Origin of the sequence: Novosphingobium rosa NBRC 15208, from assembly GCF_001598555.1 — a bacterium.
In the GTDB taxonomy this organism is placed as follows: domain Bacteria; phylum Pseudomonadota; class Alphaproteobacteria; order Sphingomonadales; family Sphingomonadaceae; genus Novosphingobium; species Novosphingobium rosa.
In genome coordinates this window covers 1-57,178 of sequence record NZ_BCZE01000051.1, presented here as the reverse complement: position 1 = coordinate 57,178, position 57,178 = coordinate 1, and the positions used below count along the sequence as shown (strand labels likewise).

Annotated in this window: 55 protein-coding genes (1 of these 55 cut by a window edge); 26 read left to right on the top strand and 29 right to left on the bottom strand. The window is 63.1% G+C overall.

Features of this window, described 5'->3' with window-relative positions:
* On the bottom strand, positions 1-586 hold the beginning of the coding sequence (locus SR3_RS18990) for a dihydrolipoyl dehydrogenase (RefSeq protein WP_068089840.1). The gene continues 818 nt to the left of window position 1, outside the view; the window shows 586 of its 1,404 coding nt (coding positions 1-586); its start codon is at positions 584-586; its stop codon lies beyond the left edge, outside the window.
* A 185-nt stretch (positions 587-771) separates the two neighbouring features.
* Between SR3_RS18990 and SR3_RS32100 the strand changes: the two genes are divergently transcribed.
* Positions 772-927 carry a hypothetical protein gene (locus SR3_RS32100; protein ID WP_174549166.1) on the top strand — a complete coding sequence of 52 codons (156 nt, stop codon included), beginning with the start codon at positions 772-774 and terminating at the stop codon, positions 925-927.
* A 69-nt stretch (positions 928-996) separates the two neighbouring features.
* Here the strand turns inward: SR3_RS32100 and SR3_RS18985 are convergent, their stop codons facing one another.
* Positions 997-1,248 carry a DUF2171 domain-containing protein gene (locus SR3_RS18985; RefSeq protein ID WP_068089836.1) on the bottom strand — a complete coding sequence of 84 codons (252 nt, stop codon included), beginning with the start codon at positions 1,246-1,248 and terminating at the stop codon, positions 997-999.
* Between the two features lie 207 nt (positions 1,249-1,455).
* Here SR3_RS18985 and SR3_RS32220 point away from each other — a divergent pair, with 207 nt between their 5' ends.
* The 3 genes from SR3_RS32220 (at position 1,456) to SR3_RS18970 (ending at position 3,649) form a co-directional block, all read left to right on the top strand.
* The gene (locus SR3_RS32220; protein ID WP_068089835.1) at positions 1,456-1,935 is read left to right on the top strand and encodes a DUF2231 domain-containing protein; all 480 of its coding nucleotides are present in this window, start codon (positions 1,456-1,458) and stop codon (positions 1,933-1,935) included.
* The gene (locus tag SR3_RS18975) at positions 1,932-3,230 is read left to right on the top strand and encodes a PQQ-dependent sugar dehydrogenase (protein WP_068089833.1); all 1,299 of its coding nucleotides are present in this window, start codon (positions 1,932-1,934) and stop codon (positions 3,228-3,230) included. Before SR3_RS32220 ends, SR3_RS18975 begins: the two co-directional genes overlap by 4 nt.
* Before the next feature lie 110 nt (positions 3,231-3,340).
* Positions 3,341-3,649, top strand: coding sequence for a hypothetical protein (locus tag SR3_RS18970; protein ID WP_068089831.1), 309 nt, complete (start codon positions 3,341-3,343; stop codon positions 3,647-3,649).
* A gap of 49 nt (positions 3,650-3,698) precedes the next feature.
* On the opposite strand, the gene SR3_RS18965 is transcribed toward SR3_RS18970, so the two are convergent.
* Positions 3,699-3,932 (bottom strand): hypothetical protein, encoded by a 234-nt coding sequence (locus SR3_RS18965; protein ID WP_068089830.1) that lies wholly within the window; start codon positions 3,930-3,932, stop codon positions 3,699-3,701.
* A gap of 180 nt (positions 3,933-4,112) precedes the next feature.
* A complete protein-coding gene (locus SR3_RS18960) occupies positions 4,113-5,849 on the bottom strand; it encodes an FAD/NAD(P)-binding protein (protein ID WP_068089829.1) in 1,737 nt (578 codons plus the stop codon).
* A gap of 269 nt (positions 5,850-6,118) precedes the next feature.
* Between SR3_RS18960 and SR3_RS18955 the strand changes: the two genes are divergently transcribed.
* Positions 6,119-7,684, top strand: a complete 1,566-nt coding sequence (locus SR3_RS18955; RefSeq protein WP_084455714.1) for a glucan biosynthesis protein — start codon at positions 6,119-6,121, stop codon at positions 7,682-7,684.
* Positions 7,685-7,777: 93 nt separating this feature from the next.
* Here SR3_RS18955 and SR3_RS18950 read toward each other — a convergent pair whose 3' ends face one another.
* From SR3_RS18950 to SR3_RS18935, 4 genes are all read right to left on the bottom strand, one after another.
* On the bottom strand, positions 7,778-8,131 hold the full coding sequence (locus SR3_RS18950) for a response regulator (RefSeq protein WP_068089825.1): 354 nt from the start codon (positions 8,129-8,131) through the stop codon (positions 7,778-7,780).
* A 91-nt stretch (positions 8,132-8,222) separates the two neighbouring features.
* A complete protein-coding gene (locus SR3_RS18945; protein WP_084455713.1) occupies positions 8,223-8,585 on the bottom strand; it encodes a response regulator in 363 nt (120 codons plus the stop codon).
* The gene (locus SR3_RS18940) at positions 8,582-11,959 is read right to left on the bottom strand and encodes a chemotaxis protein CheB (protein WP_068089823.1); all 3,378 of its coding nucleotides are present in this window, start codon (positions 11,957-11,959) and stop codon (positions 8,582-8,584) included. The genes SR3_RS18945 and SR3_RS18940 overlap by 4 nt, the downstream gene beginning before the upstream one ends.
* Positions 11,960-12,009: 50 nt before the next feature.
* The gene (locus tag SR3_RS18935) at positions 12,010-12,543 is read right to left on the bottom strand and encodes a PAS domain-containing protein (RefSeq protein ID WP_245653989.1); all 534 of its coding nucleotides are present in this window, start codon (positions 12,541-12,543) and stop codon (positions 12,010-12,012) included.
* A gap of 385 nt (positions 12,544-12,928) precedes the next feature.
* Between SR3_RS18935 and SR3_RS18930 the strand changes: the two genes are divergently transcribed.
* Positions 12,929-14,854, top strand: coding sequence for a CocE/NonD family hydrolase (locus SR3_RS18930; RefSeq protein WP_068089820.1), 1,926 nt, complete (start codon positions 12,929-12,931; stop codon positions 14,852-14,854).
* Between the two features lie 316 nt (positions 14,855-15,170).
* On the opposite strand, the gene SR3_RS18925 is transcribed toward SR3_RS18930, so the two are convergent.
* Both SR3_RS18925 and SR3_RS18920 read right to left on the bottom strand, forming a co-directional pair.
* Complete coding sequence (locus SR3_RS18925; protein ID WP_068089818.1) at positions 15,171-16,421, bottom strand: arsenic transporter; 1,251 nt, start codon at positions 16,419-16,421, stop codon at positions 15,171-15,173.
* Complete coding sequence (locus SR3_RS18920) at positions 16,421-17,674, bottom strand: MFS transporter (RefSeq protein ID WP_068089816.1); 1,254 nt, start codon at positions 17,672-17,674, stop codon at positions 16,421-16,423. The genes SR3_RS18925 and SR3_RS18920 overlap by 1 nt, the downstream gene beginning before the upstream one ends.
* 36 nt (positions 17,675-17,710) lie before the next feature.
* On the opposite strand from SR3_RS18920, the gene SR3_RS18915 reads away from it, so the two are divergent.
* On the top strand, positions 17,711-18,574 hold the full coding sequence (locus tag SR3_RS18915; RefSeq protein ID WP_157098966.1) for a lipid-binding SYLF domain-containing protein: 864 nt from the start codon (positions 17,711-17,713) through the stop codon (positions 18,572-18,574).
* Between the two features lie 366 nt (positions 18,575-18,940).
* Here the strand turns inward: SR3_RS18915 and SR3_RS18910 are convergent, their stop codons facing one another.
* From SR3_RS18910 to SR3_RS18890, 5 genes are all read right to left on the bottom strand, one after another.
* Positions 18,941-19,549, bottom strand: coding sequence for a DUF3237 domain-containing protein (locus SR3_RS18910; RefSeq protein WP_068089812.1), 609 nt, complete (start codon positions 19,547-19,549; stop codon positions 18,941-18,943).
* 19 nt (positions 19,550-19,568) lie between these two features.
* Positions 19,569-21,440, bottom strand: a complete 1,872-nt coding sequence (locus SR3_RS18905) for a CocE/NonD family hydrolase (RefSeq protein ID WP_068089810.1) — start codon at positions 21,438-21,440, stop codon at positions 19,569-19,571.
* A complete protein-coding gene (locus SR3_RS18900; RefSeq protein WP_068089808.1) occupies positions 21,437-22,717 on the bottom strand; it encodes a serine hydrolase domain-containing protein in 1,281 nt (426 codons plus the stop codon). The genes SR3_RS18905 and SR3_RS18900 overlap by 4 nt, the downstream gene beginning before the upstream one ends.
* A gap of 24 nt (positions 22,718-22,741) precedes the next feature.
* Entirely contained in the window at positions 22,742-25,048 is a 2,307-nt protein-coding gene (locus tag SR3_RS18895; protein ID WP_068089806.1) for a TonB-dependent receptor, read from the bottom strand.
* 150 nt (positions 25,049-25,198) lie between these two features.
* Positions 25,199-26,314 (bottom strand): helix-turn-helix transcriptional regulator, encoded by a 1,116-nt coding sequence (locus tag SR3_RS18890; RefSeq protein ID WP_084455711.1) that lies wholly within the window; start codon positions 26,312-26,314, stop codon positions 25,199-25,201.
* A 244-nt stretch (positions 26,315-26,558) separates the two neighbouring features.
* On the opposite strand from SR3_RS18890, the gene SR3_RS32890 reads away from it, so the two are divergent.
* Positions 26,559-26,822: a recombinase family protein gene (locus SR3_RS32890; protein WP_084455710.1), complete on the top strand. Its 264-nt coding sequence runs from the start codon at positions 26,559-26,561 to the stop codon at positions 26,820-26,822.
* Here SR3_RS32890 and SR3_RS18885 read toward each other — a convergent pair.
* From SR3_RS18885 to SR3_RS18850, 8 genes are all read right to left on the bottom strand, one after another.
* The gene (locus SR3_RS18885) at positions 26,800-27,999 is read right to left on the bottom strand and encodes a HupE/UreJ family protein (protein ID WP_157098965.1); all 1,200 of its coding nucleotides are present in this window, start codon (positions 27,997-27,999) and stop codon (positions 26,800-26,802) included. The two genes, SR3_RS32890 and SR3_RS18885, sit on opposite strands and share 23 nt — an antisense overlap.
* Before the next feature lie 2 nt (positions 28,000-28,001).
* The gene (locus SR3_RS18880) at positions 28,002-28,871 is read right to left on the bottom strand and encodes a peptidylprolyl isomerase (protein ID WP_068089800.1); all 870 of its coding nucleotides are present in this window, start codon (positions 28,869-28,871) and stop codon (positions 28,002-28,004) included.
* Complete coding sequence (locus SR3_RS18875) at positions 28,868-29,605, bottom strand: c-type cytochrome (RefSeq protein WP_157098964.1); 738 nt, start codon at positions 29,603-29,605, stop codon at positions 28,868-28,870. The genes SR3_RS18880 and SR3_RS18875 overlap by 4 nt, the downstream gene beginning before the upstream one ends.
* Positions 29,606-29,670: 65 nt before the next feature.
* Positions 29,671-30,675 carry a LysR substrate-binding domain-containing protein gene (locus SR3_RS18870; RefSeq protein ID WP_068089796.1) on the bottom strand — a complete coding sequence of 335 codons (1,005 nt, stop codon included), beginning with the start codon at positions 30,673-30,675 and terminating at the stop codon, positions 29,671-29,673.
* Positions 30,676-30,702: 27 nt separating this feature from the next.
* Complete coding sequence (locus tag SR3_RS18865) at positions 30,703-31,212, bottom strand: DUF6644 family protein (RefSeq protein ID WP_084455709.1); 510 nt, start codon at positions 31,210-31,212, stop codon at positions 30,703-30,705.
* Positions 31,199-31,669 (bottom strand): DUF6644 family protein, encoded by a 471-nt coding sequence (locus SR3_RS18860; RefSeq protein ID WP_218018849.1) that lies wholly within the window; start codon positions 31,667-31,669, stop codon positions 31,199-31,201. Before SR3_RS18860 ends, SR3_RS18865 begins: the two co-directional genes overlap by 14 nt.
* Positions 31,670-31,671: 2 nt before the next feature.
* Positions 31,672-32,103: a VOC family protein gene (locus SR3_RS18855; protein WP_068089794.1), complete on the bottom strand. Its 432-nt coding sequence runs from the start codon at positions 32,101-32,103 to the stop codon at positions 31,672-31,674.
* A 12-nt stretch (positions 32,104-32,115) separates the two neighbouring features.
* A complete protein-coding gene (locus SR3_RS18850) occupies positions 32,116-32,868 on the bottom strand; it encodes an SDR family NAD(P)-dependent oxidoreductase (RefSeq protein ID WP_068089792.1) in 753 nt (250 codons plus the stop codon).
* A gap of 227 nt (positions 32,869-33,095) precedes the next feature.
* Here SR3_RS18850 and SR3_RS18845 point away from each other — a divergent pair, with 227 nt between their 5' ends.
* Complete coding sequence (locus SR3_RS18845; RefSeq protein ID WP_068089790.1) at positions 33,096-33,797, top strand: response regulator; 702 nt, start codon at positions 33,096-33,098, stop codon at positions 33,795-33,797.
* Positions 33,794-35,095 (top strand): ATP-binding protein, encoded by a 1,302-nt coding sequence (locus SR3_RS18840; RefSeq protein ID WP_068089788.1) that lies wholly within the window; start codon positions 33,794-33,796, stop codon positions 35,093-35,095. Before SR3_RS18845 ends, SR3_RS18840 begins: the two co-directional genes overlap by 4 nt.
* Here SR3_RS18840 and SR3_RS18835 read toward each other — a convergent pair.
* Complete coding sequence (locus tag SR3_RS18835) at positions 35,092-36,324, bottom strand: MFS transporter (protein WP_068089785.1); 1,233 nt, start codon at positions 36,322-36,324, stop codon at positions 35,092-35,094. The genes SR3_RS18840 and SR3_RS18835 overlap by 4 nt on opposite strands.
* 175 nt (positions 36,325-36,499) lie before the next feature.
* Between SR3_RS18835 and SR3_RS18830 the strand changes: the two genes are divergently transcribed.
* From SR3_RS18830 to SR3_RS31435, 11 genes are all read left to right on the top strand, one after another.
* A complete protein-coding gene (locus tag SR3_RS18830; protein ID WP_169805664.1) occupies positions 36,500-37,192 on the top strand; it encodes a glutathione S-transferase family protein in 693 nt (230 codons plus the stop codon).
* A 108-nt stretch (positions 37,193-37,300) separates the two neighbouring features.
* Positions 37,301-38,194: a hypothetical protein gene (locus tag SR3_RS18825; protein ID WP_157098962.1), complete on the top strand. Its 894-nt coding sequence runs from the start codon at positions 37,301-37,303 to the stop codon at positions 38,192-38,194.
* Between the two features lie 9 nt (positions 38,195-38,203).
* Positions 38,204-38,608 carry a DUF6152 family protein gene (locus tag SR3_RS18820; RefSeq protein WP_068089779.1) on the top strand — a complete coding sequence of 135 codons (405 nt, stop codon included), beginning with the start codon at positions 38,204-38,206 and terminating at the stop codon, positions 38,606-38,608.
* 26 nt (positions 38,609-38,634) lie between these two features.
* Positions 38,635-40,197: a hypothetical protein gene (locus SR3_RS18815; RefSeq protein WP_157098961.1), complete on the top strand. Its 1,563-nt coding sequence runs from the start codon at positions 38,635-38,637 to the stop codon at positions 40,195-40,197.
* 206 nt (positions 40,198-40,403) lie between these two features.
* Complete coding sequence (locus SR3_RS18810; protein ID WP_157098960.1) at positions 40,404-42,662, top strand: TonB-dependent receptor; 2,259 nt, start codon at positions 40,404-40,406, stop codon at positions 42,660-42,662.
* 12 nt (positions 42,663-42,674) lie between these two features.
* Entirely contained in the window at positions 42,675-43,379 is a 705-nt protein-coding gene (locus SR3_RS18805; RefSeq protein WP_157098959.1) for a hypothetical protein, read from the top strand.
* 1 nt (position 43,380) lies between these two features.
* On the top strand, positions 43,381-43,869 hold the full coding sequence (locus SR3_RS18800; RefSeq protein WP_068089771.1) for a hypothetical protein: 489 nt from the start codon (positions 43,381-43,383) through the stop codon (positions 43,867-43,869).
* A gap of 34 nt (positions 43,870-43,903) precedes the next feature.
* Positions 43,904-44,515 (top strand): NAD(P)-dependent oxidoreductase, encoded by a 612-nt coding sequence (locus SR3_RS18795; RefSeq protein ID WP_068089768.1) that lies wholly within the window; start codon positions 43,904-43,906, stop codon positions 44,513-44,515.
* A 24-nt stretch (positions 44,516-44,539) separates the two neighbouring features.
* Positions 44,540-45,292 (top strand): SDR family NAD(P)-dependent oxidoreductase, encoded by a 753-nt coding sequence (locus SR3_RS18790; protein WP_068089766.1) that lies wholly within the window; start codon positions 44,540-44,542, stop codon positions 45,290-45,292.
* 145 nt (positions 45,293-45,437) lie between these two features.
* Entirely contained in the window at positions 45,438-45,980 is a 543-nt protein-coding gene (locus tag SR3_RS18785; protein ID WP_068089765.1) for a cupin domain-containing protein, read from the top strand.
* A gap of 81 nt (positions 45,981-46,061) precedes the next feature.
* A complete protein-coding gene (locus tag SR3_RS31435; protein WP_169805663.1) occupies positions 46,062-46,298 on the top strand; it encodes a hypothetical protein in 237 nt (78 codons plus the stop codon).
* Between the two features lie 323 nt (positions 46,299-46,621).
* Here SR3_RS31435 and SR3_RS18780 read toward each other — a convergent pair whose 3' ends face one another.
* Positions 46,622-46,996 (bottom strand): hypothetical protein, encoded by a 375-nt coding sequence (locus SR3_RS18780; protein WP_174549165.1) that lies wholly within the window; start codon positions 46,994-46,996, stop codon positions 46,622-46,624.
* A gap of 30 nt (positions 46,997-47,026) precedes the next feature.
* The gene (locus SR3_RS18775; protein ID WP_068089761.1) at positions 47,027-47,917 is read right to left on the bottom strand and encodes an NmrA/HSCARG family protein; all 891 of its coding nucleotides are present in this window, start codon (positions 47,915-47,917) and stop codon (positions 47,027-47,029) included.
* A 104-nt stretch (positions 47,918-48,021) separates the two neighbouring features.
* Here SR3_RS18775 and SR3_RS18770 point away from each other — a divergent pair, with 104 nt between their 5' ends.
* The 5 genes from SR3_RS18770 to rsgA all read left to right on the top strand — a co-directional run bounded on the left by SR3_RS18770 (position 48,022) and on the right by rsgA (position 52,715).
* Positions 48,022-48,885 carry a LysR family transcriptional regulator gene (locus SR3_RS18770; RefSeq protein WP_245653988.1) on the top strand — a complete coding sequence of 288 codons (864 nt, stop codon included), beginning with the start codon at positions 48,022-48,024 and terminating at the stop codon, positions 48,883-48,885.
* Between the two features lie 206 nt (positions 48,886-49,091).
* Complete coding sequence (locus SR3_RS18765) at positions 49,092-49,928, top strand: SHOCT domain-containing protein (protein ID WP_068089759.1); 837 nt, start codon at positions 49,092-49,094, stop codon at positions 49,926-49,928.
* 246 nt (positions 49,929-50,174) lie between these two features.
* Positions 50,175-51,290, top strand: coding sequence for an extracellular catalytic domain type 1 short-chain-length polyhydroxyalkanoate depolymerase (locus SR3_RS18760; protein WP_068089757.1), 1,116 nt, complete (start codon positions 50,175-50,177; stop codon positions 51,288-51,290).
* Between the two features lie 239 nt (positions 51,291-51,529).
* Positions 51,530-51,652: a hypothetical protein gene (locus SR3_RS32680; RefSeq protein WP_281198736.1), complete on the top strand. Its 123-nt coding sequence runs from the start codon at positions 51,530-51,532 to the stop codon at positions 51,650-51,652.
* A gap of 7 nt (positions 51,653-51,659) precedes the next feature.
* Positions 51,660-52,715, top strand: a complete 1,056-nt coding sequence (gene rsgA / locus SR3_RS18755; RefSeq protein ID WP_084455707.1) for a ribosome small subunit-dependent GTPase A — start codon at positions 51,660-51,662, stop codon at positions 52,713-52,715.
* Between the two features lie 124 nt (positions 52,716-52,839).
* On the opposite strand, the gene SR3_RS32675 is transcribed toward rsgA, so the two are convergent.
* From SR3_RS32675 to SR3_RS18740, 3 genes are all read right to left on the bottom strand, one after another.
* Positions 52,840-53,919 carry a hypothetical protein gene (locus SR3_RS32675; protein ID WP_068089755.1) on the bottom strand — a complete coding sequence of 360 codons (1,080 nt, stop codon included), beginning with the start codon at positions 53,917-53,919 and terminating at the stop codon, positions 52,840-52,842.
* A 26-nt stretch (positions 53,920-53,945) separates the two neighbouring features.
* Positions 53,946-56,102, bottom strand: coding sequence for a TonB-dependent receptor (locus tag SR3_RS18745; RefSeq protein ID WP_084455706.1), 2,157 nt, complete (start codon positions 56,100-56,102; stop codon positions 53,946-53,948).
* A 116-nt stretch (positions 56,103-56,218) separates the two neighbouring features.
* Positions 56,219-57,133, bottom strand: a complete 915-nt coding sequence (locus tag SR3_RS18740; protein WP_068089752.1) for a LysR family transcriptional regulator — start codon at positions 57,131-57,133, stop codon at positions 56,219-56,221.
* Between the last annotated feature and the right edge of the window lie 45 nt (positions 57,134-57,178).

The window sequence follows — 57,178 nt, the reverse complement described above, 5'->3', positions numbered from 1 at the left end:
TCACCTTGACGCGCAGCCGGGCCATGGCCTGCGCCAGTTCCAGCCCCAGCGGCCCGGCGCCGATCACCGCCAGCGTTTCGGGCAGGGTCTCCAGTTCGAACAGCGTCTCATTGGTCAGCGCCAGATCGCCCAGCGCGGCGAAACTCTCAGGCATGGCCGGTCGCGAGCCGGTGGCGATCACGATGGCTGTGGCCGTGACGCGGGTGCCATCGTCGATCAGCAGCGTGCGCGCATCGGCGAAGCGGGCTGTGCCGCGCAACATGCTGCTGGCGGGGATTTTGGCGATCTCCTCGCGCGTGGCTTCGGCGAAGCGGTCGCGCTCGCGGCGCAGGCGCTGCATCACGCCATGGCCGCTGACCTGCGCGCTGGCGGCAATGCCGAACAACGGCGCCTGCCGCACCGCATAGGCTGCATCCGCCGCCGCGATCAGCAGCTTGGAGGGCATGCAGCCGACATTGGCGCAGGTCGTGCCGGAAAACGCAGGATCGATGATGAGCGCGCGCGCCCCGGCTCGGCGGGCGCTGCGCTCGGCGGACAGGCCTGCGGTGCCGGCGCCGATGATGGCGACGTCACAAGATAGATCCATGGAAGGCAACTTTCATAAGCTGGCCCGGCGCGGCAATCCGTGGAGCACAGTGATCCGGGCGGGGGAAACGTCTTCCTGTTGCGAAGAGACAGGCAGGCCCGAGGTTCCCTGATGCAGCGGTGACCGGCGTGAAACACCAGGACCAGGCGGCCATTCCCGAAGAGAAACCCCTGTCAAGGAGCCCCATGGCCACCATCGATCTCTCCGATGCGCATACGCGGCGCACCAGCCTTCACGGGCGCAAGGGCATCGCGGCGGGCGTGCATGATCTGCTGACCCAGCCAAGGTGCACGGTGGTGCAGCAATTGACCATCGTGCCGCGCGGGCTGGAAGCGGAATAGGCCTGCATAGGCGGATGGCCGCGGGGCCAAGACATCGCCCCACGGCCATCCAATTCCCAACGGTCGGGCTTAGATGCCCTCGCCATCCTTTTCTTCCTCGAAGGTCACGGCGACATCGGCGTTGGCCGAAAGGCGCACCGTGTCCCCCTCGACCTCGGCCACCAGCCCGCCGGAAATATAGTGATGGTGCCCGCTGTGCGACCCGCTCTCGGCCTTGGTCAGCTTGATGCGGTCGCCCTCGATCCGGTCGACCGTGCCGACATGCACGCCGTCGGCGCCGATGATGTCCATATGTTCCTTGATCTGGTCGAGATTGGCCATGACATGCTCCTGTTGCCGGTGTGGCGCAGGGGAAACGCGCCAGAGCAGGGAAGGGCGCGTGCTTTTCGTCGCAAAAATCCGCCGCTTCGATGGATAACGGGCGCCAGCGGCGGCGGAACATCCCCGCGGCCGGACTGTATCGGAAAGAACGGCCCGATCAGGCCGGGTGGCCAAGCGGCCCCGCATCGTCAAAAAAGGAACGCGCCTGTGGCAACCGCCCCTGATCCCGCCTTTCCTCAAGCCCGTCGCCCCGAGGCGATCGGCCCGGTTTTTCCGGCCAGCTATCCGCTGCATGTGATCCTCTCGGCCTATCCCATCGCCTGCTTTACCGGCGCTTTTCTGACCGACTGGGCCTATCTGGCGAGCTATGAGATGCAATGGGCCAATTTCTCGGCCTGGCTGATCGTGGCCGGACTGGTGATGGGCGTGCTGACCGGGATTGCCGGGCTGGTCGATTTCTTCAGCAGCCGGCGGATGCGGCGGCCACGGGCGGGGTGGTGGCACGGGCTGGGCAATGGGCTGGTGATGCTGCTGGCGCTGCTCAACGCCTTTGTGCACAGCCGCGATGCCTATACCTCGGTGATGCCCTGGGGCATTCTGCTCTCGCTGCTGACTGCCGTGTTGGTGCTGGTGACCAGCTGGCTGGGCACGCGACAGACCATGCAGGCGTTGGAGTTCGGTCGGTGAAGCGCGCGCTTTCCTTCGCCGCGCTGCTGGCTCTCTCCGCTTGCGATGGGCCCGCCGCCAGCCCCGATGCGCAGACCGGCCCCAACCCGCAACTGCCCGATCAGCAGCAATATCTGATGCCGCCGATGAAGGTGGGCAAGGTGATGCCCTGGGGCAATGCCATGCCCACGCCTGCGCCGGGCCTGCAGGTGCAGGCGCTGGCCACAGGGCTGGAGCATCCGCGACAGGTCTATCCTCTGCCAAACGGCGATGTGCTGGTGGTGGAAAGCAACGGTCCGCAGGCACCGGTCTTCCGCCCCAAGGAGATCATTATGGGACTGGTGCAGGGCTCGGCGGGGGCCAAGGCCAAGTCCGCCAACCGCATCACCCTGCTGCGCGACGCCGATGGCGATGGCAAGTATGAGCAGCGCAGTGTGTTTCTCGATAAGCTCAACTCGCCCTTCGGCGTGGCGCTGGTGGGCAACGATCTCTATGTCGCCAATGCCGATGCGCTGATCCGCTTTCCCTATGTCACCGGAGACACGCGGATCACCGCGCCGGGCCAGAAGCTGGTCGATCTGCCCGGCGGGCCGATCAACCATCACTGGACCAAGAGCCTTGTCGCCAGCCCGGATGGCAGCAAGCTTTATGTCGGTGTGGGATCGAACAGCAACATCACCGAAAACGGCATTGGCGCCGAGCTGAACCGCGCCGCTGTCTGGGAAATCGACCGGGCGAGCGGCGCCTGGAAGCTCTATGCCGGGGGCCTGCGCAACCCCGCTGCCGTGGCCATCGAGCCGCAGAGCCATGCCGTCTGGGCCGCCGTCAATGAGCGCGACGAACTCGGCCCCAATCTGGTGCCCGACTACATCACCTCGCTGCGGCCCGGGGGCTTTTATGGCTGGCCCTACAGCTATTACGGCAGGCATGTCGATCCGCGCGTGAAGCCGACACGGCCCGATCTGGTGGCGAGCGCGCTGGTGCCCGATTATGCGCTGGGATCGCATGTCGCGCCGCTGGGACTGGCCTTTGCCAACAATGGCGCCCTGCTGCCTGACACGATGCGCAACGGCGCCTTCGTGGGTGAGCATGGCAGTTGGGATCGCGATCCCTTCAACGGTTATCGCGTGGTGTTTGTCGGATTTGCCAATGGGCGGCCGGTCGCCAAGCCGGTGGATGTGCTGACGGGCTTCCTCGACCGTAACAACACGGTGCATGGCCGCCCGGTGGGCGTGGCGATGGACACGCGTGGCGCGTTGCTGGTGGCCGACGATGTGGGCAACGCCGTCTGGCGGGTGAGCGCGAAGCGCCCCTGAAGGCTGCCCGGCGTATGGCCGCGATCATATGGGCTTCGCGCAAGCTGCGCTGAGGGCGCGGGCGGAACATCGGACTCCCGCCGATCATTGCCTCTGACAGGAGAGAGATCATGAGTGACACCTCGGTTGGGCCCGCCGAACATCTTGTGAAGCCTGTGGAGCAGCAGGAAGGATCGTCCACGATCCGGGTGGATGCCCAGCAGGCCAATGATGCCGATGCGCGGCAAGGCCGGGCGGGGGAGGAGGCCAAGCCCTTCTCCGAAGCCGGGCAGGAGGGCCATCACCTGCCCCCGCATCGCCCCGGTGACAGCGATATGGCGCCCGATGAGCCCAATGATATGATCTCAGAACGGCGCAATGCCAGCCGCGATGATACCGGGAGCGAGACAACTGTCGAAAGCGAAACGCCGGCAGACTGATGCTGAGGTACGAACAGATCAGCGGCCTGACAAGCCTCAGGCAGGGCTGTTATCGGCCCGCAAAGGCATCATAGGCTTCTTGCGCAATATCGGAGGCTACTTCGGCCAGAACATCGTAATCCGGTTCGCCGCCCTGCTTGCGGGTTTCGGCGACACCGGCCCGCATCGCCCTGAGATAGGCTTGCCGGGCCACGGACAGGCCCGCTTCATCCGATCCGATGATGCGCATCGGCGGGAAATGCGGATCGTGAAATCCCTCGGCACTGGTGTTGTCTTGGGTCATGGTCTGCCCCGTCGATCGATCGCTGTGCCTGCAATGCATGCTCCGCTCGTCGCGCAATAAACAGGGGCTTCAGATGAGGCGTTGCGTTTCAGCGACGCCTGATGGGCTGCGCCGCGCCTTTGCCCCGCCGTGGCCGGGCCATATCCGGCATAGCCCTCCCGGTTCAGGGTGGCAGAGCGTTTATGCAACCGGCTCCACCACCGGCCTCTTTGGCAGATGGATCGCGCGAATTGCCGCTTCGTCGCCGCAATAGACGGGGCAGGTGGTGTCCAGCGTGGCGAGATAATGGCTGACCTGCCGCCTCGTGTCCTCGGGCAGGTCCGGCTTCTGGTCAGTGGTCCGCAGCAGGGCCGTTGCCGTGCTTCGTCCCATGGCGGCGCTTTCGCACAGGCCCTGAACAAAGGGGTGTCGCTTGAGCAGAAAGGGGAGCGCAAGGCAGTGAACGCGCCCGAGCGCGGGATCGTCAGGGACGATCACCAGATCCTCGCTGGGAGGAAGCCCGTCATTCCAGTCCAGCCCCTGGTCTCTGGCCCGGGCACAGAGTTGCAGCCGCAAGGTGGGAAAGGGGAAGAGATCCAGCCCCAGCGGTTGCTGCCCGCGCGCGTCGATCAGGCTGTCAAATTGCAGCGAGCGCTCGCCAATCTGGATTTGCCAGCCCTGGTCGCCCCGGTCGCTCAGACCATAGCTCGGGCCGAGCCTTTCGATCTGCAGCCTGCCCGCCTCCTGCAAGGCCAGCAGGCGGTCGATGGAAAGATGGGGCACGGCCGCATAATTGTCTGTGAAGCAGCGCTTGATGCCGGTTTCGAACCGCTTGAGGTCTGTGGGCGACAGCCGAGGAACGATGCGGCCAAAGGGCTCATGCATCCGCAAAATGGCATAGCGCCAGCCCTGAGTGCGGCGCTGGCGATGGCTGCTGCGCGCTTCGGCGAGATTGACACGTGCGTGGAGGAAGGGATCGATGCTCCGCCTTTGGGCGAAATAGCGGTCGGCAAAGCTATCGGCGGTTGCGCTGTCCAGATCGATGCTGTCGGCATAGGCTGGATCGAGATCGCGCAGTTGGCGGGCGAACAGCGCGAAGATCCGGTCCAGATCGCCATCGCAGCCTTGCAGCACCTGCGCCAACGCTCGATCGGTGAAGAGATCGAGCGGTTCGAGCGGAAAGGGAAACCAGAAATCCGCCTCGGGCAGCAGGCCGCTGCGCGAGAGCATGGTCACCTGCCAGCCGGTGTCGCCCCGATAGGCCAGGCCTTGCGCGGTCTCGACGAAATCGCCATGCCGCAGAGCCAGTGTCACCACGGCATCGATCGCGCTCAGTGAACTGCCCAGGAGGCCGATGTTCTCGGCGCCAGCAGGCGCGCGAGGCGGCTGGGCCGGGCCGTGGGAACCATAGCCGGTGGCAATCACCAGCCTGTCCAGCCAATCTGTGCCTTGCTTGCCCTTCGTGTCCCATGCGATGCGCACCCCATCCGGGAAGGCCGCGACATCGGTGACCCGGTGGGAGCGATGGACGGTCACCCTATGTGGTCCGAGATGATGGGCGAGCAGCAGATCGAACTGGTCGGCAAAATAGGCACCCAGCACCAGACGCGGGAAAAATGCGCGATTGTCATCCGCGCTATCCGCGATGCCCCAGGCGGCGAGGCGTTCGATGCTCTGGCGTTTGGCCCAGCCGTTCAGCGTTTCGCACAAGGGCGGAAGCTCGATCCCGGCGATGTTGGCCAGCATCGGCATGGTGGCATGATCGGTGCTGAAGGGGACGCCCGGACCGGTTTTTTCTCCCGCCTCATAGAGATGGATGTCGCAGGGTTGATCGCTTTCGAGCAGAGCCTGAAGGGTGTAGAGCGCGGTCGGTCCGGTGCCGACAATGCCGATCCGAAGGTTGGCGGGTGAAGGTGGCCCTTGTGGGGAGGTGACCATGGTCTATCCGTGACTCGGTTGGGCACTTGCCGTGGTTTGGGAAACAATCGTCGGTTCGAATGCATGACATCGGACTTGGCTGGAAATCCATGCATCAGAAAACCGGGAGCGGCGCCTGGACAGGCTGTGTTTCCGAACAGCGCTGAAAGGGTGAGGTTCCGCAGCCTTTCGTTGAGCTGATGTTATGGTGACGCCAAAGCGGATGCCCAGACACCGGTCTGGAACTTGCGCGCAGGCGATCTCTTCTGTGATCTGTCAGGAGAAGAACCATGGCCAGCCCTGTTCCCGACGACTGCATCGACCCTGGTGCCCCTGCCGGGCCATCTGCCTTGTCCGCCTTTTCCCGCCGCGACATTTGCGGCGGCATCGCAGGCCTGTCCTTCGCGTCACTGGCGGGCATAGCGACCGCCGCTGTTGGCGACACCGCCCCCACGCGTTTTGGCCCGCCGCAAAGCTTTTCCTGGGAGGAGCTGACGGCCCTTGTGCGCAGGCTGGCGGCCAAACCCTATGAGGCAGCGGCATCCACGCCCGGTGCGCATGACATTGATTTCGATGCCGCAGGAAAGCTCATCTATGGCCCTGCGACGCCGCTGACGGGCACGGTCCGCCTGCTGCCGGTCAACCGCTATGCGCCCGCCCCTGTGAAGCTGAATGTCCTGCAGGGCGGACAGGCGCGCCCTTTGCTGTCGAGCAAAGGCTTGTTCGCCGGGGGTGCCGAGGCCAGACCGGCCGGTTTTCGCGTGCTCAACGCCCGCGCCGAGGGCGACTGGCTGTCCTTCATGGGCGCATCCTATTTCCGGACCGCAGGCGCGCAGAACCAATATGGCATCTCGGCAAGGGGGATCGCGGTCGATACGGCGCTGGCCAGCGAGGAAGAGTTCCCGGCCTTCACCGAGTTCTGGATCGAGACGCTGAGCGATAGCGCCATGCGCGTCTATGGGCTGATCGACGGGCCCAGTCTGGTGGGCGCCATGCGCTTTGACAACAGCACCGGGCCCGACGGAGTGGTGCAGGATGTGACGGCTGTCTTTGCCATGCGCAAGGACATCAAGCGGCTTGGCATCGCCCCTTCCTCCAGCATGTTCTGGTATGATCAGACCTCACCCGACCGGACGCCGGACTGGCGCCCGGAAATTCACGATTCCGATGGTCTGGCCATCGTTGCGGCCAATGGCGAGCATCTGTGGCGCCCGCTGCGCAACCCCCGCCATCCACGCACCAATGCCTTTTCCGTCACCAATCCGCGCGGCTTCGGCCTGATGCAGCGGGATCGCCGCTTCACCGACTATCAGGATGATGGCGCCTTCTATGACCGGCGCCCCAGCCTCTGGGTGGAGCCGATCGGCGATTGGGGGCCAGGCGCGGTGATGCTCTATGAGTTTCCGACCGATTCCGAAACCACCGACAACGTCACCGCCTTCTGGGTCAGCGATACGCCGGCCCGCGCGGGCGGATATCACGAATGGCGCTATCGGCTGCGCTGGACGTCGCACGATCCATCTTCGGCTGCGGGCGCTCGCCTTGTCGATCAATGGAACGGCGCGGGCGGCATACCCGGCGCGGCTGCGCGGCAGGACACGCATAAGCTGGTGTTCGATTTCGAGGGAGAAAGCCTTGCCGGGCTGGACCGCTCAAGCGGGGTTGCGGCGGTGACAAACCTGCCTGCCGCCGCTGTTCTGGCTCAGGCGGCTTATCCTGTGGTTGGCGCGGCAAAGCGCTGGCGCGTGATGCTTGATGTGCGGCCTGCGGCCATCACGCAACCCGAGTTTCGCCTGTTCCTTCAGCATAAAGGCGCCGCCTTGTCCGAAACGGTGATCGAGCCGGTGGCGGTATAAACGTAAATAAGGTCGGGTTATTTCAAATTTTAAGCACATTGAACCTCGCAGAAATCTGCGGATGGAGCAACCAATCTGTTGCGTGAGTGCTGCTTAGCGGGCTCGCTTGAACGTTCGAAAGGCTTCGACGAGAGCGGTCTGGTCAACCGGCTTGTGCAGGATCACGCAGGGCTGATAGGCCATCAGCGTGTCATCGGGTGTTCCCGTCACGAAGATCGTGGGGATCGGGCCCACCTCTTCATGGATCGCCTTGATCGCCCGCGGACCGAAACCTTGAGCCAGGGTGACATCACAGGTGATCACATCCGGCCGTCTTTCCTTCGCAGCGGCGAGCGCCCGTTCTTCCGAGCTCGCGAATGCGAAAGAGAACGCACCGTGATCCTCAAGCTGCTCTGCAAGATCCAACGCGATAAGGATCTCATCCTCAATGATCAGGACATGAGCCATTCAAACCGATTCCGTGTTCTCGATATAAGTCATAAGCAGCCGGGAAAAGGCGGTTCGAGCCATGGTCTTCCCGCCATCCTTTGGCGAAAGTTCAGCCGATCTCGCCGCCGACGGCCCTGTGCAAGGCCCTTCGCAGTTCCGAGGGTGAGCTGGGTTTCGCGCAGATCTGCGCGGCGGGATAGCGCGTCTTGAGCTGCGCTTCATCGGCATGGGCTGAATGGAAGATCAGCGGAATGCCTTCGTCGCGCAGCCGGTCGGCGGCGGGAAAGACCTCATTGTCCAGCAGGCGCACATCGAGGATGGCGCAATCGGGCAGCGTCTCATCCAGCGCGGCCAGCGTGCTGCTCACCGTCTCATAAGGCCCGTCGACCGCGAGGCCCACATCCTCGACAATGTCCTGGACATCGAGTGCAACAAGCAGCTCATCCTCGACAATCATGATGGTTTTGGTCACGTGTGGATCACCGAAAGAGGGAGACGCATGGTCAGGGAAAAACGGTGGCTGTCGATCTGGCGGGTTAATTCAGCCTTGATCTGCCGGGCCGAGGCGGTGACCAGAACCGTGCCGAAGCCGGTGGCTTCCTTGACATGGATAGGACTATCGCTCTCTTCGGACCATTCGAGCAGGATCCCATGGCCTGTGTGCGACCATGTGACGCGCAGCGTGCCATCCTTGCCGTCAAGCACGCCATATTTGGCGGCGTTGGTCGTCCATTCATGGAAGATCAGCGCAAGGGAGGACAGGCAGTTGCGGTCGATCAACAAATCCGGACCGTTCAGTTCAATGGGGGCATGTTCGCGATAGGGGGCCAGCGTGGTGTCCAGCAGGTCACGCAGCGGGATCGACTGCTGGTCTCCCGATGGCGCGGCGAGCGAATGGGCGCGGCCCAGCGCGGCGATCCGCTCGCGCAGATCCTCGCTGTAGGTGCGCACATCGCTGTGCGAGCGCCCCACCGCCGAGATCATCGCGCTGACGATGGCAAAGAGGTTCTTCACCCGGTGGTTCATCTCGCGCAGCATCAGCGCGCGGGTTTCGGCGACCGTGTATTCCTCTGTCATATCGATGGTGGTGCCCACCAGCCGCTTGGGGCGTGATCCGGCGATGGGGCGGCCAAAGGTCTTGATGTGGCGCGGCCCGTCTTGCGTCTCAAGGCGGAAACTGGCGTCGAAATCCTCGTTGCGCTCCGCCGCAATGCGCAGGCCATCCTTGACGAGCCTGCGATCGTCGGGAACGATCTTGTCCAGTGCATCGTCGAGATGGAGATCGCCATTCTCCGGCAGGCCCAGCATCGTGCGGCTGGTTGCATCCAGCACCAGCTCTCGGGTGTCGGCGCAATATTCCCAGATGCCGATGCCGCCCGCCTTGATGGCCAGGCCCAGACGCTCGCGCTCATCGGCCAGATCGCGCGCCATCGAGAGCGCTTCGGTGATGTCGGTCAGCACCAGCGTGGCGCCATCCACCGTACCATGCTGGGTACGATAGGGCAGCACGCGCAGGGCCAGCGTGCGTGCGCCGTCGCGCGTGCGCACGCGGCGCTGCATCTGCTCTCCGCTGTCGGCCACGGCGCGGGCATCGGCCAGATAGTCGGCATCCTCCAGCTTGCTGGCGACATCGGCCAGCAGGCGCCCGCGATCGGCGGGCTGGAGCGGGAAGATGCGCGTGGCGGCATCGGTGAAGCTGCGGATACGCAGCGCCTTGTCCAGCACGATGACGGCCAGTTCGGTGGATTCGAAGAAATTGCGCAGATCGGCATTGGCCACGGTGAGCTGGTCGACCTTGCTCTTCAACTCGTCATTGACGGTCGAAAGCTCCTCATTGGTCGATTGCAGCTCCTCATTCATCGACATCATTTCTTCGTTGGAGCTTTTCAGCTCCTCATTGGCCGTTTCCAGCTCCTCGACCGCGGTGCGCAGCTTGTGGCGGGTGAGGCGCAATTCCTCTTCCAGCGCCTCCATATGGTCGTCGCCGCTCTCGATCTCGGTGAGATCGGGGTCTTCGAAGGGCTGGAAGGCGCCGCGGTCATGGAACACCACCAGCAGCGTGCCATCGGGCAGCGGTTCGCACACCGCCTCGATGGGCTGGGTGCCATAGTCGGTGACGACATCGATCTGGCGGGCGACCACGCGCTTGTTGCTGTCACGCGCCTGCCGCATCAGTGTGCCCAGCACGTCGCGCAGCCCGGGTTTGGCCAGCGAGATGGCATTCGACCCGCCCGCCCGCGTGACCGGGAAGTCGAAGTAACGGCTGAGCTTGCCGAAGGCGGAGAGCACCGCGCCATCCAGATTGACCACCATCGAGGGCGGGCTGTAGCGCTCGGCCAGACGCTGGACCGCGATGGCCGGATCGGCGTGTTTGCGCTCGGCGGTGCGGCGGGCAGGGTCATCGCGGCGCCTTGCGGTGCGCTCGACGCCGGGAAGATCGATGGGATAGGCAGGGCTGCCGGGGCTGCGCTCGAAGATGCGGGCGTGGTGATCGATGGCGGGGAACAGGTGGTCGAAGCGTCCGATGCTTTCCGAGGGGCCCAGAAACAGGAAGCCGCCAGGGCGCAGCGCATAATGCAGGATCGGCATGACCGATTGCTGCAAGCGGTCATCGAAATAGATCAGCAGGTTACGGCAGGACACCAGATCGATGCGCGAGAAGGGCGGATCCTTCACCACACTGTGGTTCGAGAAGCGGATCAGGTCGCGGATCTGGCCCGAGATCGAGAAACGCTCGCCGTGGGGGATGGTCCAGCGTTCGCGCAAGGGGGCGGGAATGTCGGCCAGCGCGGCGGCGGGATAGCTGCCTTCGCGGGCGATGTTGAGCATCTGCTCGTCGATGTCGCTGGCGAAGATCTGGACCGGATTGACCAGATCCATCCCTCGCGCCGCTTCGGCGAAAAGCATGGCGATGCTGTAGGCTTCCTCGCCGCTGGAGCAGCCCGGAATCCACACGCGGATATCTTCGCCATCGCTCTGGCGCAGCAGCGGCTCGACCACCTTGATGCGCAGGGCCTCGAACATTTCGGGGTCGCGGAAGAAGCGGGTGACGTTGATGAGCAGGTCGCGGAACAGCGCCTCGCATTCTGCGGCATCGGAGCGCACGCGCTGGAGATAGGCACGGCCCGAGCCGATGTTGAGCACATGCATGCGCCGCTCGACCCGGCGGATCAGCGTCGAACGCTTGTAGCCCGAGAAATCGTGGCCGATGGCCCCGCGCAGCGTGTGGCACAGATCATCGACATGATCGGCGACGAGTTCGGCCTCATCCTCCTGAGCATCGCCCGCGCTGCGCCCGAAGAAGGCGCCGAGGCAATCGAGGATCTCGCCTGGCTGCTTGACGTAATCGACCAGCCCCGTGCCTACGGCCGCCAGCGGCATGCCGTCATATTTGGCGCTGCCCGGCTCCTGCACGACGCAGACCCCGCCATGTTCCTTGATGGCGCGCAGCCCGGTCGATCCATCGGCGCCGGTGCCCGAGAGGATGACGCAGGCAGAGTTGGCCTGCTGGTCGGTGGCCAGCGAGACGAAGAAATCGTCGATGGGGCGGCGCAGACCCCGTGGTTGCGCGAAATCGGTCAGCTGCAGCTTGCCGTCATGCAGCGCCAGCCCGCGGCCCGGCGGGATGATGTAGACATGATCGGGCTCCAGCGCCTCGCCGCCCTCGCATTGCAGCACATCGAGCGGTCCGGCGCGGTCGAGCAACTGGGCCAGCATGCTCTCGTAATTGGGATCGAGGTGCTGGACGATGACGAAGGCCATGTTGGTGGGCGGACTGGCCGCCGCAAGCATGTCGCGCAAGGCCTCAAGCCCGCCCGCCGAGGCGCCGATGCCCACGATCGGCACCCTGCGCGTTTCAGCGTCCTGACCGTCTTTTGCACATGTGTCGGTTGAGGTCACAGGATGGAACTGTCGTCAAGATTGGCAAGGATCAGCTTGGCCTGGGCGATGGCATGGGCCGAGTTGGCCACGGTGGTCAGCGTGCCCTCGACGATGATGCCGCTTTCGGCCACCACAGGGCTGAGGCGGGTCAGCGTCTGGCCCAGATCCTGGTCATAGGCCTGCAGGCGCTCGGGCTGGGCGCGGCTTATGTCGAATTGCGAGGCGAAGATGAAGCGGGTCTCGCCAGACAGTGCCCTCAGCCGCGACATGTAGAGCAGGTTGACGAAGGGCGTGCCATTCTTCTTGAAATTGATGATGGGTGTGCGGACATTGGCGATCGTATCGTCGGCAAGAAAAGCGCGCAGTTTGGCACGCGCCTCGCGGTCGTCGGCATCGCGTTGCAGCACCCGGCAATTGCGATGGAGCAGATCCTGCCGCGCATAGCCGGTGAGTTCGAGAAATCGGCGGTTGATGAGAACCAGCGGGGTATCATCTGCAGGTGAGGCCAGGGTCAGGGCGATGGGCGAATTCTCGAAAAAATTTTCCAATTCAACAGGTATCGTCACATCCGGCACGTCACTTGTCTCCAGCCTGCACCGTGCAGACGATGCCTGAGGGTCGAACGCTCAACAGGCACTCATGGTTTCCACCTTGGAGAATTTCTCCAGGAGAGTCACGGGACTCCTTTGGGCGGAGTGAGGGCCGCATCATGATCGATGCCCTGGCGGGCCGCCGCGCCATCGACGGGTGCCATGCCTTTTCCCTTCAAGTCTCGCATCATCCCGCTCCTCTGGTCCGCCAGGCGCAGGGCTGTTTGCAATGGGAAGCGATGATCACCGCCAGGTTTCTTGCATGGTCTGAGCCCATGTCTTCCCAACAAAGACCTGTTCGAAATGCCAGGGGTGTGCCACCTGATCAGCATAGCAAAGGGACATGGAATTTATGCGTATCATCGGGTTGCTGATGAGCAGTGTGGCGTTGATGCTCGGGGCGGTGGGCCATGCCCAGACCTTGCCGAACGGTATCCCGGCCAAATTCACGCCGGTCACCTCAACCTTCGATTACGATCGGCGCGAGGTCGATGTGAAGATGCGCGATGGCGTGGCGCTGCATATGGTGCTGATCGTGCCCAAGGCCGCGCATGATGCGCCCATTCTTCTGGACCGCACGCCCTATGGCGCCGAGAAGATGACCAGCCGCCAGGAAAGCAGTCACGGCGCCATGCTGGTCAATCCAGCCTATGCCGAGTTTCTGACAGCCGGTTACATCCTTGCCGTTGAAGACATTCGCGGCAAATATGGCTCCAAGGGCGAGTATGTGAACGAGCGCCCGCTGATCGGCCCGCTCAATGGCACCAAAGTGGACCATGCCACCGATGCCTTCGATACGATCGACTGGCTGAGCAAACATGTGAAGGAAGCCAATGGCCGCGTCGGCATCATCGGCACCAGCTATGACGGGATGATGGCCGCGATGGCGCTGGTTCATCCGCATCCCGCGCTCAAGGCTGCGTCGCCGATGAACCCGGTCATCAACACCTGGATGAATGACGACGATTTTCACGGCGGCGCCTTCCGGATGACCGGCTATGATTATTATTTCGGCCAGGATACGGCGCGCGGCAGCGCCGGCGACCTGTGGCGCAGCGCCTATGACGATTACGACACCTTCCTGCGTGCCGGTTCGGCCAGCGGCTTCGTCAAGAGCCGCGGGCTCGACCAGATCCCCTTCGTGAGGGACCTGCACGATCACCCCGCCTATGACACCTATTGGCAGGGGCAGGCACTGGAGACGATCCTTCCCAAACAGCCGCAGACCGTCCCCACCCTGTGGATCGGCAGCCTGTGGGATCAGGAGGATATGTATGGCGCGGTGGCGGCTTTCGAGGCGGTCAGCAAACATGATCCGAACCACCTTAACCATCTGGCGCTGGGGCCCTGGGCGCATGGCGGCTGGTCAGGGGCGGGAGACAGCCTCGGCGCAATCCGGTTCCAGTCGGATACGGGCACATGGTTTCGCCAGCATGTGCTGATCCCTTTCCTCGACGGCTATCTCAAGAGCGGCGGGCAGCCTGCGCAGATCGCGCCCGTCACCGCCTTCCAGACCGGCACGAATGAATGGCAGCGCCTGCCAAGCTGGCCGGTGGCTTGCGACAGCGGTTGCGGCACTCCGAGCCGCAAGCTCTACCTGCGCGAGAATGGTACGCTGTCCTTCGCCGCGCCAACGGCCGAGGGAGCGGATGATTATATCTCCGACCCGGCCAAGCCCATTCCCTATCGCCAGCGCCCCATTCGCGGCACGGATGCGCCGGGATCGACATGGCGGCAATGGCTGGTCGATGATCAGCGCGCCTTTTCCGATCGGCCCGACGTGCTGACATACCAGACCGAGCCGCTGGAGGCACCGCTCGCGCTGGCGGGCGCGCCGGTTGCCGATCTTGTCGCTTCAACCACGGGCAGCGATGGTGATTTCGTGGTCAAGCTGATTGACCTCTATCCTGACGAGGTGCCCGAAAAGCCCGAGATGGGCGGCTATCAACTGCCCATCGCGATGGACATTTTGCGTGGCCGCTATCGCGAGGGCTTTTCGCAGGCCAAGCCTATTACGCCCAATGCGGCGCTGACCTATCGCCTGACGCTGCCCAATGTGAACCATGTGTTCCTGCCCGGGCACCGCATCATGGTGCAGATCCAGTCCAGCTGGTTCCCGCTGTATGATCGCAATCCCCAAAGCTTCGTGCCCAATATGTTCGATGCCAAACCGGAGGATTACCGCAAGGCGACGATCCGCATTTATCACGCGCCGGCACAGGCAAGCGCCCTTGAGCTGCCGGTGGTGGCGATAGACACATCGCGATAGGACATGATGGCCAGCTGGCGAGATATCTCGCCGGCTGTCATCCGTTAAGAGAGCAATGTGCTGGTGCCGTGGCGCGAGGGTGTGCGGGAGGTCTAGGAGACGGCATTGACAGGCATGGCTTATCGGCGTGGGACGGCAGATCTTCGCCAGCCTCTCATGGATCGTGAGGCCTGAACCCAGAGCTCGGATCGCCACCGAAAACCACGAAGGCCTGGAAATACAAGCGCAATCCATAGCCGAAAGGGCGGGGCGGCCTTGGATGGCGCTTCACGGCAGGCAGCGCACGAGACCGGTCATCTGAGGTGATCCCTCAAACTCAACCGATCAGGATCCGTATCGCCAGAGCTGTGGCAAGCGCCGGGATCATCGTCACGGTGCCTGTCTTCAGGAATGGCCAAAAGCCCACATCCTCACCCTCACGACGGATCGCCTGTAGCCAGAGGATGGTGGCGAGCGAACCCGTGACCGAGAGGTTCGGGCCCAGATCGACACCAATCAGCAGCGCATCGACCACCAGCCGTGGCGGATGGGCCTGCATCGCCGCCATGCTGGCAATCAGCCCGGCAGGCAGGTTGTTCATCAGATTGGACGCGAAAGCCAGGACGGTCCCGCAAAGCGCCGCAGCCCATGCCGGATCAGCCGAGGCGCGGCCCATGGCGCGGGCGACAAGGGCGATGCCGCCAGTGCGGTCCAGAGCCTCGACCAGCACGAACAGCCCGGCGACCAGCGGCAACACGCCCCAGGCCACGCAGCGCGCAACCTTGGCCGGTGACTGCCGTGCCATCCCGCAGACCGCCAGCGCCGTGGCCATACCGGCAAGACAGGTCGGCCAGCCCAGGGGCCGGTCGGTGGCGGACATGACCATCAGCAGCACCGCCGTGGCGCCGATCCCGACCATGGCCGCCTTGCCGCAGCGCGAGAGCGGTTCGCGCGTGAGGTCGCTGGCACAATGGCCCGCAAGCCTGCGCCGTTCCGCCCAGCGGAGCATCGCGAAGGTGACGGCGATGGCAGCCAGCGAGGGCAGGGCGAAAGAGCCGAACCATTGGCCCAGCGGTGGCATCGCGCCGCCATACAGCACCAGATTGGCCGGGTTGGAAATGGGCAGCACAAAGCTGGCCGCATTGGCCACCAGCGCGCAGGCGAACAGCGCGGGCAGGGGATCGGCCCTTGCCTTGCGCGCTGCGGCAAAGACAGCCGGGGTCAGCACCACGGCGGTGGCGTCGTTCGACAGGAAGGTGGTGGTGACGATCCCGGCGAGATAGACCAGCAGGAACAGGCGCGCCGGGCTGCCTCTGGCGTGGATGGCGGCGGTGGCGGCCACCCAGTCGAACAACCCGTGCTCGCGCGCGGTTTCGCTCAGCAGCATCATCCCGATAAGGAAGAGGTAGACGTCCAGCCCCTTGCCGATCGCGCCCAGCGCCGCCCCGACTGGCATCAGCCCGAGCAGTACGAGCAGCAGCGCGCCGCCTGCCGCCCAGATCGCCTCGGGCCAGCGGAAGGGGCGCGCGATCACCCCTGCGGTGGCCACGCCACAGATCAGCCAGACAGCGCCGGGGCCCCACTCCATCAATGCTGGTCCGTGCCGCCGCAGGCCGGGCGCAAGATCCCGGCAAAGCCCAGCCACAGCCCCACACTGACCACCGCAAAGCTGCCCAGCACGTAAAAGGCCACGCGATAGCCCAGCTCCTGCGCCAGCCAGCCACCAATCGCCGGGCTGAGCGCGGCCCCAATTCCCTGCACCGTCATCACCGCGCCTTGCCCGACGTTGACGCGCCCCGTGCCGCCCAGCAGGCAGGCGACCAGGCCCGGTACCGCCACGCTCTGCAATCCGGCGCCCACGCCGTCGAGCGCCTGCACCGGCCAGACGCCCCAATTCTCGATGACGCTGCCCGCCAGCAGTCCCCGCAGCGGCAGGGCGGCAAAGGAGATCAGCAGAACCAGCCAATAGCCGCGCCCGGCAGCCATGCGCATCGCCAGCAGGGCCGCGACGATCATCACCGCCTGCGCCACCACCACGGTCTGTGCGACGAACATGGCCGGATCGCCTTTGCCCGCCCCCACCACCGCCAGCCCATAAAGCGGCAGCATGGCGCCATTGCCCAGATGGAAGCAGGCCAGCGCCGCCGCCAGGATCAGCATCGGGCGGTTGCCGAGCAGCATGCGGAAGCCCTGTGCCTGATCGTCACCGGCATCCTTTGCCTCCAGGCCACGGGCAGCGCGATGGTCGATGGCGCGCTCGGGGATCGCCAGAACCGAGGCGATGGCCAGCACGCCGAAGACCGCGGCCAGGTAGAAGATCGCCACCATGCCAAAGCGCCAGCCCAGATAGCCCGACAGGCCTGCTCCCACCATATTGCCGGTGTGATTCCAGGCCTGATTGCGACCGTTTTGCGCGTTGAAGCCGCTCTGCCGCACGATGCCCAGCGTCATACCGGTCACTGCCGGGCCGATGGCCGCCCCGGCGATTGCCGTGGCGATCTGGCTGACGGTCACGACCGGCGCCGATTGCGAAAACAGGATGAGAAAGGAGGCCAGCACGGTGCAGATGCCGGTGACGATCACCACCAGCCGCTTTTTTTCGGTATGGTCGATGAAGGCGCCGGCGGGGACCGTCATGATCATGCCGGCCACGCCCCCGGCGGTCATCACCGTGCCGATGGGACCGGAGGTCCATCCACGCTGCTGCAGAAAAACCCCCAGAAACGGGCCGATGCCTGCCTGCATATCGGCCATGAAGAAATTGAGGGATTGCAGCGCGGCCTTCGCCTGGCCCTTCGATGATGGTTCCTGCGTCTCGAACGGCAGTGATCTGGCGGCCATGAGGGTTTTCCCGAAGCTGTGTCCGTTTGGGAGAATGTGCCTGATCGGGAATGGGTGCATCGCAGGAAGGATTTTATGTGGGGAGCGTTCGGGCGCCTTGGTCAAAGCATTAAGGAACAACACCCATGCCTCTTGATTTGGAATGAGGCCGGGCTGACTGCCGTGGCAGACCGCAAGCTCCAGACCTGCAAGGACGTACCCATCATGACGAAGCGATCGATCACAGCGACCATCCTTGGCTGCGCCGCCATGGCGACTCTGGCACTGGTTGGTCCGGCGCTGGCGCGGGCGCGCGCACCCAGCGCGAACAGCGACCAGGCGCATGGCCCGCAAAAGCTGGTCGACAAGGCCGCCTCGGTCGCGGTCGAGTTTCAGCGCGATCAGGGCAAGGCCGGCATCATGCGCCATGCGCGTGGCATGTATATCGTGCCGGAATACGGTAAGGCCGGCTTTATCATCGGGGGCAAGGGCGGCGCCGGCGTTGTGACGGTGCGCCATGGCACGAACTGGACCTCGCCCGCATTCTTCAACTTCGGCGGCCTGAGCGCCGGGCTGCAGATCGGCGGCGAGGGCGGATCCTTGATCTTCCTGCTGATGAACCAGAAGGCCGTCAATGCTTTCCGCCGCGACAATAAATTCGCGCTGACCGCGAACGCTGGCCTTTCGGTGGTGACCTACTCGACCGCAGACCAGGCCAACCTTGGCCGCGCCGATGTGGTTCTGCTCACCAACACCAAGGGCGCCTATGCAGGTGCGACGATCGAAGCCAGCAATGTTGGCGTGGATGGTGGGCGGACCAGTGAATTTTATGGCCAGATGATCAATCAGAATGCGCTGCTCGATGGCCGTGTGCCGCCGACGGCCGGTGCCCGCATCCTGCTGAGGGTGCTGCCGCGCTGAGCGGCAAGTGGGTGAGCGCATACCCTTATGACGGGCGGTGCCCAAGCGTGACGGCATCAAGATGAGCATCACGCGTCGGGTTGAAACTGCGCTCACGGTGCTCAAAGCTGAATAGGCCCTGGAAACCGAAATTTGAAGGAGCCGACACGAAACCGGATTCCCGCCCGGCGAGCGCAGCTTGGTCACTTGGCAACCAGTTCAACGGGAAGCAGGAGTGCCATTTCCCTTAGCGATTGGTTCTGGCGTTCCAGCTGCCTCGCACAGGGAGGCCAGTTGGCAACCGGCAGGACAAAAGCATCATGAGGGAATGGTGGTCGGGCTCTCCACATTCCATGATGCTTTTGCGCCGGGAATTCAGTCGATGTATTAGGTCAGGCGGAACACCTGAATCAGGCGACCATTGGCTTTCGGTCCCAGATCGGGCGCTTTGACCTCCGGTGGGACCGGATAGGTCAAGGTGGCGACAAAGGCGGATTCGCGCAGCCAGGCATATTTTTTACCGGACACATTGAAAGTGGGCAGGAGGCGGTATTTGCTCTCGCTATACCCAAGCCCCTTGTTGTGGATGATGACTTCATAACCGTCATCCGTCTTGAGCCGATACAGCGCATCGACGATAACCACCCCGTCCGGGCGCACCACCGGAAAGTCGCCGCCCCCGGCAATGACTGTGCCTTGAATGCCGCGTCCCCGAAAGGTCCCGCCAATGATCGGCCAGACCTCGTTGCGATCGCCGTCGGCCGTGGTCTGATCCTCCTTGGGGCCCATCAATTCCGGTTCGCTGCAGAAGGGCAGGATGTCCATCACCCATTCCAGCCCAACGGTATCGTAGATCCTGGGCCTGCCTCCCGCAGGCAGACCGGGAACCGTGGGTTCATGGTCCAGCGGGGGCGTGGCCGCCAAGCGGCTTGGCACGGTGGCCAGTGGTACGGTCGCGCCGATCAAGCCCAGCGCAGTGCGACGAGAAAGGGTCATATTTTGATTTCCTTGCGAATTATTCCGCTTGCCCAAGCGGGTCCGGGCGGCACGGTTGGTGCAGAATGGTGCCGCAGACCGGCCATGGAGCGGGAACCGCAATGCCCGGCACAGTGCCGATCAACAGGCGGGAGGGATGCTGCGCGTCATGCAGGACCTCGATCCGGGCCGGCACCGACTGGGGCGCGAAGAGAAAACCGCCATACTGGCTGGGCGTATCGATCCACAGCCGCAGGTGAGATCCCTTGCGGAAGGCATGGGCGAATTTCTGCACCTCGATCCGCGCCAGCGCCGGCTCGCCCGGCACCATTGCCGCCATGGTTTCGGGGCGGTCCAGCGGCCATGGGCGCAGCGGCGTGGATTTCGCCGGGTTCTGCGCGCGATCCGACAGGCGCAGCCATCCGCGCTGGAGGAACATCTCCTGCCCATCGGGGCGCAGCTCGGTCAGCGTGACCTGAAGGTCTGCATCAGCGGTGCTGGCGGTCACCCAGAGATCGGCGCTCGCCGGGCCATAGGCCACCACATCATGGTCGAAGGCCGGGCTGGTATAGGCCAGCGTGCCATGCCGCCAGCCGGATCTTAGCGGTTCCCAGCTGTCTTGGCCGAATTCATGGTTCACGGCGGGGCCGCGCAAGGGATAGTCGAAACCATCCGGCTGGCCCTCGCCGCTGCCCGCCACCAATCGACCATTGGTGGAGAGGGCAAAGGCCAGAGGCGTGACAGGCATCGGGAAGCTGGCATGGGTCAAGGTGAGCGCGGGTGTGAAGTTCTCAAACGCGCCCTCGCTTGGTCCCTTCAGCGCGCCTTCGATCCAGACCTGCACATGGGGCGTGGCCTCGAAACCGTTTGCCTTGCCCTTTACGAAATGGTCGAAGAAGGCGATCAACTGCTGGCGAAAGCGGGTCGAGGCATAGAGATCATGCACGCCATTGGTCTGGAGATACCAGAGGCGCGCGGGATCGAGCGTCTCCTGAAAATAGCCCATGCGGGAAATCACCGCCTCGTCCTGAAAGACCTCCATCGAGAAGGTGGGCACCGTGATCCGATGCGTGCGGGCGGCCAGATTGCGGATCTCGATATAATCGTCGCGCAGGGGATGGCGGATCAGCACCGAAGGCAGGCGGTTGGCCTCGGCGGTCTGTTCGTTGCGCGCGATTTGGGCCAGACAGCGCTGGTCGCCCTCCGCCCGCGCGCTGGTCTTCGCCGAATTCCAGCGCGAGTGGAGATAATTCCACCAGCCATCGACAAAGCCCGGCGCTGGCACGCCGCCTGGATACCAGCTGTCCAGCCGCGCATCGCCCAGTGGCATGCCCGGCGCGATGGCCTTCAAATGCGGTGGCTGCTCGGCGGCGGTGGCCAGTTGCGACATGCCCGCCCATGACCAGTTGGCCATGCCCACCGCGCCATTGGACCATGGCTGGGTCGCAATCCATTCCACCGCATCGTGCCCGTCCTCGCCGTAGGACCGGGCGAGGAATTCGAACTGCCCTTCCGAACAGGCTGTGCCGCGCGCATTGATGCCGATCACGGCATAGCCAGCCGCCACCAGCGCGCGGTCGAGATTGACCGACATGGCGGTGTTGTCATCCAGATAGACTGCCCCGCCGATCGATCCGGGGTCGTAACCCGAATAGTTGACGATCACCGGGAACGGCCCTTCGCCTTTGGGCAGCAGCACGCTGTAGCGCAACTGTGTGCCGTCTCGCGCGGGCAGATAGCCGGTCAGGCGGCGCGCGAAGAAGGTGGGCTGGTGCTTGACCGGCGGGCTCATCTCATCGGGCGGGGTGGCTGCCTGATGGACCGGCACCGGGGCCTGAGCCTGGGCTGCCGCGGCGATGGTCAGCGCCGCCATGGCGGCGGCGCAGCCCAACCCATATCGCCGGGTGATCATTTCGCCTTCCACTCGGTCAAGGTCCGGAAATAGGCCAGCGTGTCCTCCAGCGCCGCATCGCTTTTGGGCGAGCCTTCCTCGGGGAAGAAGCTGAGCTTGACGATTACGGTGCGGGTCGCGGGATGGACATAGATGAATTGCCCCTGCAACCCCAGCGCGGTGAAGGCGCCGGTGTCATCCAGCTTCCAGATCTGATAGCCATAGCCTGACCGCGCGAAGGGATTGGTCACGCTGGCCGGCGGAGGCGGGGTGCCGGGATCGGCATTGGGAGTCATGGTGGTGGCCTGCTTCATCCAATCTGCCGGCACGATCTGCCGCCCGTTGAAGCGTCCGGAATCGAGCATCATCTGTCCAAAGCGGGCAAAGTCGCGCAGGGTGGCATTATAGGCCATGCCGTTGAGTTCACGCCCGACGCCTGGGCCCCCGTCGGCCAGCCAGAAGCCATAAGACTCGGTGCCGAGTGGCTGCCAGAGATAGTGCGCGGTGAAATCGGCCAGCGGGCGTTTTGTGGCGCGCTCCAGCACCCAGCCCAGCACCGAGGTATCCAGCGTGGAATAGTTGAAATGGCTGCCCGGCGCGAGTTTGCGCTTCATGCGCGGGGCCATATCGGCAAAGCGCTCCTTGTTGGCGACGATGGCGTTGAGGAAGATTTGCGCGGCGATGCTAGGGCTCGCGCCGAAATCGTAGCGCTCCTCGTAATCGGTGCCCGAGCGCATCTGCAGCAACTGCCGGATGGTCACGCCATCATAGCCCGATCCCTTCAGTTCGGGCACGTAGAGCGTAGCGGGATCGTCGATGGAATGGATCGCGCCTTGCGCCACGGCGATGCCCACCAGCATCGAGGTGAAGGTCTTGGCCATCGAGAAGGAGATGAAATGGGTCCGCTCGTCGGTGTTGTTGCGATAGCTTTCATGCAGGATCTTGCCATCGCGCATCACCAGAAAAGCCGAGGTGTAGGTCAGATCCTCCCAGGCATCCTCGCTCATGGTCTGCCCGCGAATGGTGGCCTTGGGCAGCGGAGCATCGGCATGGGCCAGCGGGGCGATCGGGCCGGAGCGCGGCACCACGCGGGTCTGGAACAGCTGGTCCATATTGTGGAAGGTCAGCATGTTCTCGGGCGCTTCGAGCATATGCATGCGCGCCGCCGCAAGGGCAGGGGGCACGGTGCCATCGGGCAGAACATGGCTGGGGGCGGTCTGGGCGCATAGCGGTGCGATGGGCGACAGCGCCAGTGCAAGAGCCAGGACGCGCGTCAGAGGGGATCGGGCAAACGACATGGAAAATCCTTGTTGGGAAGAGGCTTATTTGCGCAGCAGCACGGTCAGGCCGAAAGTGCGCGGACGCGATGTGATCGACTGATAGGAGCCCACGCCCACCACCCCGATCGAGCGGGACAGCACGGCGTGATCGTTGGTGAGATTGTCGACAAAGGCGGAGACATCGACGGCCTCATGCCGCCACCCCAGACGCAGGCTGGCGAATTGGAAGGCCGCCGTGCGCAGCGCGCCCGGATCGTAGGAATTGGTGGCCGGATCGGTGGTGGCGGTCATGGGGCCGGCGCTCTTGTATTGATAATCGCCGCGCAGATAGAGCGAGCCGGTGGCGATCGGCCTTTCGTAACTGCCACCGATGCTGGCCGTCCAGGGATGGGTTTCGAGATGGTCGGCGGTGGTCGCCAGTGCGCCGCCTGCCACATTCTGCGTGAAATGGGCCGAGGTGTAGCTGAGCGTGCCGTCCAGCGAGAACCCCTTGGCGATCTTCACCGTCGCCTGCAGGTCGAAGCCGGTGCTGCGTGCCTGACCGAGATTGGCGGTGAAATGCGCCCCGCAATGCTGGAGATAGACATCCTGCTGGATATCGCTCCAGTCGACGCGGAAGGCGCTGGCGGCAAAGGTGACGGCGCGCCCGACCCGGCCCTTGGCCCCGGCCTCGTAGCTCCACAGGCTGTCCGACTTGTAGATGTTCGGCACGGAGGTAAAGCCATAGCCCGCGAGATCGGCGCCGCAGACCGCTTGCGGCACCGGCGCATTGGTGCCGCCGATGCGATAGCCCTTGGCGGCGCTGACATAGAGCATCACGGCGGGGCTGGCCTGCCAGTCGAGGCCGAATTTGGGGGTGACCGGGCTTTCGCTCACCGACTGCGAGGGCTGCAACTGATAGCCCGAGACCGGCCCTTGAAACAGCGAATTGCCGCTGAACTTGGTATGGGCAACCCGCAGGCCAGCGCTGGCTTTCAGCTTGGGCGTGATGGCAAAGGTGCCATCGGCGAAGCCGGCGATCTGCTCGTCCGCGCCGCGCCCGGCGCCCGCCAGCGAGGAGGTGCCACCCACCAGAGGCGTGCCCAGCACCACCTCTGGTGGGACGCCGCCAAAGATATCGGCGAAATAGGGGTCCTGAACATCCTCGGAGAAATGCTGGACCGATTTGGAATAGAACACGCCCAGCACCCATGACAGGCGGGCATCCTTCTTCGTCGATTGCGCCCGCAATTCCTGGGTGAAGGTGCGCTGGTCATTGGCCATATGCGCCAGCGCATTGTAGCGCGCCGAGACCCAGGGCGTGCCATCGAAGACGGCGGGCCAGACGGTGGAATAATCGATCTGCGCGCTTTGATCGCGGATGTAGTAGGAGGTGTTGTTGATGATCTGTACCCCGCCCAGATCGCCTGTGATGTTGAGCGCGGGCAGCAGGAAGCGATCCCGGTCGGGCGAGGCATTGGGCTGACCGCTCAGGAACTGGCCCTGTGATGGGTTGGAAAGGCTCTCCCAATAGGTGCTGCTGTCGTTCAGAGTGCGGCGCTGATAGAACAGCGAGGGCGTGATCGTCAGCCCGTCGCTCGCCGCCCATTTCAGCGCGAAGCGCCCGACCAGCGTATCGCCGGAGTTGACATTATGCAGCACCGGCTGGCCGCTCAGCAGAGGATTGGCGTTCTGGCGGTCCACCCATCCGCCGTCGTGGCGATACCACAGCGTGGCGGCCAGCCCCAGCCTGTCGCGCACCAGCGGGCCGGTGACCGAAGCGCCGATCTCGCCGGAGACGGCGCCGCCCTGCGTGGCGGAGGTCTCGCCGCGGGCATAGACATGGATGTCGTTCAGGCTGGGCTGGGTGGTGATGAAGCGCACCGTGCCGCCTTCCGACCCTGCGCCGAACAGAGTGCCCTGCGGCCCGCGCAGCACCTCGACACGGGCAAGGTCGAAGACGGCGGGGAAAGCATTGGTGGAAGAATAGCCGACGACGCGGCTCTGGATTGGCGTATCGTCGATGTAGACGCCGGTGGTGGCCGCGCCCACTGTCGAGCTGACGCCGCGAATGGCGATGTTGGTCTGGTTGCCGAAGCCGTTGGGATCGAACTGGATGCCGGGCGTCTGGCGCACCAGGCCCGAGATGTCCTTGATCCCACGATTGTCCAGTGCGGCCTGCCCCAGGGCGGTGACTGACAGCGGCACCTTGCTGAGCGCCTCGGCGCGGCGGGTGGCGGTGACGATGATCTCGCCCTGGCTGGGCGTGTCAGCCTGTTTGGCGTCCTGGGCCAGAGCAGGCGTGGTCAGCGCAGGTATGGCAAGTGCCAGTCCCGAGACCGCCGACAGATGGATGATGTGGTGTTTCATGGTTCCCTCCCCGCATGCCGCCGTTGAGACGGTCGATCAGTCGGGAGGTCTAAGCGAGGGGCTTGCGCCGTCCGCGTCGATCCCGACCTGACAGAGCAAGCCATGAAGGAAGCCGGGAAGGGGCGCGTCCCCCGAATGGTATATGCTATGTCATAAAACAATCTTTCCATCGGCGACCGAACGGCAGATGCGTCGCACCAGCTCCGATTGACGGCCGGTGCCGGTCTTGGCCAGCACGCGCTTGAGATGCAGGCGGGCTGTCCCTTCGGCGATCCCGCGCGATGTCGCGAAATCGCTGACGCTGCCTCCGGCGGCCAGGCTGGCGGCCAGCGTGGCTTCGGTCATGGTCAGGCCGAAAAGCATGGCAAGATCGCCTGGGGCATAGCGCACCGCGAGATCGGGCCGCGTCATCACCAGCAGAACCAGATCGCGAGGCAGGGCAGGACGTTCAGCCAGAAAGGCGGCAGGGCGGGCGCGGATATGCAGGGCGGGGCGATCGATGCCGCCGATCGCCATGACGGTATGATCGCAGCGCCCCTGAACCAGCGCCAGCAAGCGCTCATGATCGGTTCGGGAAGGGGCGCACAGATGCCCGTCGCGCAGGTGCAGCATAGACGGTGTGGCGAACATCGCCCTGGCTTCGGCATTGCTCCAATGGACGCGCAGATGGCGATCGCAGGCGACCATCGCGGTCATCATGGCATCATTGGCTCGTTCGGCCAGCCCGGCGCGGGCTTCCGATGTCGACAGCCGCGTCCATAGCCGCATTGCCTGCCGGAAATGGGGTGCCAGCGCGTTCAGCAGCATTTCATCGCTATCGGCCATATCGCGCCGGTCATCAGCAACGCGATGAAAGATCAGCGTGAAATTACGGCCGTCCTCCATTTGCTGGCTCAACCAGAAGGCAGGGCCCAGACCACAGCGCGCCAGGCCATCGAACAGCATACGACGATCCTGAACAGACAGGTCGCCACACCGTTCGTCACTGTCGATTTCCAGCTTGGATGGCGGGGTGAGCGGACGACGAAAGCGGGGATTTGCAGGGCTGTTTGCCCATGAATCATGCAACGGTCCAAGGCGCTCCGAGTGGCTGTCGCGGGTGCCCCACACCGGCAGCAACATGTCCCGCTCGGTCTCCAGCAGCTGCGCGGCAACGCTTTCGACACCAAACTGTCGCCGCAACAAATCCATCAGTCTGACCCAGCATGCTGGGTCGTCGACTGCCGCATAGAGCGCGCCGATGACCTGACCGTCGAGTGTGGCCATTATCCCCCCCCAATCGCTTTGTTCCAGTCAGGATACCGGTTCGCGCACGGACAGCAAGCTGCTTGGATAAGGGGAGGAGGCGCACAGGCGGATAGCTTGAAGTGCGTATGAAAACTGCGCCACAAGCCTTTTCTGGGCCTCCGGCTATAAGGCAGTGAGATATCGGGGTGAATGATGCTGCTGTGGTGTCTTCGCGCCATTTCCATCCGACAAGGCATCGGGCGCCCGGGATGATCGCCCCGGCCTGAAGGCCGGCGACACCCTGGTCGTTTGGAAGCTCGGCCGTGTCGGACGATCACTGACCAACCTTCTGGCGATAATAACCGATCTGAAAAATCGAGGGGTGGCCTCCCGATCGCTGACGGAGCAGATGGACACAAGCGCGACCTTTTATGGACAGGTTTCCCGGTTCCCAGGTCAAAGCGAACTGGGTGTCGAGCGGGTTGGAGACAGGGTTCGGCTTGGCGCACGCGGGGGCCATGCAGTCAGGCCAGGCTTCGAACGATGAACCAGAACATGCCGATGGCAACGAGGGCGGAAGCTAGCGTATCGACCGTGATGGCACGCGGCGTCGCAATCCTGAGACGGCGGGCCGTCAAGACGCCGCCGGTGACCATGAGAACCACGGTGAGCTGAGCCATTTCGACCCCGAGGTTAAATCCGACGAGGATTTCGGCGAGTTTTTCCCTGGGCAATCGGCTTTCGAGGAGGTCAGCGGCAAATCCGAAGCCGTGGATCAGTCCAAAAACGGTGGTGACCACCATGCGCAGCCGCCCCGTGTCGTGCAAATGGCCCGAGATCATGAGGTAACAGGTGGTGAAGAGTGCCCCACCAATGAGGAGCAGCGGCGGAAGTACGCCAATTCCGGCCAGCCGCAGGAAGCCCATCAAGAGGAGTACGAAGCCAGAAATGATCGCCAGCTTGTCTGGCCTTTTCAGCGTGACGACGAGGTTTTCCACGCCGATGAGCGCGATGGTCAAGGCTACCAGCGCGTCGATGAACTCGGCATGCGGGCGAATGAGACCTGTCACCGCCAGACCCAGCGTGAGGCTGTGGCCGATGGTAAATCCCGTCACCACGAAGATCAGATCGCGCAGCCTGCGCGAGATCAGCACCAGGCCGAGCAGGAAGCTCATATGGTCGACGCCAGTGAAGATGTGCATAATGCCCATCTGCACGAAGCGGAAGAAACTGGCTCCTGCCAGTTCGCCACCCCTGCTGCGGGTGACGTCGATCTCCTGGGCGTCATTGCTGAAGAGCTGCTCGACGAAATCGCCATTGTTGAACTGGATCTGCGCGAGGTCGATATGGGTGGAGATGAGGTCGAAAAAGCCTTCGAAGCGAAGATGCATGTCGGCGTCAGTCGGGCAGTCAAAAGCGAATTCAGCGCGGCGAAAGCCTGTGGCGGCCAGCACCACGCGCGGCGGCGCGGCTACCAGGCAGGCGTTCTTGCCACTCAGTACGCCGATGCGCGGGGTGAGATAGGTAAGGATCTGGCGATCAGCCGGGCGCTTGCCATTGTCGATGCGCGCCATCTCCATATCAGGCGCGGTGATGTTCATGCGCACGATCCGCCCGTCGATTGTCCAGGTCGTGTGTGATTCCGAGCGTGTATGAGCCAACGCGGGGCTGGCCATCATCGCGCAGGCCAGCAGCGAGGCGCTCAGCCATGTCCAGAAATCCATGCTCATTCGAACCCTGGCGCGATCTGGACATCGGCGCGCTTGCGCAGATAGGCATCGGCACCGGCCTGCATGCGGCTCACCTTGTCGCTGCGGTAGTCGGTCAGTACGCGGTCCCGCGCCTGCTCGAAGGGGGTGACGACGGGGGCGATGTTACTCTTGACCAGCAGCACATGCACGCCATCGGGCAGTTGGATGGGGGCGGACACCTGCCCGGACCTGAGCGCCTTTGCGGTTTCAAAGAGTCTGTCGCCCAGATGGATGCGTGCGGCGAAGTAGAACTCCTCGCCATCGGCCACCTTGTCGCTGGGCTTCACGCCTGAGGGATGCCCCCCGGCGCGAAGGGTGGCGACTGCCGCCTGCGCCCGCACCATGTCCGGCGCGATGAAGTCACTCACCGTTAGCAGACCATCACCGGTATATTTGTCGATATGGCGATTGTATTGGTCGCGCAGTGTGGCATCGTCGGGCTGGGTCGAGGCGGCGTCCACCGCCTGCTGCCCCTCTACTGCGCTTACCAGTGCCTGACGCACCTCGATGACATCGTTCTGCAGCCCAAGCTCCACCCCCCGCTGCACATACAGCTCCTCGCGGATCATCTGACCGAGGACCTTACGCTTCTGTGCCGGGCTCGCCTTGTCGAGCCCCACGCTTTCGCTCGCCTGCAGCGCAGTGACATAGTCGCTCATCAGGATTGGCACCTGGTTCACTGTGGCGACATCCTCGGGCGGGACGCCGGCGATGCGGGTGCCTTGCGCGGTGAATAGGCCGGTGCCTGCTACCACCAGCCCCAGCACTGCACCCGCCGCGCAGAAGATCAGTGTGCGTTTCTCGGAATGGCTGTGAAGATCGTCCAGTCTGGGTGTGTCGGTCATGAGGGTGCTCGGACGGAAGGGTGCAGCGAAGCGGTGTAAACGGCCACGGCGCGCGCGTCATAGGCGGAGATGCTATGCTGGAAGGCGGGACTGATCCCGGCCATGCCATGTTCGATGATGTCGGTGAGGTCGGCTTCGCTGCCGTTGCCCTTCAGCCAAACACCATCGATCAGGTTCGGCGCACCCACGGCCGCATCGCCCGCCCCGTCACTGGCGTGGCAGTCCCAGCAGGCGCCATTGGTGGAGAACAGCTTGTGGCCGCGCCCGATGCGCGCCAGGTCATAGCCACCGTTCCCATTGGCCGCGCGCAGAAAACCCACGATGTCGCTGATCTGGGCTGGGGTGAGCGAGGGAAGCTTTTCGCGCGTGTACGGCTCGGCTTTGGCGAAACCGGGCATTTCGGCCAGGTCCCGGCCTTTGCTGTCGCCCGCGCGGATCCCATGGAGCACGATCTGCTCGATCTCGCCGACCCTGCCTCGGCCATAGAGGAAATCCTTGTCGGTGAGGTCGGGCATGGCCTTACTGGGGTCGCCCTTGCCAGCGGCTCCATGGCAGGAGGTGCAATGGGTGAGGAAGACTTTGCGCCCGTCGGCCAGTGCATGGTTGCGCAGCACGGGATCGGCAAGTACTTGCTCGGGATCGGACCGCAGCATGGCGATCTGGCGCGCGGATACCCCATGGCGCCACCATAGCGAGCCTGCGATCATCAGTAGCACCGCAGCGGGTGTTACCACATGGAAAGCTATCCGCGCCTGCCTCTTCACGGCCAGATTTTCCTATTATCGGTGACTTTTCCGCATCAATGCGCACACTGATTTTCAAGGGGATGATCGGGTTGGGGGCGCGGACTGTTTTTTGGCACCAGCCATTCCGATGACCGCGTGGCGCCAAGGCCATCCCCACTCAAGGTTACGTGGCGTGCCAACTCATCCATAACCCATAGAAGAGCCGGATCGCGCTCATTGGACCTATGCCATTGTACTCCAACGCTCACGGCCGGCATGGCGAAAGGGACAGGCACGATCTTGATCGGCAGCCAGTTGGCGACATCCTCTGCCAGGCGGCGGTAGATGGTGGCAATACGGTTCGACCCCAGGAGCATGAAGGGAACCGAAAGGAAAGAGGGCGCCACTACCTCCACCCTGCGCGCGCGCGCGCGATTGCGTAGCAATTCCTCCTCAAAGGCAGGCATGCGCGATAGGCCGAACTGTGTTGTGACATGGCCGAGCGAATAATAGGCCTCCTCGCTCAAACCCTCGGCGAGAAAGGGGTTTCCATGCCATCCCATCACCACGTAATCGTCGGAATACAGTGTCCGGCTCGGATGGTCATGCGAGAACGAGGACTCCAGGGTGATGAGCAAGTCAATTGCCCCCTGTTCCAGCATTTGCATGGGACGATCATGGATCGCCTGGATCGATAAGCTCATCCTTGGGGCCAACTGTTCGAGATAGGGCATGGCCCGTGCCAGCAGAACCTCGCCGACATAGTCCGAGGCCATGATGGTGATCTCGCGTTCGCTCTGGTCGGCGATGAACTCAGGTTTGGCAGCGATGGTCGTTTTGACCAGATTGAGCACTGTGCGCACAGGCTCGATCAGTTCCTCGCCACGGTGGGTTAGCACCATGTGCCGACCTTTCAGCACCAGCAGTTCGTCCTGGAAATAATCGCGCAGCCGGCTGAGCACATTGCTGGTGGCCGAGGGGCTGAGGCAGATGCGATCCGCAGCGCGCGCCACGCTCTTTTCACTGAGCAAGGCGTCGAGCGCGACGAGCAGGTTGAGGTCAAGACGTTCACAGCGCATGACGGCCTGGCTCCTTGTTTGAATGATCTAGCTGCTGAAACCGATCCACCGCGCCACGACGATGATGGCGGTCCACAAGATCAACGACAGGCCGCCGGCCACGCGCGCGGCCAATGGCGGCCGGATATCATCGCCCCAGCGGCCCACCGAACGACCAATGCCGAAATTGAACACGGCCATGTTGACCCCGGCCAGCGCGAGCAGCAGCATCTTGGCCTGGAACATCGGATTGGCGGCATATTTTCCCGCGCTCGAGGCAAAGAGCAGGAAGCCCGTGAGCGCCGCCCCGGCGAAGGCCGCCCAGGTCACTGGCACCAGCTCGCGTTCCAGCACGCGCACCGGACGATGGGTGGATTGCCAGCCCAGCAGACGCAGATCGACCACCGCGATGGTACCGAACACCAGCGTGAGGCACAGGACATGGACCGTCTCGATCCAGGGGAACAACAGTGCGCCCTCGGCAATCGCCGAAGCCCAGCTTGTGCCGGAAAGCCAGTTGAACAGGAAGGCAAGCGGGCCGGGATCAGGGGGCAACATAGGCAATCCACCTTCCGCAGATGATGATGGCAACCCAGAGCAGGATCGAAAGCAGGGCCATGACACGACTGATCTGAGAAATCGGGGCCTGGTTCTGACGCATGGCGCGCCCAAGCAGTGCGGTAAGCCCGCAGGCCACCAGCAGCAGCGCCATCTTCAGCCAGAAGATACGGTTGCCAAACACGCGCACGGGCTCGCCGATGGCGTTCACCAGCCCCGAGAGCAACAATGCACCCAAGGCGGCCATCATCCAAGGCTGGAACCGGCGATAGACCAGCGCCAATGGTTCAGGTACGCCCCATACGCCCAGCACCTTGAGGTCGCAGATCAGTGCCCCGCCGAAGAGCAGGCCAATGCTCAGGATATGCACACTCTGCACCGCAGGGATGATGAAGCCCGCATCGCGGATCGACGTGCTGAGCGGTGAGGCATAGAGCTGATCCAGCACGACACTCATGGTCAGAGCCGACCGGCCACGCCGGTGGGCATGGGCTCTTCGACGAATTCGATGAGATTGCCGGCATTGTCGCGGATGAAGATGTTGGCGCCATGCTGCATGCGCTTGATCCACACGATGTCGGCCCCGCGCCTTTCGAGTTCGGCGCCAAAGGCCTCGACATCCTCGATGACGAAGGAGACATGCTTGTTGCCGTGTGTGCGGTTATCGGTGTCGGGTTGGCGGCGGTCCTGAGGCAGGGCCTCGGCGCCAGGCACTTCGAAGATTTCCATGCGCAGGTCGCCATTCCGAATGATTGCCACCTGCGCCGGGATCGAGGGAATGGGGAAGCGACGCTCGAGGGTGAAGCCGAGCACCTTGCCATACCATTCAATGGTCGCGTCGAGATCGGGGACGCTGATGCCGCCATGGTGGAAGCCGAAGGTCAAAGTCATGGGGTGTCCTTTCTAGAGGGCGGTAGCGCCACCATCAACGCGCAGGTCGGCGGCGGTGATGAAACTGGCCTCGCAACTCGCCAGAAACAGCGCCGCACGGGCGATGTCTTCAGGCTGGCCGAGCCGCTTGATCATCAGCCCCCGCAGCACCGTCGCGTTCATTTCGGGCGCGAGGAACACGTCCCTTGTGGCGGCGGTGAGAATGGGGCCAGGCGAGATGCTGTTGGCGCGGATGCCGTGGGGGGCACCCTCGGCAGCGAGCTGGCGAGTGAGCGCCAGAACGCCGCCCTTGCCGGCGCAATGGGCGGCAGCATAGGACCCGGGCAGGGTGACATAGGCATTGGCGGAGGCGAAGTTGACGATTGCGCCCCCGCGTTCTTTCAACAGCGGCCATGCTGCACGGCAACACAGGAACACATTATCGAGCTCGGCCTTCAGGGTGAAGGTCCAGTCATGATAACGCATGGTCTCGACCGGAGCGAAGATGGCGGCGGCGGCGGCATTGATCAGCGCGTCGATACCCTGAACCTCCCGAGCGATGGCTGTGAACCAGTCGGCGACCTCATCCTCGCGTGTCAGATCGACACGGCGGGCATGGATGGACCCAGCGCCCGCCTCATCGACAGTCGCACGCGCGGCATCCAGATCGATATCGCAGCCGTAAACCATCGCGCCTTCACGCGCGAAATGCAGTGCGCAGCCCTTGCCAATACCAGCGCCAATACCTGTGACCACGGCAATCTTGCCGTCCAAGCGACCGTTCATGACATCCTCGTCCTGCGAAGCCCTGTCGGCCCCTTGTTGTCATCAGGGGTAAAAGCGGGAATCGACCATCTGATGGCGGTTTGTTGCGGAATTGAAATTCAGATTGCAGCCCCGGCATCTAGGCTGCATCCGGGAATCGGACGAGGATGAGGACATGGGCAGCCTTGCGGCACGCGTCAGAGGCGCGGTCTCCCGGACAAAGCCCGTGCCGGTGGAAGGACAAGCACATGAGCGGGAACCGGACGCAGCATATTCTGGTGGTGGACGATGACAGCGCCCTGCGCCGGGGCATTGCCCAGTTTCTGGAAAAGAACGGCTTCAGGGTGACCACAGCGGGCAGCGGTTCGGAGGCGGATCGCGCTTTGCGCGGTGGTGAACGGATCGATCTGGTGGTCCTGGACCTGATGCTGCCGGGCGAGGACGGTTTGGCCATCATCCGCCGTTGGAAGGATGAGCGCCCGCCGATCATCATGCTTTCGGCCATGGGCGAGGGCAGCGACCGGATCATCGGGCTGGAGGTGGGGGCGGACGATTATGTCGCCAAGCCCTGCAACCCGCGCGAGTTGCTGGCGCGCATCCGCGCCGTGCTGCGCCGGGGGCATGTGCAATCCCAGACCGGGCCGCAATGCCTCTATCTCGACGATTGGGAGGTCGATCTGGTTGCACGCACGATCACGCGGGAGGCCGAAGAGCCAGTCAGCCTGACTGACAGCGAATTCCGCGTTCTGACCGCACTCATTTCCCGGCCCCGCCAGGTGCTCAGTCGCGACCAGCTGATCAACGCCACCCATGGCTATCAGAGCGATGTCTTCGACCGCGTGGTGGATGTGGCGATCAGCCGACTGCGCAAGAAGATGGTGCCTTGCTGCCCGATCCGTACCGTTCGCAGCGAGGGGTATATGCTCACCGTGGCGCCTTCTCCCAAATGAGTTTACCGGGCTTTCGTTCGCTGTTTGCCCAGGTCGCTGCTCTTTTGCTGGCGGCGCTGGTGCTGTCACAGGCGGTGTCAGTGGCGATTGTTGTCAGCCTGCCACCGCCGCGTCCTTCGTATCTTACCGTTTCGGCCATCATCGACCTGCTGCGAGCCTCCGATCCGGAGCGGCTGAGCGAGGGGCTCTATGGGGTGTCCTATGAGCATGGGTCGCCTGCCGCGCGGCGTCGGGATCGGGTCCCGCCCGCAATTGAGGCACAGGTGGCTGCCAGCATTCACCTGCCGACCGCCGCCGTCCAGATCTATGCTGAGCGCGTGGTGGGCCATTCGCGGGCCGGCGCCACGGGCATGGTCGATCCGCTGCTGATCGGCAATGTCCAGGCTTTCTGCTTTGATGGCAGGGCGTGGCGTATCTTGCAGCGGCAGGATGAGCCGGCTTTGTTTGCATGGCGGATGCGGTTGCTGCTGTGGTTCGCGGGATCGACGTTGCTGTCGCTGCCGCTGGGCTGGTTCTACTCACGCGGCTTGGGACGTACGCTGCGCCGTTTTGCCGCTGCGGCCGACCGGCTGCGCGAAGGCGCGGCCGAACCCGATTTTCCCGTGGAGGGCGCGCGTGAATTGCGCCTTGCTGGGGCTGCGCTCAACCAGATGCATTCGCGCATCGGCCAATATGTCAATGAGCGCACCGCCATGATCGCGGCCATCGCACATGACCTGCGCACGCCTTTGGCGCGTATCGCCTTCACCATGGAAGAGGCCGCGGAACCCTTGCGCATTCAGGTGCAGGGCGATGTGGCCCATATGCGTACCATGATTGCCGACACGCTGGCCTTCGTGAAGGGCACCTCGGTCTCCTCGAGGTCCGAGGTCGTGGATCTGGGGGCGCTGCTGACTGAGGTGGCGGGCAAGTATGTCTTGCTGGGTGCCGATGTCGAGGTTCAGGCGGCGCCTAAACTGGCAATGGTGGGCGATCCGCTCTCGCTCGAGCGGCTGTTCACCAATCTGATCGACAATGCCATCCGTTATGGCACGCTGGCCCGGCTGAGCCTGACCCGCGAGGAGGATAGCGCGCTGATTCGCGTGGTCGACGATGGCCCCGGCCTGCCCGAGGACCAATTGGAGACTGTGCTGCAACCTTTCGTGCGGGGCGATGTTTCGCGCAATGGCGACACCGGGGGGATTGGCCTCGGGCTGGCCATCGCCCGGGCCATTGCGCGCAATCATGGGGGTGATCTGATGCTGCGCAATGGCGATGTGAGCGGGCTGGTGGCCCTGTGTCGGCTGCCTGTTTCTTAATCCCGCCGGAGCGTCAGGCAGGCCACCAGCGCGAGGCATGCCGCCCCCAGACACAGGAAGCCGAAGAGTTGGAAGCGCGCGATCATCGTTCCTGCCACCAACGAGGCCAGCGGCACCGCGAGATTGTTGCAGGCAAACTGGCCCAGCGCGAAGGTGGCCCCCCACAGGCCCGAGCCGCGCCCCCGCAGTTCGAAGGGTAGGCTATGCACGGCGCAGGTGAGCAGCGTTGGCAGCAGCATCCCCGCGCCGATCTGGTTGACGCCGGCCCATAGCGCGAAGCTCAGGGGATCATGCGCATGCCCCATGGCGACAAACCCTGCGCCCATGATCGAGAATTCTACCAGAAACTGGGTGCGCAGACCGGACCGGGGCGAGATGATCCAGAAGCACACTGTGCCTACCGGTACGAACAGGCTGGCCAGTGCAGTCAGCCCCGCCCCGCGCGCCGCATCGTAATCGCCACCAGGCAGCACGACCCCCAGTTCCTGCAAGCCGGAGGGCAGCTTGATTTGTACGGCATAGAACATCACCGATCCGAACAAAGTGATCAGGCAGATCGGCCCGAAGGACCGCCACGGCAGGTCACTCCAACCCATATGCCGGCCGGGATCGCGCAAATGGCTGCTTTGCGCCGGCTCCCAGGTGAACAGGGCGACCATGGTGAGGAACAGGGCGGGGATGAGATACAGCAGGAAGACCTTGTGCCAGTCCGACTGGCCCACCGCGCCCGCCACCATGATGACCACGATGGCGGAGAGCGAAGCCGTGCCAGTCTGTGCCGCCAGCCAGCGGTTGCGCGCGTTGCCCTGGAAGAAATCGCCGATCAGCGTGGTCGAAAGCGTCATCAGCATAGCCTCGACCACGCCGAGCAGGACGCGCGTTGCCAGAATCGCGCGCAGGTCGTCCAGCGCATAGGGTGCGACGCCCAGCACAATGTAGATGGCCATGGAGAGCATCAGCAGCCGCCGTCGCCCTAACCGGTCCCCAAGCGCCCCCGCAAAGGGGGAAAACAGTGCCACGCAGAGCGAGGGGATGGTGATGATCAGTTCGACCAGCGGCGCGACCTGACCGATCTTATCCGGATTGCCATCGGTAAAGCTTTCGATCATGCGCGGAGCCACGGGCGCTACGAACAGTGCTCCCATAACTGAAAGCGTGATGGGAAAAAGCAGGCTGATCCCCTGCAAGAAGCCGGCTTGGCGCCCGGCCTCCGGTGTTGCTCCCTGCATCCGTCTGTCTCCTGCGATCTTGTTATAGGATTGGGCCTCCCGGGCCGCCAATGCCTGCAATCGCGAAACTGCCTGCGCGGACAAGTTGATAATCCAAAGGATAGGCCTTCGCAGGATCGATTTGATCCTTCGGATGCCGCGCCGCACTGTCGCGCCGGGATCGAGGAGCAGATCAATGCCATCCATGGAACTCTATTATTTCCCGGGCACCTGCGCGCGTGTTGCGCTGATCGCGCTGGAACAGGCGGGAGTGCCCTTTTCCACGCAGGTCGTCCGCTTCTTCCGGGGTGAGCACAAGCAACCGGACCATCGGGCGCGCCATCCGCTTGGTAAGGTGCCGGTGTTGGTGGTCGATGGCCAACCCTTGACCGAAAATATGGCGATCATCGGCTATCTCTATGCGCTGGCGCCGCAGGCCGGGCTGATGCCACAGGCAGGTGATCCGCTTGTCACGGCGCGGAATTGGGCGGATCTGGCGCTTTGCGCAGCGACATTGCATCCTCTTGTGACGCGGCTGCGCGTGCCGGAGATCATCGCCGGGCCTGAGCACAGCAGCGCCGTTTGGTCGCGGGCCGAGGCGGCGCTGCAGGAGGCCTTTGGCGTGCTTGAAACCCGCCTTGCCGGGCAGCGCTGGATGCTGGGCGAGGCATGGTCGGTGGTGGATGCCTTTGCGTTCTGGCTGTGGGACACGGCGGTGGGTGCCGATTTCGATGCAGGTCCCTTCCCCGCGCTGAGGGCTCATGCAGAAGCGATGAGGAACTGGCCCGCGGTGCAGCGTGCCTTGGCCACCGAAGACGCTGCGTTTGCAACCTTTGCTGCGGAGGGGGCGCCTTTCTCGCCGCCCCCTTCGATGCGGCCCGTCGCCTGACAAGGGCCCGAACGCGCAATCATTGCGGAACTGCAAAAAACTGAAAACCGGAACGCGGACCAGCATTTTAATGAGAAGTGCTGACAACCGTCCGAATGGGAGAAGGACATGCCTCGGAAACGAGAGATACTGCGCTTGAGCGGCGCGGGGCTGGCGGTTGCCCTGACGCTGGGGGCTTCGGCGGTGCTGGCGCAAGGCAATGCACCGGCGCCTGTGCTGGTGGCGCCTTTCTGGCACAAGGGAGACCCCATCGCACCGGGGCCCGATGCCGCGCAGCAGGGCTGGGACGCCTCCAAACCCGAAGGCGAGCAGGGGCGGGATTATGATTCCATCAAGAAGCTGCCCGATTGGAGCGGAGCCTGGGCGCTGGACGAGGAAAGTTTCGCCAAGACGGTGAAAGCCAGCACGCAGGTTTCGGACACCGATCCCGGCACCCCCCGGCTCCAGCCCAAATGGGCGGCCTATCAGCGCGCAAATGGCGCGGCCAACGATGGCCATGGGCCCGCCGGTGGTGTGCAAAACAACGCTCGTCAGTGCCAGCCCGATGGAATGCCGGGCATGATGACGACGCCGCTGGCGTTTGAATATCTCTTCACCCCCGGGCGGGTGACGATCCAGTCTTCCTCGGGCGAAATCCGCCGGATCATGACCGATGGGCGCGGCCACAGCAAGGACCCGGACCTCAAATTTCCCGGTGAATCCATCGGCCATTGGGAGGGGGACACGCTGGTCGTTGACACGGTGGCGATCCTGCCCAAATCCGAGATCTACATGGGGCTGCCGCAGGCTGCAGGCACGCATGTGCTTGAGCGGATAAGGCGGATCGGCCCCGAAAAACTGGAGGTTCGCACCATCGTCAACAATCCGATGATGTTCGCGAAACCCTGGATTTACACGCGTACCTATTCGCATCTCGACCAGATCGCCTTCGACAATTGCTTCGAAAACCTGCGGGACAAGGGCGACCAGATCGACCTCACGCCTCCGCCCATGGACAAATAACAGGAGCCTATGGTGAAGACATTGACCGTGGCTGTGGCCGCCTGTGCGGCCTTTGTGCCCGCCCTCATGCCGACCCCGGCGCTTGCCCATCACAGTTTCGCCCAGTTTGACATTCGCGCCGAAAAGGAAATTTCCGGCACGATCTATGCGATCGAATGGGCCAACCCGCATGTATGGATCTGGGTCAAGGTGCTCAACCCCGACGGAACAGTGACGCCCTGGGGATTCGAAGGCGCGGCACCGGGCGAATTGATGCGCTGGGGCATTGCCAAGACCGCGCTGGCCCCCGGGGACAAGGTGCGGGTGAAATTCCACCCCATGAACAACGGCAAGCCGGGGGGATCGTTTGAATCCTTTACGCTGGCGAACGGACGCGTTGTGGGCATGCCGCCACCGCCGGCCAAGTCGAAATGAGCGGAAAATCGGGAGGAAGGACAACCATGACAACATCCTTCAAGCGCAGGGTGGCGATAGCGCTACGCCTGTCGCTGCTGACGATGGGGGCCGGGCTTTCGGCAGGGGCGCCACTGTGGGCCGGGACGATGTCTGTGCCGGTGGGCGATGCCGTGCCGGAAACGGCCTATCTGACGCTTTACCCAGGCGTCTATACACCGCTGGAAAAGCCGTTGGTCGATGCCTATCTGGTGTCCAATGCGGCGTTGAAGGCGCGCGGACCGGTCGATGTCCAGCAATTGGTGGCGGGCACCCTGCCGCCCGGTACGCCCGGCATCGGCCCGGCGATCAAGGTGACCGAGCCTTGGGTGCGTTACTACAACCACAAGTATGACCCCGACAGTGCGCTGCGCAATGACGCGGCTTATGCGCGCGCTCTGGGCTATGCCGACATCCTAGCCTATCCCACCTTCGGCACCAATGACGACACCTTCATGGTGCCCTATCCACCGGCCATCAAGCACAAGCTGATGGTCACACAGCTCAACCATCAGGTCACCAGTCTGAAGCCGATCTATCCGGGTGATACGCTCTATCTGGTGATGGACGGTCGCGACCTGACCGACCTGACCCCGCCGCAGGGCGCCACCTATCGCAGCGTGGCGATCGAATCACGCGGCAGCGTCTACAACCAGCGCGGCGAGAAGGTGAATGAGGTGACCTTCCGGGTGGTGGAAAACATCCGCATCCAGAATGATCGGGGGCTTGTCGACAATTTGCCCTTCAAGGCTTTCTGGATCGGTCCTAACTGGGATGTGCGCAAGCCGCACACCTACACAGATGACGACTGGACCTTTATCCGCTCGATCTGGGCGAAGGAACATGCGCGCGGCGCCCAGCCTCTGTTCTGGGAGGATGTGAAAGTGGGGGAGACGCCCGCCTGGACACTTGACGGGCCGGTGTTGTCCAGCGTGTTGCCGGTGAGGCCATGGGGCCAGGGCAAGGGCGGCAGCCGCACGATGAAGCGCGAGATCATGGACCCCGCGCTCCGCGCCACGCTGACGCGCGGGGCCGATGGCCTCTACCGGGCAAAAGACCGCGCGGTGATGGTGCCCGCGCCGCCGACAGATGCGGCAGGCAACGAGACCGGCACCGATGGGTTTGACACCACCCAGATCCATGCTGATGGCGAGGGGCGCACGCCTCTGGTCAATTACATGGGGCGCGATTTCGCGATCCGGCACATCACCAACTGGATGGGCGACCAAGGTTGGCTGCGCAGCATCCAATGGGGCATCATGGGCCCCGAGGCGATTGCGACAACAGGCGTGAATTTTCCGGGCGACCCGCATGCCATCGATTTCCTGGCCGGTGTACCTGCCGCCAACGGGCGCAGGGTGACGACCCATCCACTGACCGGCGACATCTATCTCATCAAGTCGCAGGTGACGCGTAAATATGTCGAGAACGGGCGTTTTCTGGTCGAGTTGGCGTGGTGGTCGGAAACCATTACCGGCGAGATCGACGAGGCGGGCCGCGCAACGGTGCAATTGCCATCGCGGCTTTCGGGCCGGGAGGGCGATGTGGTGGAAGGCCTCTCCCGCCAATAGTGTCAGGACTGCGCTGAAGAAGGATCAGCGCCGGATTTCGCGTTTGGGGGCGGCCTTTGTTGTACGCTTTAAAGGTCTTGTTGAGTGTTTAATTTTTGAATTCTGGGAGTTCATAAAACAAATTTGACCAATTTGCGCCAATTGTCGATGGTTTCCCGGAAATAAAGAGGCCTTTCGAAGGCCCGAAAAAATAAAGGGAGGGTTGATTGAGCAAGCTACATACTTTCGCTTGCGCCATGGTTGCGCTGGTTCCTGCCAGCCTCCACGCTCAGGCGACGAAACCGGATGAAGGGGCGGCTATCACCGAAAACGGGCCGATCCCGGAAATCATCGTCACGGCCCAGCGCCGGTCGGAAAGCCTGCAGAAGGCGGCGGCGTCGATCTCTGTGCGTAATGGCGCCGATTTGCTGAAGCAGGGTAAGGTGACGCTGCGCCAGATGCTGGAAGACGTGCCGGGGCTGTCTGATGCTACGCAGACCAATATTCTAGGGCCAGCGGCGGGCACCTATATCGTCATGCGCGGCCTTGCCTCCGACCAGAATAATGGGCCGGGTATCAATCCTTCGGGCACGGCGGTCTATGTTGACGGCGTGTTCGAGGGATTTGGCGGCACCTATGATATCGAGCGCGTGGAGGTGCTGCGCGGGCCGCAGGGCACGCTCTATGGCCGCAGCGCCACGGCGGGCGTGGTCAGCATAAGTACAGTCAATCCCACGCTCGGCGTCTTCAGCGGCAATCTGACCGGCGAATATGGCACGGACAACCTGTTTCGCGTCCAGGGCGCGGTGAACGTGCCACTGGGCGACAAGTTGGCCCTGCGTGTTTCGGGCCAGGATCTTTCCGGCGATGGCTATGATTCCAAGGAAGGGCAGGGCCGTCGGCACATCACTGACGGCCGCGCCAAGCTGCTCTTCAAGCCGACCGACACGCTCGACACGACACTTGCTTATGCCCATCAGAACGCCACCGTTTATTCGGGCGGTGTGCAGTTCGACAACATTGCTTCGGGCTATTGCCTGGTGTCGGGTGCGACCTGCACCTCGACCTACACTGGCCCAAAGACGGTGATCGCCTCGTCCTTTCCGATTTCGCCGGCCTCGTCCCGTGGCGATCAGGTCAACGGCACAATCAATTGGAGCGTGGGCGGCGCGGTGGTTAGCTATCTGGGATCATACCAGACCTATCGCAACTCGACGGTGACCTATGCCGTGGCCGGCCCCCCCGGCGCCGCGCCGGTGCAGAGCAATGTCGACATCCCGCTCTATCACACGACCTCGCACGAATTGCACATTGCCTCCGGTCCAGGGGCAAAGATCACCTGGATTGGTGGGGTGATCTATTACCGCAACCGTCTGCAAAATTCGAACGACACGTTCAGCACGGCTTCGGGCGGCCATCTGTTCAAATTTACAATGGACAAGACCACCCGCGATCTGGGCGTCTTTGGGCAGACCACCATTCCGCTGGGCGACAGGACGCGGATTACCGCGGGCATCCGCTATGACAGCACGCAGGTGCAGACCACCGAGGATTACACCGTCAACACCGGCGGCCAGACCTTGCCACCCTTTTCCCCTGCCTTTGGTTTGCCTGAAGCGCTGGTGACAGCTTCGTTGCGGGGTAATGACGGTTTGCGCACCTTCAACAATGTCACGTTCAAGGGGAGGATCGAGCATGATCTAGGTGCGCGCAATATGGTCTATGGACTGGTTGCCACCGGTTTTCTGCCCGGAGACGTGCGGGTGACGACGGTAAACAACCAGCCGCTGGCCACGCCCTATGACCAGCAGACGCTGACCTCCTTCGAGGCGGGCACGAAGAACCGCTTCCTGAAAGGAGCACTGACGTTCAATGCGTCGGCCTATTACAACAAATACACAGGCTATCAGATTTCCACCAACGTCAATGCCGGCATTGTCAATTCCGAGCCCAACAATGTGTTCATGCAATCGCCCGCGCGCATGTACGGGTTTGAACTGGACAGTGCACTACAAGTAACCCGCCACGATCGCCTGACGGTCACGGCAGGCTATACCAATGCCCGCTTCGTGAACAAGCCGAACACCACGCTCAACCCTTTTGCCACCAACTTCGTAAAGGACGAGATCCCCGGCGTGGCACCATGGACAGTCTCCTCCAGCCTTGAGCATACGCTCGAGCTTGGGGGCGATGCCCGGGTGACGGGGCGGATCAATGGTGTCTATACCGGCGCCTTCGATATCATGGGGCTCAACGCGCTGACTATCGCGGCCGAACCACTGGCGCGGCAACCGGGCCATGTGGTGGGAAATCTTGATGTGACGGTGGCGCTCAGCAAGGTCACGCTGACGGCCTATGTCCGTAACTTCACCGGCAAGCGATACATCACCCACAACATTGGATTTGGCAATATTTACGCCAATGACGTGTCGGTGGGGCTGACCGATCCGCGCACTTTCGGCGTGGTCTTGAGCACACGGTTCTGACACGCGCCATCCTTGGGCGCCAGCTTCGATCCACGCCTCACGTACCCAGTCGGCCTGGATCAACCTCGGGAGCAGGGCTGCCAAAAGCCCTGCTCCATTTTTCCTGACCAAGAGGGCATGATGACACACTGGGCGCCATTTTTTCTGCTGACGATGACGGGAGCTGCTGTCCTGGCTGCTCCAGCCAATGCCGCGCGTGCCACTGACCCCCTCGCTGGCTATTACGGCAACACGATGATCTGCGCCGGCGGCCAGACAGGCAACGATCTCTGCCATCTCTGGCTGGAGCGCGATGGAACCATGGTCAACATCGACCCCAGCGGCATCCATAAGGGTCATTACACGCGAGGGCCGAAACGGCGCGATGGCAAGGTGCCCATCTGTCTGTTCTACGATACGTCCGACATGGTCATTCCCGCCGAGGCAATGGCCCCGCCGCCAGGCATGGCAGGGAAGCCACCGCCGCCGATGCCCAAGGGCGGGGTGATTTGCACAATCAGGAATTTCCGCTCGACCTGCACCATCCACGAAAGCGAGGAGGGGCTGGACCCGGCGCAAAGGGAGCGGCTGCACATGACCATCGCAGCGCGTTTCCATACCGGCATGTGCTATCCGCTTCCCGCTGCGCAGCCGGGGAAGAGTTGGTATGAGGAGGACGATCCCATGCCCAGTCAGAACGGTATCGACAAGGTCTTCCTGGTGAAGGGACACCGCTGAGATGCGCGCGCTTCTGACAATCGCTGGTCTGCTGGTCATGGTCAGCGGGCCACTGCAGGCCAATACGCCGCTTGGCCGCCCTGCCGCGCCCGGCCCGCAACCGGCTGTGCCGGTTCCAGCGGTGTACCTCACCAATTCGGTTGTTTGCCATGACCCGGCTACCGGGGCGACCTGCCAGTTGATGCTCGAGGCCGATGGCCGCTACATCGTGGTGATCAACCGAGGGCAGCAGCCGCAGATGCCTAGCATCGATGGCCCGTGGCAGATCGAAGGGCGAACGGGGCATTACAAGCTGCGCCGTCCGGGTGGGGCCACGCAGCTTTGCCTGCAACCCGACAATGGCAGCGGTAGCTACGACAGTGAGCGCGCAGGAGAACTGTTCGCGGGAGCAGGGTGCTATCCCTTCACGCTCCACGCTTTGGGCGAACGCTGGAACGAAACCGACAGCCAGGGGCGGGTCAACACGCTGTGGCTGGTGGCCGGGCGCTGAGCCGCCGCCAAGGACTGACCAACAAGGAGATACCATGAAAGTTGCCCTTATCGGTGCTGGCGGGAATGCCGGCCAACGCATTCTGAGCGAGCTGGTTGCGCGTGGCCACCATGTCACCGCTCTGGCCCGCACGCCGGGCAAGGTGCCCGTCCATGAGGGTGTGGCGGTGCACCAGCTCGACGCCAGCGATGCAGATGCGGTGACCGCTGCCGTGGCCGGGCATGATGCGGTGATCAGTGCAGTCAAGTTCAAGGAGGCTGACCTGCCCGGCATGGTCGGTGCGATCTTGGCCGCTGGCGTCACGCGCTTTCTCACCGTGGGTGGCGCCGGCTCGCTCTTCGTGACGCCCGGCGTGCGTGAAATGGACGGACCGGGCTTTCCCGAATTCGTGAAACCGGAGGCCCGGGCGGGCTCCGATTTCCTCGACTTTCTGAGGACCACGCAGGGGCTCGACTGGACCTTCATCTCGCCCTCGCGGATCTTCGAGCCGGGCGTGCGCAGCGGTACCTATCGCATCGGTCAGGAGGATCTGCTCTTCGACGCATCGGGCAAGAGCTGGATCTCCATGGAGGATTATGCCGTGGCCATGGCCGATGAGCTTGAACAGGGGCGCCATCTGCGCGCCCGCTTCACGGTCGGGCAATAGGCGCGGATCGATGGGAGGTTGGAGATGAGTGATCGCTTCGCGGGCAAGGTCGCCCTCGTCACTGGCGGTACGCGCGGGATCGGGCTGGCCACGGCCCTTGCGCTAGCCGAACAGGGTGCGTTTGTGTTTGTCACAGGCCGCAGCCGGGAGGCGCTCGATGCGGCGGCGGCGGTTCATCCGGGGCACATCGTGCCTGTGATGGTCGATGCCAGCAAGGCTGACGATATCCGACTGCTGCAAAGCGCGCTGGCCGAAAGCCGCCGTAGGCTGGATATCCTCTTTGCGAATGCCGGAGGGGGAAGCTTCATTCCCTTGGGGGCGATCGAGGAGGCTGATATCGACGACGTCTTCGCGATCAACGTCAAGGGGCTGGTGCTGTTGGTGCAACAGATGGCGCCGATGATGCGCGACGGTGGTTCTATCGTGTTGATGTCTTCGATCACGGCGCGCACTGGCACGCCGGGGTTCTGCCTATACAGCGCGGCCAAGGCGGCCGTCCGCGCGCTTGCTCGCAACTGGCTGCTCGATCTCAAGGAGCGAGGCATCCGGGTCAATGTCGTCAGCCCCGGCCCGACCGACACGCCAGGTCTTGCCGCCTTGGCGCCGGATGCCGAGGCCGCCGCAGGCATGAAGGCGATGTTGTCGTCTCGAATTCCGTTGGGGAGGCTGGGCCGCGCCGAGGACGTTGCCCAGGCCGTGCTGTTTCTGGCCAGCGACGAGGCCAGCTTCATCAATGGCGTTGATCTGGCAGTGGATGGCGGCATGTCGGAAGTCTGAGGCGAACTTGGCAAGCATCGGAGATACCGGGGGTGCCGACCCCGCGCCCGCCCTTCCAGCGCTTTGGTGACAGGGCGGTTTTTGAGATCGGGGTGACCGGGGGTTACGACCTCGTCTACAATTTACAGCAGAGAGTGGTCAAAGCATGAGCTCTATTCTTTCCGACAGTGGCCTACCGCCGATCCAGCGCGTGGTGACGGGACATGACGATCAAGGCCGCGCGATCTTCACGATTGAAGATGTTCAACCCACACGGTTAATAGCCTCCGGCGATGCCAGTTTCCTGACGATCTGGTCTACCCAAACTGTTCCGGCCGACAACAATGACGAGCGCGACGGTCGCGATCTCCCCACCGGTCTGACGCTGGAGCGTGGCAGTGTTATACGCATCACCGACATGTTGCCAGGCAAGGAAAGCCCGATGCATCGAACCAACAGCATCGATTATGGCATCGTGTTGAAAGGCGAGATCGAGTTGGAGCTGGAGGATGGCCGCAAAAAAGCTATTTGCGAAGGCGGGATCATTGTTCAGCGTGGGACAAAGCATCTATGGCGCAATGTCAGCGACCAGGTTTGCCGTATTGCTTTCATCCTGATTGAGGCACCGGCCTATTTGCATAAGGAGCAACCTTTGCATGAAGCCAAACCCGAGCAGGTCCATCCGGCTTACACAAAGGCAAGCGTCTGATCCGGTACCAGCTAAGTCTAGAGGATGTGGATCAGCATTTTGCATTTGCGGCTGGGACGGCGGCGGTTCAAGCGCGGCCGAATGACTCCTTTTGACGGCTGGATGCTTTGGCATCATGTCGCCGGGATGATGGGCGGCTCGTTTCTGCTGGCGTGGATATTCAGCGGTTGGCTGTCGGTTGATCCGTGGCGGCCAGTTCCGAATGTGCCTGATCGAGTTTATGCTGCCACAAGGGTCTTGCCGCCGATCGATTTTGTTCACTTGCGCTGTGTCGCGATAGATGTGCGGCGGGTGAAGGTGACCAAATATAGCGGCTAGACAGTGAAATCGCTCTTTGCCACTGCCGGTCCGGCGGGTGTTCGTGGCTTCAAGCCTGCAACAGCAACCGCCGCAAGAGGCGTTTCTCGCGAGGGGGGCAGCATCTCTGGTGTCCGATGGTCATTTGACTGCGGGTAATCACCCGTGCGCTAGCGATGCATATTGGTGCGCGGTCTGAACCGCGCCGGAGTTGCAGGAGGATATCTCGGAAGAGATGAATGAAAGGCAACAATTCCAGAGATGACTGGAACCGCCCAATGGCCGGTTTTCAGCGAGCGGTGCCAGCGAGCATGTTGTGATGAATTTCCGCTGGTGCTTGCGCCTCACCCGATCTGCCGCGCGGCTGCCAGCGCCGTGTCTTCCGGCCGGGTGTTGAAGGCGATGGCGGCCTGGGGCGCGGCCTTGTGGACGGCGTTGATCACCTGTTCGAACAGGGCTAGGCTCTTGGGCGGCAAGCGCAGGCCGCCGCCGATCACCACGCAGTTATAGGACTGGGTGCGCAACGCGCGATCAAGCTGGGCCAGTCCGGCTTCATCCGGGGTGATCATGCAGGGATCGACCTGCCAGCCGCGTTCCTCGATCGTTTGCACAGCAATAGCGATGCCGGCGTTGATCTTGGCGGCATCGAAGCCGGGCGGCAGTGCAGGGTCGGAGAAATCGACGGTTTCGGGCTTTTGGCCGATGAAGAGAATGCGCATTATAAGGGTCATCCTTTGTGTGAAGAGGGTTTAGGCTTGGGCCCAGCTTGCGGCGGTGTCCGTGGCGAAGGCCTGGTAGGTGCGCGGCGGATGGCCCAGCAGCCCGGTCAGGCGGGCGATGTCGCTGGCACTCGCCACCGCGCCATCGCCCTGATAGCGGCGCATCATCAGCACCATGTCATAGGCCAGCCAGGCCGGGCCAAAGCCTTTGAGCCGCTGTTCCAATGCTTCGAGATCATCGCCGCCATACTTGATCGGGCGGGCCAGAACCTTGCTCCACAATGCAGCCAGATCGTTGCCGGTCAAGGCTTCCGGGCCAACCAGTTCATAGGTTTCGCCGGGGAGGGGGCTCTCCGTATGCTCGCGGCGCAGCAAAGCGTTCGCCGCCGCCTCGCCAATGTCGCGGATGTCCACCATCGAGATGCCTTTCGCACCAACCGGCATGCCATAGACACCGCCACCCAGCAGCGCGTCATTCTGGCGCAGATCGTTCTGCATGAAATAGGCTGGGCGCAGGATGGTGGCAGGCAGGCCCAGCGCCTGGGTCATCCTCTCGACCGTCACCTTGCTGGCGAAATGGGGGACGTCGGCATAGGCCTCGCCCTGGAAGACCGAGAGGTAGACGATGCCCTTCACCCCAGCATCGCGCGCGGCATTCAGGGCCAGCATGGCCTGCGTCAGTTCATCGGCGGCGTTGGGGGCCAACAGAAACAAGGTGGAGACGCCCTTCAAGGCGGCCCGCACGCTGTCTACATCCGACAGATCGCCCTTGATGACCGTGATGCCGGCAGGCAAGCGCGCGGTGTCGGGCGAGCGGGTGAGGGCGCGAACGGTGGTGCCTGCCCCTTGAGGATGGCTTTGCAAAAAGTGGAGTACCTGCGTGCCGATGGTGCCGGTGCTGCCTGTTACCAGTATGGTCATGGGATCGCTCCTTGTTTGATCCAATTTTCGATGGAGCCAAGGTATGCGTTTCATTTTTTATCGAAAGGTGGCATATTCGAGACATATCGTCTTGAAAATGGAACATGGGCTTGGATCTCCACGCGCTCGCTGACTTCAATCTGGTCGCCACCCATGGCGGCTTTGGGCGCGCCAGCCGCCAGTCCGGGCGCTCCAAGGCCACGCTCTCTCGCAAAGTGTCAGAACTGGAAGCGAGCCTTGGCGTCAGGCTGATTGATCGCGGTTCGCACACCCTGCGGCTGACCGATGAAGGGCGCGCACTGCACCAGCGCACGCAAGGCCCGCTGTCCGAGATCGCCGAGGCGCGCGAGGCCGTCGCAGCCGGCGCTTCCGAGCCGCGCGGCAAGCTGCGCATCAGCGCGCCGATCGTGCTTGCGCATGTGCTGTTGCCCCGAGCGGCTTCGGCATTTGTTGCGGCCTATCCGCAAGTCGAGGTGGAGATCGTTGCCGAGGACCGCAAGGTCGATCCGGTGGAGGACAATTACGACATCGTGATCCGCGTCGATCCCGACCCGGAGGAGCGCCTGATCGGGCGGCGCATCGTCGAGGACGACCGGTTGCTGATCGGCCCGGCGGACATGGCGGTAACGCTGGGTGAGGAGGAGCAGGCCGTTCCGGCGGTGGTTCACCCGGTCACTGCGGATGGCGACATCTGGCGCATCGAAACCGGCCACGGCATCGGTCTGCTGCGTCCGCAGGGCCGGTTGCGATTCTCCTCCTTTCTGATGGTCCGCGATGCCGTTCTGGCCGGGGCAGGGGTGGCTATTGTGCCGTCGCTGTTGGTCAGGGAGGATCTGGCCGCCGGGCGCCTGAGGCTATGGGGCAGGCAAGCCGGGCCCAAGGTCGAGATTTGGGCGCTGCAGAACTCGCGCCGGTTGACCAGCTTGAAGGTCAGGACTTTTGTCGAAGCGCTGGGCGCTATGGTGTGAGCTTTTGGTCCCTTGGGCTCGAACAGGGCGGCTATGCGCGCCAGGTTGGAGTGACCGGTAAGGACGCTTTGGACATGGCCTGATTGATGCGCTGAGAAAACGCCTGTTTTTCGCGATGCCGGCATGCCAGTGCAGGATTAATCTGTTAGGCTGCCCTGGCTTTGCCGTGCGCCACCGCATGGACACCCAGCGGACTGGAACGCATCATGCAAATGCTCACCCCGGATGGCCAACAGATGGTCGATGCCATCGCCGTGCGCCATGGTTTCAGTGCCGATGCCGTCCAGTCCTTATTGCTGGCCTTGGCCGCCGGGGGTGGGCGGCAGGCCCAGTTCAATCATTGGGAACTGGGCGGCATGGGGCAATGGTCGCAGGGTGGCATGATCATGATCGGCGACATGTTCAACAACGGGTTGAAATATCGCGTTGACAGCCTCTGCAATGATCTCACGATGGCCATGCAGAACAACTGGCCTTTCGCGCCGGTGCCGATGCCTCCGGCCGCTCCTGCCGTGCAAAGCCAGAGCCAGTCGGGCGGCGGGGCCAGTTTTTTCACCTCGAACGGATTCGGGGGTGGTTTTGGGCATCGATGGCCGGCGGAACTGGGCCAGCCATCCTCCACCGGATCGCAGAATGACCTGCATTACGCGGTCTTTCCCGAAACGCGCCGTCTGGCGCTGGATCAGGGCGGACATATTTCGGTCTATGATACGGGCGACCACTGGATCACGGGCTTTTCACAGGCTCAAGGTGGCGGCCAGTCGATCACCTTTACCAGCCAGTACGGGCTGGTCAGGCTCAGCGATTTGCCTCAGATATCCCCCGGTGTGGCAAGTGTGCCGGAGAACACGCCTTCTGGTGGCATCACGCCTGCGCCGGTCGCGCCTGCTCCGGCGGCAAATTTTTCCGGTGGCGAGGGACATGCCATGTCGGCGGATGAAATTTTCTCGCGTATCGAGCGGCTGGCTGGTTTGCACGAGAAGCAGATCATCACGGCCGAGGAGTTCAATGCCAAGAAAGGCGAGCTGTTGGCCCGGCTGTAACGGCTTGATAAAGATGCTTTCATGCTAGGCAAGGTTGTTTCTTTCCGGCCTGCCTTTGGTGGCGTCCTGCGCGTTTGATACATTGGCTGTTCCGCTCGCCCATCGGCAACGATGCCATCTTCGGCTTCCACCCGGCCCGCATCGGCCTTTATTGCCTCGGCTCGTTTATTGTGCGATGCAGCAATCATTCATGCTGCATGTGCGATATGAGCGCGTGCCGATCCCTGTCGGCGCCGGAGACCCATCATGGTGCAATTAAGCTCTGTTGCGGCGCAAATAGCCAGATTAAGCGCGAACAGCCTCTCGGGAACCGGGGGCATCGGTGCTTATCGCCTCAGTGATTTGACCGACTTCGGATCGAACCCCGGCGCCTTGTCGGCACGTTTTTATGTGCCTGCCGGAATGGTTGCCGGTGCGCCGCTGGTCGTGGTTCTGCATGGATGCACGCAAACAGCCGGTGGTTACGATCACGGGGCGGGCTGGTCTCAACTGGCCGACGAACTGGGTTTTGCGCTGCTGTTCCCCCAGCAGGAACGCGCGAACAACCCCAACCTCTGTTTCAACTGGTTCTCCCCGGTGGACGCCCGGCGCGGATCGGGTGAAGCCTTGTCGATCCATCAGATGATTATGGCGATGCGTGCCAGGCACCGGATCGACACGGATCGTATCTTCATCACCGGGCTGTCGGCGGGCGGGGCCATGGCGTCCATCATGCTGGCGACCTATCCCGAGGTTTTCGCAGGCGGCGCCATCATCGCCGGCCTTCCTTTCGGGGCGGCGCGTTCCGTCACCGATGCCTTTGCCCGGATGCGCGGCGATGGCTATCCGTCCGACGCGGAGCTGGCCGCCGCGATCCGCCATGCATCCGATCATAAGCGGCGCTGGCCGCGTATCTCGGTCTGGCAGGGTAGCGCCGATCAGACCGTGGCGCCGTCGAATGCGGACAGGATCGTGGCGTCCTGGCGGATTGTGCATGGGCTCCCGGATGAGCCGACGCAGCGCATCGTCACTGGCGGTATCCGGCATGAACGCTGGAGCAATGCCGAGGGCGAAGCGGTGCTGGAAGCCTATGACATCGCTGGTATGGGCCATGGTACGCCGTTGCGCACCACTGGCCCCGGCGGCTGCGGAGCCAGCGGTCCTTTCATGCTGGATGTGGGCCTGTCCTCCACACGCCAGATCGCGCAATTCTGGGATCTGGGGGATGGTATCCCATCCGCAGACACCGGTATCGATCCAGACCGTGCTGCGCCATTTGAACCTGCCGCAGATGCGCGTGCGTCTTCATGGGCCGGGACAAGACCTGCAACGGTCGGTGCCGTGATTGCGGATGCCTTGCGCGGCGCGGGCTTGCTGCGCTGATTGCGCTTGCTTTTGCCGCTCTGCACGCAGGACAAGAGGGAGTTCAGGGTGCTTGATGGGACTTAACGAGATGGCCACAATGAGGTGCCCGGCAGGCAAGGCCGCAAGAGCACCGGTAACGTCAATGCGATCACGCCTTGTCACCGATGGCTTTTCGTGAGCAAGAGGCTGGCATCAGCGCTTTGCGGAAGGCCAATCGGGCTAACGCGGCAGCTGATGCCCAGCAGACAGGATCGAACATGTCCAACATCCGCACCGCCAACAAGAGGCACAAGCGCTCACTCACCCTGACACTCGCCCGCAGCAAGAAGTTGGCAAAGTCTCCCGCCGAAAAAGCCAAGACTGTCAAGACCAACGGCTGATTTCGCGATGGTGCGTCCGCTCGTTTCCGGCCTGGACGCAAGTTTGATTGAACTGGGCTGGACGCCATTCTTCAGTTCGCAGCTTTCGCCCGACGATCGGGCAAGCCTGTGTCCAGTCCGTATCATGGCGGTTCACCGCGGCAAGATCGCCGTGCGCGGCTTGCTCGCCGGCGCGGTGTCGGAACGGCTAATCCCGCCTTATGTTGCGCAGGCCCAGGGCGAAGACTCGCACGCGACGGTCGGTGACTGGCTGCTGATCGATGAGGCAAGCTCGCAGATCGCGCGCATCCTGCGGCGGGCCAGCCTGTTCACGCGCCGCACACCGGGCAATCAACGCAAGCTGCAGCTTATCGCTGCCAACGTCGATACGCTGTTCATCGTGGCGTCGTGCGATCAGGATTTCAATCTGGCCCGGCTTGAACGCTATCTGGTGATGACGCGCGAGGCGGGGGTGACCCCGGTGGTCGTGCTGACCAAGGCTGACCGGGCCGATGATCCGGAAACATTCGTCCAAGCGGCCCGCGCCTTGCAGACCGACCTACAGGTGATCGCCGTCAACGGCAAGGATCTGGCAAGTGCTGGCCGCCTTGCGGCGTGGTGCGGCCAGGGCAAGACGGTTGCGCTGATGGGATCATCCGGCGTGGGCAAATCGACACTGATCAAGACGCTGACCGGATCGCAACGCATCGTCACGCAGGCGGTGCGCGAAGGCGATGGCAAGGGGCGCCACACCACCACCGTGCGGGAGATGCACCGGTTGGATCAGGGCGGCTGGCTGATGGATACGCCCGGCATGCGCGAGCTTCATCTTTCCGAGGCGGCCGAGGGGCTCAAGGAGGTCTTCGATGACATCCTGTTGCTGGCTCACCAGTGCCGCTTTTCCAATTGCGGGCATGATGTCGAGCCTGATTGCAGCGTGCGGGCCGCAATCGCCACTGGCAAGTTGGATATGGCAAGATTCATGCGCTGGCGCAAATTGACATCGGAAGATGCCTCGAGTGCAGGTGGGCGCAGGATGGTGTCACGCACTTGGCAAAAACGGGTTCAATCTTCAGATCGATGAATGATGGCAATCGTCGTTGATGTTGCGGCATCCGGAAAGGCGGCTTGCGTAGAGAAAATGTACCTAGCCACCTTTTACCACCCGACCGAGGCAAAGCAGATGTTAATTCGGTTCCCAGATAATATCAGTTTTCTGGGTGTTTGGGGTCATAATGCACAGGTTGCGGGTCGATTTCGTAATGCCCCGCAATGAGCATGTGAAAATCCGGGCGAGCCAGCATGGCCATCCGGTTGCTCGCGCCTTCGAAAAGCACGACCAGATCGCGCCCGTGATGGACTGCCGAGGCATAGGTCAGGCGGTATGGCTGCGACCCCAACATCAACTGCGAGGCGCCCGTGATGCGGTTGGCATGGTAATGCCCGGCGATCAGATGGGCCTCTTCCAGCAGCGGCACGCTGTGTGTGACCGGATCGACTTGCGCGCTGTCATAGACGATACGGGCGATGTCGATCTGGCCGGGCTTGTACATGGTGCTATCCTCGGGGGCGATCTGGTCGACGGTGACGGTCACCTTAAGGGCCACCAGATGGCCACCCTTGCGCGGCGTCAGCGCAGGCAGCGGTTCGGGCTTGGGAGGCCCACCCATGCCGACCGGGGGAAGCCCCGCAGGAGGAAGCCCCGCAGGAGGAAGCCCCGGCGCAGCCGCTCCCAGCATTTCCGGCGGCATGCCCGAGACATTGGCGGGCGGCCCCTTGCCGGTGATAACCCAATCGATCTCTGGCCCCGAGAGCACCTCATCGCTGACGGTGTAGGGGCCTGACAGCTCCAGCCCTCCGTCCGATTGGCGACGGATCGTCATGCGGTGGCTCTGCTCGTCGAACAGGATGGCATAGGGGTTCCACATCTGCGTCCCATCCGGTTTCAAGCGTACGGCGGGCGAGGCCGCCATATGATAGGTGTAGGGCTTGTGGCCGAGATCGAGCCAGGCATTGCTCACCGGCATTTCGGCGGCATCGGGATGAAAGGGGATATGCATCGGCGTATGCTGCTGGTGCAGGATCGCAACATGATGAGTGACGGGATCGATGGCGGCGTCATCATAGAAGATGCGCGCTTCATGGATCTTGCCCACATCCTCCTTATGGCTGGGATCGGCCTGATCCATATGGATGAAAATGTCACGTGCCACGATCTTAGCATGGGTTTGGGGGGCGGCAAGGATGGCAGCAGTGATGACGGCCAGCAGGGAAGGCTGTTTCAGCATGATCGGTCCTGTCGAAATGGAGGGCATCAGAAGCGCAGGTTGACGCGCGCGCCATAGGTGCGCGGCGCCTCGAAACTGCGATAGGTGGAGGTGGCGATGATCGAGGATTGCGTGACCCGCAGCGCATTTTCCAGATTGCGCACAAAGAGTGTGAATTCGAACCCGCCCCGCGCGGGCTGGAAGGTCAGCGCGGCGTCGCTGGCGGTCCAGCCATCGGCATGGGCGAGGGGCGAACGGTTGACGGCGGTCTGGAAATGGGTGCGCCAACTGGTGCTGATGTCGGCGCGGATATGGGCGCCGTCTTTCAGATCCACGGTATGGCGCCATGATGCCGAGCCCGCCCAGTGCGAGACGAAGGGCAGATCATAGCCATTGTAGACATAGGAGCCCGTCGCGGCGTTGTAGACCGAGGCATCGCCGGTGAAGACGGCGGCGGGTACGGCGAAATCAATGAATTTGGCATCCTCATAGGCGATGCCGAAACTCAGCTGGTCATGGCGGGTGGGGGCGATCACCGCCTCGGCCTCAGCGCCATAGACATGCACCTTCCTGGCGTTGAAAGGCGTGGGGAAGAAGGGCGGGCGGATCTGCTGCGACTGGTAATTGCTGTAATCGTAGTAATAGCCGGTGAGGTTGAGATGCAGCCGGTCCCCCGCGAAACGGCTGCGCAGGCCGCCTTCATAGCTCATCAGCTTTTCGGAATTGTAGGAATTGTAGGGCGCCACGCCCTCGGTCAGCGCGCCCGCATGATAGCCGCTGGTGACGCTGGCATAGGTCATGATGCGCTGGGTCAGGTCGAATTCGGCCGCCGCACGGAAGCTGGCATTGTTGAAATTGCGTGCGCCCGAGGCAGGCAGGACCGTGGTGGTGGCGCCCACCGTCAGCGCCTGCTGTCCCTGCTGCGACTTGTGATCATGGGTGTAGCGCAGTCCCCCGGTGAGGCTTAGTCTATCGGTCAACGCATAGGTGCCCTGCGCATAGGCGGCATAAGATTGTGCATCGATATGGGGTTCGTCGGTCACCGAGCGGAGCAGTAGCGGGCCATAGGTGCCCGGCACCAGTGGCTGGCCGATGTTGTTGCGATAGTTCTGGTTCTCGGTGAAGACATAGAGCCCGGCCAACCAGCTGAACTGGCCGCCGGTCCTCGCGGTGTTTTTCGAACCCAAACGCAGATCATGGGTCATCTGGCGCGCGTTGTAGTAAGCGCTGGAAATCGAGCCGAGCTGGGCGATGTCCGAAAGCTCGTGATAGACGGTATAGGCGCCGATATAGGTGACGGTGAGCGTATCGAGATCGAGGCTTAATTTGCCGCTGCCGCCATAGTAATCGGCATTGCGGTGGCCGAAATCCTGCGGATAGGGCGCAGTGGCGCGCGGGTCGGCAGGGTTGGCGTACGGATAGAGCACATCAGCCGGGCCATGTCCGCCGTGATGATCGTAAAAGCCGCTCAGCAGCAGGGTGAGGTTGGGCGCCAGCGTCGCCAGCCCGCGCAATTTGGCCGAGACATCATTCTTGTCGTTCCAGCGGTTGGCGATGTAGCCGTCATGCTTGTCCCATGACACCGCGCCGCGCAGGGCCACGCTTTCGCTGACGGGCGTGTTGAACACGGCCTGAAGCTGCGAGGCGTTGTAATTGCCCAGTTCGGCAGAGAACTGGCCTTCCTGCCGGAACACCGGCTCGTTGGAGATGACGTTGATCGCCCCGCCCGTGGCATTGCGGCCATAGACCGTACCCTGCGGTCCGCGCAGCACCTCCACGCGCTGTACATCGAGGAAATCGGTGTTGGCGGCATTGGGGCGGGCGACATAGATGTCATCGATGCTCATCGCCACGGCCGGATCGCCCTGCGGATTGGGGTTGACGGTGACGATGCCGCGAATGGCGATGTTGGTGCCCGAACCCAGCGTGGTCACATGCAGGCTGGGGATCGAATCCTGCAAAGAGGACGCATCGGTGATGCCCTTGCGGGCCATCTCTTCGCTGTTCACGGCGGTGATGGCCAGCGGCGCGCGGCTGATGCTTTCGGCGTGGCGCATGGCGGTGACGATGATGTCCTGCACGCCGGCTGCGGGCGGCTCGGCGCCATCGCTGCCCGACTGGGCCAGCGCGATCGAGGCCTGCGCGCAGGTGCCGGTGATGAGCAATGCCAGCGCCCGGCGTCGAAAATGTCTGGAATGGACCATGGAACCCCCTCTGGTGCTGCCTCTGTGCGGGCAGGTAGGAGGGTGGTAGGTCGAGGATGATGACCAACAAAATCATCGTTTATGATGCGCTTCATAAACGATGTTTATAGAGCGTTTCAGGCGTTTTCGTTTTGAGGAAAGGCGAAATGATGACGAAATGGCTCCAGCGTTTCGGCGATTTTATCGCGAAACCAGCGCGATGTCGGATCGCTGTTTTTGCAGATGGGCCATTGCATGTGGATCATCGTCGCCGGATCGCTGCACGGCAGGACTTCGAGCGGGCTGGAACAGCGCTGCTTCTGGAATTGTGCGAGGCTGCCGGGCACCCGGGCCACCAGATCGGATGCGGCCACCACGGCGGGGATAAGCGCCGCACTCATCTGCGCCTGAACGCGTTGAGGCTGCGTCCCTGTGGTTTCGCCGCGCGGCAGGATCGCCCGCACCTGAGGCAGCGCCGCCAGCACGGCTTCATCGACGCCGGGGCGGGCAATGGGATGGCCGCGCCGCGCGATATAGACCCATGGCTCGGCAAAAAGCATGTCGTGTAGGTGGTCGGGCAACAGCTGGAACAGCGGCTGGACAGTGACATCGACATCGCCATGCATCAGCATTTTCCAGGCGCCGGGGCTGGGGTTCATGCAGGTGACGCGCGAGAGTGGGGAGCATTTGCTCACCTCCCGCACCACATCGGGCAGGAAGATGGAGGCCAGATGATCGGGGGCCAGCAGAATGAAATTCTGCTCGGCATGGGCAGGATCGAAATGAGGCCGGGCCGATACCAGCGCCTGAGCATCCGCCAGCAACGCCCGCAAAGCCGGTTGCAGCCGCTGGGCAAAGGGTGTCAGCACCAGCCGCGCGCCATGCTTAGCTAGTAATTCATCGCCAAAATGCTCACGCAGGCGGGCGAGCGAGTTGCTGATTGCAGGCTGGGTGAGGGCAAGCCTCTCGGCGGCGCGCGTGATGCTCAACTCGGTCATGATCATGTCGAGTGCGCGCAGATGGCGCAGGTCGATGGAATCGAAAATCCTCATGGGTCGATCATGGGCATATTCTTGGCATGCACCAGCCTCGTTTTA

Bases quoted from the DNA above. Each gene is read 5' to 3' on its own strand.
- SR3_RS32100 (WP_174549166.1), top strand. From the start codon at position 772: ATGGCCACCATCGATCTCTCCGATGCGCATACGCGGCGCACCAGCCTT.
- SR3_RS18985 (WP_068089836.1), bottom strand. From the start codon at position 1,248: ATGGCCAATCTCGACCAGATCAAGGAACATATGGACATCATCGGCGCC.
- SR3_RS18970 (WP_068089831.1), top strand. From the start codon at position 3,341: ATGAGTGACACCTCGGTTGGGCCCGCCGAACATCTTGTGAAGCCTGTG.
- SR3_RS18965 (WP_068089830.1), bottom strand. From the start codon at position 3,932: ATGACCCAAGACAACACCAGTGCCGAGGGATTTCACGATCCGCATTTC.
- SR3_RS18960 (WP_068089829.1), bottom strand. From the start codon at position 5,849: ATGGTCACCTCCCCACAAGGGCCACCTTCACCCGCCAACCTTCGGATC.
- SR3_RS18955 (WP_084455714.1), top strand. From the start codon at position 6,119: ATGGCCAGCCCTGTTCCCGACGACTGCATCGACCCTGGTGCCCCTGCC.
- SR3_RS18950 (WP_068089825.1), bottom strand. From the start codon at position 8,131: ATGGCTCATGTCCTGATCATTGAGGATGAGATCCTTATCGCGTTGGAT.
- SR3_RS18930 (WP_068089820.1), top strand. From the start codon at position 12,929: ATGGAATTTATGCGTATCATCGGGTTGCTGATGAGCAGTGTGGCGTTG.
- SR3_RS18925 (WP_068089818.1), bottom strand. From the start codon at position 16,421: ATGGAGTGGGGCCCCGGCGCTGTCTGGCTGATCTGTGGCGTGGCCACC.
- SR3_RS18920 (WP_068089816.1), bottom strand. From the start codon at position 17,674: ATGGCCGCCAGATCACTGCCGTTCGAGACGCAGGAACCATCATCGAAG.
- SR3_RS18910 (WP_068089812.1), bottom strand. From the start codon at position 19,549: ATGACCCTTTCTCGTCGCACTGCGCTGGGCTTGATCGGCGCGACCGTA.
- SR3_RS18905 (WP_068089810.1), bottom strand. From the start codon at position 21,440: ATGATCACCCGGCGATATGGGTTGGGCTGCGCCGCCGCCATGGCGGCG.
- SR3_RS18900 (WP_068089808.1), bottom strand. From the start codon at position 22,717: ATGTCGTTTGCCCGATCCCCTCTGACGCGCGTCCTGGCTCTTGCACTG.
- SR3_RS18895 (WP_068089806.1), bottom strand. From the start codon at position 25,048: ATGAAACACCACATCATCCATCTGTCGGCGGTCTCGGGACTGGCACTT.
- SR3_RS18890 (WP_084455711.1), bottom strand. From the start codon at position 26,314: ATGGCCACACTCGACGGTCAGGTCATCGGCGCGCTCTATGCGGCAGTC.
- SR3_RS18885 (WP_157098965.1), bottom strand. From the start codon at position 27,999: ATGGATTTCTGGACATGGCTGAGCGCCTCGCTGCTGGCCTGCGCGATG.
- SR3_RS18880 (WP_068089800.1), bottom strand. From the start codon at position 28,871: ATGACCGACACACCCAGACTGGACGATCTTCACAGCCATTCCGAGAAA.
- SR3_RS18870 (WP_068089796.1), bottom strand. From the start codon at position 30,675: ATGCGCTGTGAACGTCTTGACCTCAACCTGCTCGTCGCGCTCGACGCC.
- SR3_RS18865 (WP_084455709.1), bottom strand. From the start codon at position 31,212: ATGTTGCCCCCTGATCCCGGCCCGCTTGCCTTCCTGTTCAACTGGCTT.
- SR3_RS18860 (WP_218018849.1), bottom strand. From the start codon at position 31,669: ATGAGTGTCGTGCTGGATCAGCTCTATGCCTCACCGCTCAGCACGTCG.
- SR3_RS18855 (WP_068089794.1), bottom strand. From the start codon at position 32,103: ATGACTTTGACCTTCGGCTTCCACCATGGCGGCATCAGCGTCCCCGAT.
- SR3_RS18850 (WP_068089792.1), bottom strand. From the start codon at position 32,868: ATGAACGGTCGCTTGGACGGCAAGATTGCCGTGGTCACAGGTATTGGC.
- SR3_RS18845 (WP_068089790.1), top strand. From the start codon at position 33,096: ATGAGCGGGAACCGGACGCAGCATATTCTGGTGGTGGACGATGACAGC.
- SR3_RS18840 (WP_068089788.1), top strand. From the start codon at position 33,794: ATGAGTTTACCGGGCTTTCGTTCGCTGTTTGCCCAGGTCGCTGCTCTT.
- SR3_RS18835 (WP_068089785.1), bottom strand. From the start codon at position 36,324: ATGCAGGGAGCAACACCGGAGGCCGGGCGCCAAGCCGGCTTCTTGCAG.
- SR3_RS18830 (WP_169805664.1), top strand. From the start codon at position 36,500: ATGCCATCCATGGAACTCTATTATTTCCCGGGCACCTGCGCGCGTGTT.
- SR3_RS18825 (WP_157098962.1), top strand. From the start codon at position 37,301: ATGCCTCGGAAACGAGAGATACTGCGCTTGAGCGGCGCGGGGCTGGCG.
- SR3_RS18820 (WP_068089779.1), top strand. From the start codon at position 38,204: ATGGTGAAGACATTGACCGTGGCTGTGGCCGCCTGTGCGGCCTTTGTG.
- SR3_RS18815 (WP_157098961.1), top strand. From the start codon at position 38,635: ATGACAACATCCTTCAAGCGCAGGGTGGCGATAGCGCTACGCCTGTCG.
- SR3_RS18800 (WP_068089771.1), top strand. From the start codon at position 43,381: ATGCGCGCGCTTCTGACAATCGCTGGTCTGCTGGTCATGGTCAGCGGG.
- SR3_RS18795 (WP_068089768.1), top strand. From the start codon at position 43,904: ATGAAAGTTGCCCTTATCGGTGCTGGCGGGAATGCCGGCCAACGCATT.
- SR3_RS18790 (WP_068089766.1), top strand. From the start codon at position 44,540: ATGAGTGATCGCTTCGCGGGCAAGGTCGCCCTCGTCACTGGCGGTACG.
- SR3_RS18785 (WP_068089765.1), top strand. From the start codon at position 45,438: ATGAGCTCTATTCTTTCCGACAGTGGCCTACCGCCGATCCAGCGCGTG.
- SR3_RS31435 (WP_169805663.1), top strand. From the start codon at position 46,062: ATGACTCCTTTTGACGGCTGGATGCTTTGGCATCATGTCGCCGGGATG.
- SR3_RS18780 (WP_174549165.1), bottom strand. From the start codon at position 46,996: ATGCGCATTCTCTTCATCGGCCAAAAGCCCGAAACCGTCGATTTCTCC.
- SR3_RS18775 (WP_068089761.1), bottom strand. From the start codon at position 47,917: ATGACCATACTGGTAACAGGCAGCACCGGCACCATCGGCACGCAGGTA.
- SR3_RS18770 (WP_245653988.1), top strand. From the start codon at position 48,022: ATGGGCTTGGATCTCCACGCGCTCGCTGACTTCAATCTGGTCGCCACC.
- SR3_RS18765 (WP_068089759.1), top strand. From the start codon at position 49,092: ATGCAAATGCTCACCCCGGATGGCCAACAGATGGTCGATGCCATCGCC.
- SR3_RS18760 (WP_068089757.1), top strand. From the start codon at position 50,175: ATGGTGCAATTAAGCTCTGTTGCGGCGCAAATAGCCAGATTAAGCGCG.
- SR3_RS32680 (WP_281198736.1), top strand. From the start codon at position 51,530: ATGTCCAACATCCGCACCGCCAACAAGAGGCACAAGCGCTCACTCACC.
- rsgA (WP_084455707.1), top strand. From the start codon at position 51,660: ATGGTGCGTCCGCTCGTTTCCGGCCTGGACGCAAGTTTGATTGAACTG.
- SR3_RS32675 (WP_068089755.1), bottom strand. From the start codon at position 53,919: ATGCTGAAACAGCCTTCCCTGCTGGCCGTCATCACTGCTGCCATCCTT.
- SR3_RS18745 (WP_084455706.1), bottom strand. From the start codon at position 56,102: ATGGTCCATTCCAGACATTTTCGACGCCGGGCGCTGGCATTGCTCATC.
- SR3_RS18740 (WP_068089752.1), bottom strand. From the start codon at position 57,133: ATGAGGATTTTCGATTCCATCGACCTGCGCCATCTGCGCGCACTCGAC.